At 46.9% G+C, this 57671-nt stretch carries 44 protein-coding genes (2 of these 44 cut by a window edge); 33 read left to right on the top strand and 11 right to left on the bottom strand.

Annotated features, from left to right (window positions below; all coding sequences use genetic code 11):
* From QF049_RS12760 to QF049_RS12745, 4 genes are all read left to right on the top strand, one after another.
* Nucleotides 1-26: the end of a pyridoxamine 5'-phosphate oxidase family protein gene (locus QF049_RS12760; RefSeq protein ID WP_307537842.1), read on the top strand. The gene continues 469 nt to the left of window position 1, outside the view; the window shows 26 of its 495 coding nt (coding positions 470-495); the start codon falls outside the window, past its left edge; its stop codon occupies nt 24-26.
* A 243-nt stretch (nt 27-269) separates the two neighbouring features.
* Nucleotides 270-2645 (top strand): RNA polymerase recycling motor HelD, encoded by a 2376-nt coding sequence (gene helD / locus QF049_RS12755; RefSeq protein ID WP_307537840.1) that lies wholly within the window; start codon nt 270-272, stop codon nt 2643-2645.
* Between the two features lie 311 nt (nt 2646-2956).
* Nucleotides 2957-4816 carry an adenine deaminase gene (locus tag QF049_RS12750; RefSeq protein ID WP_307537837.1) on the top strand — a complete coding sequence of 620 codons (1860 nt, stop codon included), beginning with the start codon at nt 2957-2959 and terminating at the stop codon, nt 4814-4816.
* Nucleotides 4817-5200: 384 nt separating this feature from the next.
* Nucleotides 5201-6121 (top strand): hypothetical protein, encoded by a 921-nt coding sequence (locus QF049_RS12745; protein ID WP_307537835.1) that lies wholly within the window; start codon nt 5201-5203, stop codon nt 6119-6121.
* Between the two features lie 157 nt (nt 6122-6278).
* Here the strand turns inward: QF049_RS12745 and QF049_RS12740 are convergent, their stop codons facing one another.
* The gene (locus QF049_RS12740) at nt 6279-7199 is read right to left on the bottom strand and encodes a helix-turn-helix domain-containing protein (RefSeq protein WP_307537833.1); all 921 of its coding nucleotides are present in this window, start codon (nt 7197-7199) and stop codon (nt 6279-6281) included.
* A 172-nt stretch (nt 7200-7371) separates the two neighbouring features.
* Here QF049_RS12740 and yicI point away from each other — a divergent pair, with 172 nt between their 5' ends.
* From yicI to bcbE, 4 genes are all read left to right on the top strand, one after another.
* Nucleotides 7372-9690 (top strand): alpha-xylosidase, encoded by a 2319-nt coding sequence (gene yicI, locus QF049_RS12735; RefSeq protein WP_307537830.1) that lies wholly within the window; start codon nt 7372-7374, stop codon nt 9688-9690.
* A 75-nt stretch (nt 9691-9765) separates the two neighbouring features.
* The gene (locus QF049_RS12730; protein ID WP_307537828.1) at nt 9766-10776 is read left to right on the top strand and encodes a phosphotransferase family protein; all 1011 of its coding nucleotides are present in this window, start codon (nt 9766-9768) and stop codon (nt 10774-10776) included.
* A gap of 19 nt (nt 10777-10795) precedes the next feature.
* Nucleotides 10796-13747 carry a glycoside hydrolase family 3 C-terminal domain-containing protein gene (locus QF049_RS12725; RefSeq protein ID WP_307537826.1) on the top strand — a complete coding sequence of 984 codons (2952 nt, stop codon included), beginning with the start codon at nt 10796-10798 and terminating at the stop codon, nt 13745-13747.
* 160 nt (nt 13748-13907) lie between these two features.
* On the top strand, nt 13908-15209 hold the full coding sequence (bcbE, locus tag QF049_RS12720; protein ID WP_307537824.1) for a bacillibactin exporter BcbE: 1302 nt from the start codon (nt 13908-13910) through the stop codon (nt 15207-15209).
* Between the two features lie 157 nt (nt 15210-15366).
* Here the strand turns inward: bcbE and QF049_RS12715 are convergent, their stop codons facing one another.
* The gene (locus tag QF049_RS12715) at nt 15367-16704 is read right to left on the bottom strand and encodes an MFS transporter (RefSeq protein WP_307537822.1); all 1338 of its coding nucleotides are present in this window, start codon (nt 16702-16704) and stop codon (nt 15367-15369) included.
* Nucleotides 16705-16734: 30 nt separating this feature from the next.
* Nucleotides 16735-17181, bottom strand: a complete 447-nt coding sequence (locus tag QF049_RS12710) for a MarR family winged helix-turn-helix transcriptional regulator (protein ID WP_235200756.1) — start codon at nt 17179-17181, stop codon at nt 16735-16737.
* A 231-nt stretch (nt 17182-17412) separates the two neighbouring features.
* On the opposite strand from QF049_RS12710, the gene QF049_RS12705 reads away from it, so the two are divergent.
* From QF049_RS12705 to QF049_RS12695, 3 genes are all read left to right on the top strand, one after another.
* A complete protein-coding gene (locus QF049_RS12705) occupies nt 17413-17886 on the top strand; it encodes an RbsD/FucU family protein (protein WP_036609525.1) in 474 nt (157 codons plus the stop codon).
* Between the two features lie 266 nt (nt 17887-18152).
* Nucleotides 18153-18611 carry a GNAT family N-acetyltransferase gene (locus QF049_RS12700; RefSeq protein ID WP_307537819.1) on the top strand — a complete coding sequence of 153 codons (459 nt, stop codon included), beginning with the start codon at nt 18153-18155 and terminating at the stop codon, nt 18609-18611.
* A gap of 77 nt (nt 18612-18688) precedes the next feature.
* Nucleotides 18689-19309: a TraX family protein gene (locus QF049_RS12695; RefSeq protein ID WP_307537817.1), complete on the top strand. Its 621-nt coding sequence runs from the start codon at nt 18689-18691 to the stop codon at nt 19307-19309.
* Nucleotides 19310-19420: 111 nt separating this feature from the next.
* Here QF049_RS12695 and QF049_RS12690 read toward each other — a convergent pair whose 3' ends face one another.
* Complete coding sequence (locus tag QF049_RS12690; protein ID WP_373428345.1) at nt 19421-23095, bottom strand: non-ribosomal peptide synthetase family protein; 3675 nt, start codon at nt 23093-23095, stop codon at nt 19421-19423.
* Nucleotides 23096-23174: 79 nt separating this feature from the next.
* A complete protein-coding gene (locus QF049_RS12685; protein ID WP_307543232.1) occupies nt 23175-24917 on the bottom strand; it encodes a methyl-accepting chemotaxis protein in 1743 nt (580 codons plus the stop codon).
* A 510-nt stretch (nt 24918-25427) separates the two neighbouring features.
* Between QF049_RS12685 and rpiA the strand changes: the two genes are divergently transcribed.
* The 13 genes from rpiA to QF049_RS12620 all read left to right on the top strand — a co-directional run bounded on the left by rpiA (nt 25428) and on the right by QF049_RS12620 (nt 39545).
* Nucleotides 25428-26099 (top strand): ribose-5-phosphate isomerase RpiA, encoded by a 672-nt coding sequence (rpiA, locus tag QF049_RS12680; protein WP_047842431.1) that lies wholly within the window; start codon nt 25428-25430, stop codon nt 26097-26099.
* Complete coding sequence (locus QF049_RS12675) at nt 26062-26724, top strand: GNAT family N-acetyltransferase (protein WP_307543230.1); 663 nt, start codon at nt 26062-26064, stop codon at nt 26722-26724. The genes rpiA and QF049_RS12675 overlap by 38 nt, the downstream gene beginning before the upstream one ends.
* Before the next feature lie 15 nt (nt 26725-26739).
* Nucleotides 26740-27201, top strand: coding sequence for a MarR family winged helix-turn-helix transcriptional regulator (locus QF049_RS12670; RefSeq protein WP_017689273.1), 462 nt, complete (start codon nt 26740-26742; stop codon nt 27199-27201).
* Nucleotides 27202-27486: 285 nt separating this feature from the next.
* Nucleotides 27487-28587, top strand: a complete 1101-nt coding sequence (locus QF049_RS12665) for a cobalamin B12-binding domain-containing protein (protein ID WP_307537813.1) — start codon at nt 27487-27489, stop codon at nt 28585-28587.
* Nucleotides 28588-28602: 15 nt separating this feature from the next.
* Nucleotides 28603-30312 carry an ATP-binding protein gene (locus tag QF049_RS12660; protein ID WP_307543228.1) on the top strand — a complete coding sequence of 570 codons (1710 nt, stop codon included), beginning with the start codon at nt 28603-28605 and terminating at the stop codon, nt 30310-30312.
* A 36-nt stretch (nt 30313-30348) separates the two neighbouring features.
* Nucleotides 30349-31326 (top strand): alpha/beta hydrolase, encoded by a 978-nt coding sequence (locus tag QF049_RS12655; RefSeq protein ID WP_307537811.1) that lies wholly within the window; start codon nt 30349-30351, stop codon nt 31324-31326.
* Between the two features lie 127 nt (nt 31327-31453).
* A complete protein-coding gene (locus QF049_RS12650) occupies nt 31454-32167 on the top strand; it encodes a class I SAM-dependent methyltransferase (protein ID WP_307537809.1) in 714 nt (237 codons plus the stop codon).
* 67 nt (nt 32168-32234) lie between these two features.
* Nucleotides 32235-33221 carry a BadF/BadG/BcrA/BcrD ATPase family protein gene (locus QF049_RS12645; protein WP_307537807.1) on the top strand — a complete coding sequence of 329 codons (987 nt, stop codon included), beginning with the start codon at nt 32235-32237 and terminating at the stop codon, nt 33219-33221.
* 63 nt (nt 33222-33284) lie between these two features.
* Entirely contained in the window at nt 33285-33722 is a 438-nt protein-coding gene (locus QF049_RS12640; protein ID WP_215075506.1) for a GNAT family N-acetyltransferase, read from the top strand.
* A gap of 219 nt (nt 33723-33941) precedes the next feature.
* A complete protein-coding gene (locus tag QF049_RS12635; RefSeq protein WP_091017386.1) occupies nt 33942-34400 on the top strand; it encodes a MarR family winged helix-turn-helix transcriptional regulator in 459 nt (152 codons plus the stop codon).
* A complete protein-coding gene (locus tag QF049_RS12630) occupies nt 34397-37564 on the top strand; it encodes an MMPL/RND family transporter (protein WP_307537803.1) in 3168 nt (1055 codons plus the stop codon). Before QF049_RS12635 ends, QF049_RS12630 begins: the two co-directional genes overlap by 4 nt.
* 200 nt (nt 37565-37764) lie before the next feature.
* Complete coding sequence (locus QF049_RS12625; protein WP_307537801.1) at nt 37765-38391, top strand: SGNH/GDSL hydrolase family protein; 627 nt, start codon at nt 37765-37767, stop codon at nt 38389-38391.
* 92 nt (nt 38392-38483) lie between these two features.
* Nucleotides 38484-39545 carry a phosphotransferase gene (locus QF049_RS12620; protein WP_307537799.1) on the top strand — a complete coding sequence of 354 codons (1062 nt, stop codon included), beginning with the start codon at nt 38484-38486 and terminating at the stop codon, nt 39543-39545.
* A 113-nt stretch (nt 39546-39658) separates the two neighbouring features.
* Here the strand turns inward: QF049_RS12620 and QF049_RS12615 are convergent, their stop codons facing one another.
* From QF049_RS12615 to QF049_RS12605, 3 genes are all read right to left on the bottom strand, one after another.
* Complete coding sequence (locus QF049_RS12615) at nt 39659-40336, bottom strand: tetratricopeptide repeat protein (protein WP_253433605.1); 678 nt, start codon at nt 40334-40336, stop codon at nt 39659-39661.
* Between the two features lie 14 nt (nt 40337-40350).
* Nucleotides 40351-42339 (bottom strand): GTP-binding protein, encoded by a 1989-nt coding sequence (locus tag QF049_RS12610; protein WP_307537796.1) that lies wholly within the window; start codon nt 42337-42339, stop codon nt 40351-40353.
* 141 nt (nt 42340-42480) lie between these two features.
* Nucleotides 42481-43356 (bottom strand): AraC family transcriptional regulator, encoded by an 876-nt coding sequence (locus QF049_RS12605; protein ID WP_307537794.1) that lies wholly within the window; start codon nt 43354-43356, stop codon nt 42481-42483.
* 191 nt (nt 43357-43547) lie between these two features.
* Between QF049_RS12605 and QF049_RS12600 the strand changes: the two genes are divergently transcribed.
* Nucleotides 43548-45065 (top strand): tagaturonate reductase, encoded by a 1518-nt coding sequence (locus QF049_RS12600; protein WP_307537791.1) that lies wholly within the window; start codon nt 43548-43550, stop codon nt 45063-45065.
* Nucleotides 45062-46576 carry a UxaA family hydrolase gene (locus QF049_RS12595; protein ID WP_307537789.1) on the top strand — a complete coding sequence of 505 codons (1515 nt, stop codon included), beginning with the start codon at nt 45062-45064 and terminating at the stop codon, nt 46574-46576. The genes QF049_RS12600 and QF049_RS12595 overlap by 4 nt, the downstream gene beginning before the upstream one ends.
* 101 nt (nt 46577-46677) lie before the next feature.
* Here QF049_RS12595 and QF049_RS12590 read toward each other — a convergent pair whose 3' ends face one another.
* The 3 genes from QF049_RS12590 to QF049_RS12580 form a co-directional block, all read right to left on the bottom strand.
* The gene (locus tag QF049_RS12590) at nt 46678-47364 is read right to left on the bottom strand and encodes an AlkZ-related protein (RefSeq protein ID WP_307537787.1); all 687 of its coding nucleotides are present in this window, start codon (nt 47362-47364) and stop codon (nt 46678-46680) included.
* A gap of 34 nt (nt 47365-47398) precedes the next feature.
* Nucleotides 47399-48355: a helix-turn-helix transcriptional regulator gene (locus QF049_RS12585; RefSeq protein ID WP_124114029.1), complete on the bottom strand. Its 957-nt coding sequence runs from the start codon at nt 48353-48355 to the stop codon at nt 47399-47401.
* A 438-nt stretch (nt 48356-48793) separates the two neighbouring features.
* Nucleotides 48794-50821, bottom strand: a complete 2028-nt coding sequence (locus tag QF049_RS12580; RefSeq protein WP_307537784.1) for a beta-galactosidase — start codon at nt 50819-50821, stop codon at nt 48794-48796.
* A 128-nt stretch (nt 50822-50949) separates the two neighbouring features.
* Here QF049_RS12580 and QF049_RS12575 point away from each other — a divergent pair, with 128 nt between their 5' ends.
* From QF049_RS12575 to QF049_RS12545, 7 genes are all read left to right on the top strand, one after another.
* Nucleotides 50950-51783 carry an AraC family transcriptional regulator gene (locus QF049_RS12575; protein WP_124114031.1) on the top strand — a complete coding sequence of 278 codons (834 nt, stop codon included), beginning with the start codon at nt 50950-50952 and terminating at the stop codon, nt 51781-51783.
* A gap of 143 nt (nt 51784-51926) precedes the next feature.
* Nucleotides 51927-52715, top strand: a complete 789-nt coding sequence (locus QF049_RS12570) for an alpha/beta hydrolase (RefSeq protein WP_091017368.1) — start codon at nt 51927-51929, stop codon at nt 52713-52715.
* Between the two features lie 84 nt (nt 52716-52799).
* Nucleotides 52800-53465, top strand: a complete 666-nt coding sequence (locus QF049_RS12565; protein WP_307537780.1) for an SGNH/GDSL hydrolase family protein — start codon at nt 52800-52802, stop codon at nt 53463-53465.
* Nucleotides 53466-53477: 12 nt separating this feature from the next.
* Nucleotides 53478-54359 (top strand): SMP-30/gluconolactonase/LRE family protein, encoded by an 882-nt coding sequence (locus QF049_RS12560; RefSeq protein WP_307537778.1) that lies wholly within the window; start codon nt 53478-53480, stop codon nt 54357-54359.
* A gap of 265 nt (nt 54360-54624) precedes the next feature.
* Entirely contained in the window at nt 54625-54963 is a 339-nt protein-coding gene (locus QF049_RS12555) for a VOC family protein (RefSeq protein ID WP_091017364.1), read from the top strand.
* Between the two features lie 319 nt (nt 54964-55282).
* Complete coding sequence (locus QF049_RS12550; RefSeq protein WP_307537775.1) at nt 55283-57658, top strand: WD40/YVTN/BNR-like repeat-containing protein; 2376 nt, start codon at nt 55283-55285, stop codon at nt 57656-57658.
* Nucleotides 57588-57671: the beginning of a X2-like carbohydrate binding domain-containing protein gene (locus tag QF049_RS12545; protein ID WP_307537773.1), read on the top strand. It continues 693 nt past the right edge of the window; only the first 84 of its 777 coding nucleotides appear in the window; it begins with the start codon at nt 57588-57590; the stop codon falls past the right edge of the window. Before QF049_RS12550 ends, QF049_RS12545 begins: the two co-directional genes overlap by 71 nt.

Genomic DNA, 57671 nt, shown 5'->3' with positions numbered 1-57671 from the left:
AGACGATTGAAGAATTACGAAAATAGGCAGGAGTAGCTAAATCAGATGAGGACCCGGTGATTGGGTAATAATGAAGAAGAAAACAACAAAAAACGCCTCCGCTTGCATCGGGACGTTGTCACTGGTACAATAAAAAATGGTTTTCAGAAATTAGAACTAATTAACATATAATTAAAATGTTTACTTTCTAATAATTATACCATTGCCTTTTCGGGCTTGTCAAATGGGATTTTGAGGACACAATCCGGGGAAAGAGGGGCTATTAACATATGAGTACAGATCAGCAATGGAATGAGGAACAACAACGGGTCAACACCGTGACCGATCAGATTGAAAGCAAGATCACAACGTTAGAAGATGAAGTAGGCTCCTTCCGTGACGAAGTGGTTGGAATGAGAAAAGACTTTTGGGACGAAGTCACGATGAACTTTAGTGAAGCGGACGATGTCGGAGAGACATCAACCAGCATGCGGCAGCAGTCACAGGTACTATCCGATCGGGAGCGCAGCCATCTAAATACAGCGGCTGCGTTGGACAAAATGAAACGACTGCATCACTCACCATATTTCGGCCGCATTGATTTCAAGGAAGACGGGTATCCAAATGCAGAACGCATTTATCTGGGCATTGCATCGTTGCTGGATGAGAAGGAAGAATCCTTTCTGGTCTACGACTGGCGTGCGCCGATCTCTAACCTGTATTATGACGGAGCACCGGGTCCAATCACGTATCATACACCCAGTGGAGAGATCAGCGGTGATATAGAGATGAAGCGGCAGTTTGTCATTCGGGACGGACGTATCCGGTTTATGTTTGACACGGGGGTTACGATTGGCGATGAGCTGTTGCAGGCCGTGCTCAGTCGAACTTCGGATGCACAGATGAAGAGTATTGTAGCCACCATTCAGAAGGAGCAGAACCGGATTATCCGTAATGACCGGACACGCATGCTCATTGTGCAAGGCGCAGCCGGCAGTGGCAAAACATCGGCGGCTCTCCAGCGTGTGGCATATCTTCTCTATAAATACCGCGAGCATCTGCAAGCGGATCAGATGGTTCTTTTTTCACCGAATCCAATGTTCAACAGTTATGTCTCCACAGTACTGCCTGAGCTTGGGGAGGAAAACATGTTGCAAACGACCTTCCAGGAGTATTTGGAGCGCCGTTTGGGTCGTGAATATCAACTGGAAGATCCGTTTATTCAACTCGAATATGTACTTACAGGGACGGAAGATCCCGATTACGATGTTCGCATGTCCAGCATTCGGTTCAAGTCGTCCGAAACTTTCCTCAAGGTTATTACACGTTATAAGGAAAGCATGTTGTCAGGTGGCATGAAATTCAAGCCGGTACGCTTCCAGGGCCGAGCGATTGTCACGTCAGAGGCTATGGCTGAGAAATTCTATAGTTTCGAATCGTCCGTTAAGCTGGTGAGTCGACTGGAGATGTTGCGGGACTGGATGCTGAAAGAACTGTCTGCCTTTGGTAAAGGTGAACTGGATGCGCCTTGGGTTGATCAGCAGCTTGATCTAATGGAGCCGGAGGATCTGCAACGTGCGTATCAACGGTTGAAGCGCAAGCAAAAAGGAAAGACCCACACGTTTAATGACTTCGAGCAGGAAAGAGAAATTCTGGCACGTATGGTGGTCAGTGACCGACTCAAACCGTTGCGGAAATGGATCAAGTCCTTACGATTCGTTGATATAAGACAATTATATGCACATCTGTTCAACGATGAGGCTCAGATGGTGCGACTGCTGGGTGACGAAACGCTGCCTGCTCAATGGGATGAAATCTGTAAGATGACTTTACGCAGGTTGAAGCTTCAGGAGTTGGCATATGAAGATATTACCCCATACTTGTACTTGCGTGAGCTTATGCTTGGATTCCATATTAACTCCAATATTCGCCATGTCATTATTGATGAAGCCCAGGATTATTCTGCGTTTCAGTTGGCATTTATGAAGAGATTGTTCCCACGGGCGAAAATAACAGCACTTGGTGACTTTAATCAGGCAATCTATGCCCACTCTTCTGTACTAAGTGGAACAGGACCCTTGACTAACCTGTACGGACCAGACAATACGGAAGTGATTGAGCTGACCAGAAGTTATCGATCTACTCGGGAGATCGTGGAGTTTACCCGTGGCATGGTGCCTGGTGGGGAAGAGATTATTCCATTTAACCGCAGCGGTGAGAAACCTAAAGTTATCGTTTCTTCTGATTCAGAGCGTCATATAAACGTCATCACGACAGACCTGAAGCACTTGATTAAGGAAGGATACGAATCAGTTGCAGTTATCTGCAAGACCGCCGAAGAGAGCAAAGATGTCCATGCTGCATTGAGTAAGGCGCTGCCCACAGCACCGAAGTTAATCAAGAAAACGACGCTGGCTTTTGAGCAGGGTGTTCATGTGATCCCGGCGTATCTGGCCAAAGGTGTGGAGTTTGATGCTGTCCTGATCTATGACGGCTCTGCGGAGCAGTATGCTCAGGAACATGAACGCAAATTGTTCTATACGGCTTGCACACGAGCAATGCATCTGCTGCACGTTTACTGTGTGGGCACACCGAGTCCGTTCATTACCGCCCAGTCGGAAGAATGGTATGATCTTGGCAAGGTGTCTGCTGCGCAAGTGGACTGACATAACACTTCATATGCATGAAGAAGGCTTCCGTTCAATGGAACGGGAGTCTTTCTGTATATGATACATAGATCGGGAAGAAGCTAGCTTAGCGAGGGAATTATACGAGATGAGGCTCCAGCCATTTAAGTGAACGTATCGAATGAAAATACCTAACGTGAATTCGTAAGGATTGGGTTCTGTGGATAAAGATGACTTCATAATTTGTATTCAAGCACAATGGATGTGATTTTTCTTTACACATGAAGTCCGGACTCATATAATCGTAACAATATATTTTTTTTGGATCGTTTATTAAAGGAGGCAACAAAATGAACAAACCATCTTTTGAACGGCCACTTATGGCCGATTGTGTACCTGATCTGGTCGCTACAGCACGGGGAGATTTGCCAGCGACTTTGGTCATTCGGGGAGGTACGCTGGTAAACGTGATATCGGGTGAGATTTTGCCGGAGATGTCCGTAGCCGTACAGGGAGCTCGAATCGCTTATGTCGGTAAAGATGTAAGCCACACCATTGGAGAACATACCCGGATTATTGAAGCAAACGGTAAGTATATCGCTCCTGGTTTGCTGGATGGACACTGCCATATTGAAAGTACACAGATGAAAGTAACCGAGTTTGCGAGAGCGGTATTGCCTTCAGGCACGACCGGAGGTTTCTTTGACCCACATGAGATCTCTAACGTGCTTGGTCTCAAAGGGCTGAGACTGATGCTGGATGAAGCGCGGACCACACCGATGGCTGCTTATATGCAGGTGGCTTCCTGTGTGCCTTCCACCCATCCAGGATTGGAGACAACAGGTGCTTATATCGGGCCTGAAGAGGTCGCTGAAGCCCTTTCGTGGGGGCCGGACATGATTGGCCTTGGTGAAGTGATGAACTTCCCTGGGGTAGTCTATGGGGACGAGACGATGATCGGTGAGATACAGGCGACCCTCCGGGCAGGTAAAGTGGCAGACGGTCATTTCACCTGGGCTGCAGATGACTGGCGTCTGCCAGCGTATGCAGCGAGTGGCGTTACAGGGGATCATGAATGTGTGACCAAGGAAGATGTCGTTGAACGTCTGCGACTCGGGATGTACGCGAAGATGCGCCAAGGTTCGGCTTGGCATGATGTAGCAGAGACGATCAAAGCTTGCACTGAGCTTGGTCTGGATACACGCCGGATGATGCTGGTGACCGATGACCGAAGCTCTGAATCCCTGCTCAAAGAAGGACATATGGACTTTGTTGTTCGTCTCGCAATCTCCCAAGGTGTGAAGCCGGTTACGGCTTTTCAGATGGCAACCATTAACACGGCTGAGCGCTTCGGAGTTGCGCGTGACATTGGAGCGATTATTCCAGGCAATATAGCCGATATTCTTCTGCTGGACGGCCGGTTGGCGGATGTACGTGTGGGCATGACGATTGCTGCCGGGCAAGTTGTAGCCGAGAACGGGAAAATGACGGCGGTCTGGGACAGCTTCACGTACCCTGAGGAAGCGCTGAACACGGTGAAGTTAGAAGCTAATATTCAGCCAGAAGATCTGGAGTTGGCTGCGCCGATTCAAGAGGGGATCATTGGTGCCAAAATCATTCATGTGACAGAGAACCATGTGGATACAAAGGAGAAACACCTGCCTGTTACCGTAGAGAACGGCAAGGTTGTGGTTTCAACTTCAGAGGAAGTATGCAAAATTGCGGTATTGGAGCGTCACAAACAAACCGGGAATCGAGCGGTAGCGCTTGTTGGGGGCATCGGCTTCACATCCCCTGCAGCGATTGCGATGACGGTTGCTCATGATAGTCACAACCTGTTGATTATCGGTAATGATGATGCGCTAATGGCTGAAGCTGGTAATCGCGTCATTCGTATGCAGGGCGGGGTCGCCGTGGTAACGGCAGCAGGTGTAACCGAATTCCCGCTGCGGATTGCAGGTTTGATGTCAACCGAGCCATTCGAAGTCGTTGCAGCCCAATCGGCAGCAGTCAGTGAAGCTTTACAGTCCGCAGGATGTACATTAAATAATGCGTTCATGACACTTTCGTTATTGGCGCTGGTTGTGATTCCGGAATTACGTTTGTCCGACAAGGGGCTTGTGCGGATCTCGGCAGAAGGTATTGAACTGGTGTCCCTTTTCGATGAAGTGGTTGAGAATACACCTGTAGCTCCATCGGGTAATGAATGAACGGAAATGTCGACTAGAGCATCATTAAATTGAGATACATGCAAAGCCGCCTTAGGGCGGTTTTTTTGTGCATTTCGGGAGAAAACGCTTTCTAGGACTTCTGGAGCTTGGTGTACATATGAAAATAATGACTGAAGTCATGCTGAAATAAGGGTTAATTTAGAAAAAAGTCAATAATTGTGACTTTTGAACTATACATACAGAACTGCGAATTCCCGAAATATAATTATGATTCTTTCGTCGTGAGTCTTAGAGATGATATTGCATATAAAAGCAATTCGAGTTCGTCGTAACTAAAAAGTATCCATTAAATGAATATGAAACGACACAATTTCATCCAGATTTGCATGTCAGAGCTGATAACTTCAGAGGGAGTGTACAAATATGAAAAGCAAAAGGGGTTACCGTTTTATCTTATTACTGAGTTGTTTGATCCTGTGTGCGAGTACAGCCTGTTCTTCCAAAGCCACTGCGGATGGTTCAGTCGACAGTTATGCAACGATTCATGGAAAACTTGATGAGCCGGTGAGAGCGACGTGGGTGTGGGATACCACCCAGATCCGAAGTAATCCTCAAGAGGTGCTGAATTACGCTACAGCGAACAAGATCAATACGATCTATCTGCAGATGAACCGGGATATAAAAATTCCTGAGTATAAAAGTTTTATCCGCCAGGCGAGAGCCAAGAACATTGCGGTTGACGTCATGGATGGAAGATCATCTTGGGGCTTGACGGAAAGCCGGGAGCAGATTGCATCTTTCCTGGACTGGATCGAGGCATATCAGGCGCAGGCGTTGTCCAGTGAGAAATTTGCTGGTATTCATCTGGATATTGAGCCACATGTGCACCCGCAGTGGAAAACCAATCAGGCCAGTGTAATTACTCAGTGGCAAGGAAATGTGGAGTATATTGTTGAGCGAGCATCACGGATGAAGATGCCGGTAGCGGCTGATCTGCCTTTTTGGCTGGATAACTACAAAATTCCGGGTTCAACAATGGCCGTAAGCAGCTGGATGATTCGCAAGTTCAATTCCATCACCATTATGGCTTACCGTGATACAGCTGCTGCAATCTATAGTGTAGCGAAGGATGAACTTGCAGAAGCAGCTCTGCTCGGCAAGACGATCTCGATCGCCGTGGAAACAAAGCAAAGTAAGGAAGGTGACTTCATTACTTTTTATGAAGAGGGATCTGCTTATATGGAAGCACAATTAAAGTTGGTCGAAAAAATGGCTTCAGTACATGCGTCCTTTAACGGTTTCTCCGTACATGAGTACACTTCATGGAAGACGCTGAAAAAGTGAGACACCAGTAAACTCTTTAGCACAATGCTTGTAGTAGCATATGAAATGAGTTCTAACGGAGACAACGTGCCTCAGATCGTTATCTCGCTCGTTCTTGGGAAGTGGAAGTTGATAAAGAAGGTGTTTGCAGCTGAATAGCTGTGAGCACCTTCTTCTTTTACACCTGAACTAAGGCAGACTCCATGGCTACGTTCTCATAGAACATTTTGCGATACTGTGAAGGTGTGGTGGCTTTATGCTTTTTAAATGTAGTGATGAAGTAGCTTAGATGCTCAAAACCCACATCCATGGCGATATCAACAATTTTGTGATCCGTATTCTCAAGCTGAACACAGGCCTGTTGAACGCGGTAATAGTTAATGTAATCAACCGGGGTTTTCTGCACCATCTGTTTGAAGAAACGGCAGAAGTGTCCTTCGCTCATATTGGCTTCATCGGCCAGTTCTTTCAGCTTTAATGGTTCAGGATAACGTTTGTGGATATACCCGAGCACGGATTTCAGGCGCTCTACCTTGTCATGACTCCCTGTAGCTACGGTGCCTTTGAGCGGAGCAGGTCTCATATGTTCGAACATTCGGGCAAATATGAGGTACAGGTACGCTTTTGTTGACATTTCACACGTTTCGGTCCGGGTAGCATGGTCCGCAAATATGCGTTTCAGGTGATCCAGAATTTCTTGTCCCCAATCCTCATCTGCCTTGATATGACTGGGGGGAATCACCGTTTTGCGTACCAGTGGACCGATGAATTTCTCTTGGACCGTATCGAAGGTACGGCTGCCAAGCAGCTCGGGATTAAATACAATGGAAGAGAATACGCAAGGAACATCGCCCTTCAGATACCCCGCATGAATTTCACCTCGATTGATGAAAATGGCTTCTCCAGCTTGAACCTCAACGGTGTTCATATCGATCTGAAAGACGGCGCAGCCCTTGGTCACCATGGTGAACTCCATCTCATCATGCCAGTGGCAATCGAGAATGCTATCCCCGTTCAGTTGTTGAATATCCGGGTACACACTGACGGGATACATGGCATTGCCGTGAATCCGGTCTTCTCGTAATCGTTCACGTTCCATATCAGATTCTCCTTTTGTATCATTATTAATGTAATCGTTTCCATAGATTGGTGGTGATGTTCAAGAATCGGATGTTTATTATCAAAATCGTGATATATTTGGTCAAAATAAGAGAAGAAATTCGTTATTAATATCAATATTATTATAATATAACCAAAGGGGGAAAGAAAACATGAAATTTACTGATGGATTCTGGATGACTCGTGAAGGGTACCAGATTCAAAACCCAACTGACATTCGTGATATTGTGCAAAAAGAGAATTCTGTGACCGTATATGCGGCAACTAAATATATTCGTAGCAAAGGCGACACTCTGAACGGTACATTGCTGAAAGCAACGTACAGCTCACCAATGCCTAACGTTATTCGTGTAACTCTGAATCACCATAAGGGCGGAGTGAAAAAAGGGCCTGAATTTGAGCTTAACACACAAGAAGCAAACGTTGAGATCTCAAAAAATGAACAAGGCGCTGTTTTGAAAAGTGGCAATCTGGAAGTTCAAATCGACAAAACAAACGGTTGGGACATTAGCTTCCTGTATGGAGGAAAACGGATTACAGGTAGCGGTCAAAGAGCTGCTGGTTATATTACAGGTCCAAGTAAGGAAGCATACTTCCGCGAGCAGCTTGATCTTGGTATTGGTGAATACGTTTACGGACTTGGTGAGCGCTTCACGCCGTTTGTTAAGAATGGCCAAATCGTCGATACCTGGAATGAGGACGGGGGTACAAGCAGTGAGCAGTCCTATAAGAACATTCCGTTCTATTTGTCCAATAAAGGATATGGCGTATTTGTAAATCATCCTGAACGCGTATCATATGAGATTGCATCCGAGAATGTATCTAAAGTTCAGTTCAGCGTAGAAGGCGAGACGTTGGAGTACTTCATTATCGGCGGTGACAATCCTAAGGATGTACTTGATAATTATACGAAATTAACAGGTAAACCAGCGCTTCCACCGGCATGGACTTTTGGTCTGTGGCTGACAACGTCATTCACAACGGATTATGATGAAGCAACGGTTAACCATTTTGTAGATGGCATGGCTGAACGTGATCTTCCGCTGTCTGTATTCCATTTTGACTGCTTCTGGATGAAGGAATACCAATGGTCTGATTTTGTATGGGATGAAGCGATGTTCCCGGATCCGGAAGGCATGCTTGCACGTCTGAAAGAGAAGGGCCTTAAAATCTGTGCTTGGATCAATCCATATATTGCAGAAAAATCCTACTTGTTCGATGAAGGTATGGAGAACGGTTATCTGGTGAAAACAGCCGATGGTAGCGTATGGCAATGGGATATGTGGCAAGCAGGCATGGCTCTGGTTGACTTCACGAATCCGGATGCTGTGAATTGGTATAAGAGTAAGCTCGAAGTCCTGCTTGATCAAGGTGTAGATTCCTTCAAGACCGACTTCGGTGAAAGAATTCCGACAGATGTTGTGTACTTCGATGGTTCTGATCCAGTTAAAATGCACAACTATTATACACAACTCTATAACAAAGCTGTATTTGAATTGCTTGAAGAGAAGATTGGCAAAAACGAAGCTGCCCTGTTTGCACGCTCTGCAACAGCAGGTGGGCAACAATTCCCGGTTCACTGGGGCGGTGACTGCTCTTCCACGTATGAATCCATGGCTGAATCGCTTCGCGGTGGCCTCTCACTGGGGCTTTCCGGTTTCGGATTCTGGAGCCATGATATCAGTGGTTTTGAAAGCACAGCGAGCCCTGACGTATACAAACGCTGGGTACAATTCGGACTTTTGTCTTCCCACAGCCGCCTGCACGGAAGCACTTCGTATCGTGTGCCTTGGTTGTTTGACGAGGAATCCGTGGACGTTGTTCGTGACTTTACCAAACTCAAAATCAGCCTGATGCCGTACCTGTACAATTCTGCGGTAGAGTCAACGGTAAAAGGTATTCCGATGATGCGCGCTATGCTGCTGGATTTCCCAGAGGACCCAACAACATACAGCCTGGATACGCAATACATGTTCGGTGATTCAATCCTGGTGGCTCCAATCTTCAACAAGGAAGGCGATGTGCGTTATTACCTGCCTGAAGGAACTTGGACGAACTATCTGACAGGAGCGAAAGTACAAGGTGGACGCTGGATCAGTGAAAACCATGACTTCAAAACACTGCCAATGATGGTTAAGCCAAACAGCCTGATCGCTGTGGGTGCGGTGGATAGCAAACCGGATTACGATTTTGCGAATGATGTGTCCTTGCACTTGTTCGAACTGGCTGATGGTCAAACGGCTCAAGCTGTCGTTGTGAACCAAGCGGCAGAGCAGGAGCTGACAGTTAACGTTACACGTAATGGATCAGTGCTGGATGTTCGTGCTGAAGGTGCAGGTAAACCTTGGAACATCGTGCTTCGTGGTATTGAAAGTGTATCCAGCGTTGAAGGTGGTTCCCAAGTGTCTGGTGCAACTGGTGTTGTCGTTACGGCAGCAACAGGCGCAAGCGCGCTTACAATCCAACTGTAAAATGATATAGTAAAAGAAAAGGACGGTGCCGAAAGGTGCCGTCTGTTTGTCTACGATGATAGGAGATTGAATGAAATGAGTACAATGAGTTCCGGTTTACACTGCACGATATCAGCAGAGATGCTGCATCAACTGGTAGAGATTAATTTTGGAAGCGATGCCAAAGTGAAGGAGTTTGGTCTCCTGCAAGGTGGACTTTTTAATACAACCTATCGGATTCACCTTGAACATACATCCTATACGGATGTGATTTTACGTTTGGCTCCAGAGCGGGGAGAGATGGCGGCTGGTTCTGCGAGTGACCCACTCTTTTCTTTTGAACGTACGATGATGGCGGCTGAACCGATTGTGTATGAATATTACCGTAAGGCAGGCATTCCTGCTCCCAACATTATCGCCTGTGATGACAGCGGATCCATCATTCCAAGAACGTACATGTTTATGGAATTTATCCCGAGTAAGCAGCTGGATCACGCATCGATTTCAGACATAGACAAAGAGCGATTGTATCATCAGCTTGGCGTCTATACCGCCATCATGCATCAGATCGAGGGGGCATCGTTTGGGTGGCCGCAGGGTGATGGGACGATTAGAGGCTCGGATCAATGGTCCGAGGTGCTGCACTCTTTTGCAGAAGAAACGGCACTTAAAGCTGCTCAAGCCGATTATATGTCAGGTGTAGGAGAAGAAATCGCAGCTATATTCATCAAAAATAAAGACTTATTTGATCAAGTGACCCGTCCAGTACTCGTTCATAATGACCTGTGGGAAGCAAATGTACTTGTTCATCAGGAAAATGGTGAGCTGAACATTGCGGCCATCATTGACGGAGATCGTTCCATGTTTGCCGACAGGGAGTTTGAAGCCATATTGTCGACAGAATCAGCGGCTTTTCATGAAGGATATGATCGTCCACTGGACTCATCCGCTGAAGGACAGGCACGCAGGCTTGCGTACCGAATACTGTCTTCGTATTTTAATGCCTACGTTCATGAACATCAGGTCAATCAACCTGAAGACGGTCAGAAGTATCGCCAGCGTACGCTGGATTTACTGGAGCAATGGAAGCAACTTGGACTTAACTAATTCGTAGGAGGAATGAAGGATGAAGGAGTATCATCAATACCCGATGTGGGATGCGTCACTTTCACTTGAGGAAAGGTTGGATGACCTGATTGCACGATTGACAACGGAGGAGAAGATCAGACTAATTCCTACACGCGAAGCAGCTGTACCAAGACTGGGCATTCCAGCCTACAACGTTGGGGGCGAAGCTGCCCACGGGGTTGCATGGAAAGGGGAGGCAACGGTATTTCCACAACCGCTCGGTCTATCAAGTACCTGGAATACAAGGCTCATGCGGGAGATTGGTTCAGCCATTGGTGATGAAGCTAGGGCATACCATCACCGTGATCCTGAGGTTCACGGGTTAACATTGTGGGCACCAACGGTTGATCTGGAACGTGACCCACGCTGGGGCAGAACGGAAGAGGGATATGGCGAGGACCCGGTCCTCACGGGAGAAATGTCGGCAGCTCTCGTCAAAGGTATGCAGGGAAATGATCCTTTTTATCTGAAAATGGTCGCTACATTGAAACACTTTTTTGCCAATAATAATGAGAAAGATCGGCTGAATTGTTCATCCAGCATCGATCCGCGCAATCTGCGGGAATATTATTTAAAAGCTTTTGAGACACCATTTGTGGAAGGCGGAGCCTTGTCCATGATGACAGCTTACAATTCCATCAACGGTACACCTGCCATTGAAAGTCCATATGTGAATGATGTGGTTAAGGGTGAGTGGGCGATGCCAGGTTTCATTGTATGTGATGGTGGAGACCTGTCACAGACGGTGAACTATCATGGTTATCACACCAGTCATGCCGAATCAGCAGCAGGTGCGTTGAAGGCAGGAGTGGATTGTCTTACAGATGAAGTTGATCTTGTTGTATCTGCTCTGGAGGAGGCTCTAGACCGGAATCTGTTGGAGATCGCTGATTTGGACAGAGCCATCCGCAAAATCTTTGGTGTGCGGATGCGACTTGGACAACTGGATCAGTCGGGGCAAAATCCTTATGCGTCTATACCTGAATCTGTATTATGTGCACCAGAGCACGCCAAACTTAGTTATCGTGCGACTGCCGAATCAATTGTTTTGCTCCAAAATGATGGATTGCTTCCGTTGCAGCCAGAAGCGTTGCAAAAAATCAGTGTGATTGGGCCACTTGCGGATGTTGTCTATACCGATTGGTACAGTGGCACACTGCCTTATCGTGTATCCGTCCTCGATGGATTGCGTAATCGACTACCTCATTCAGACATAACGTATTCAGATGGGAATGACCGTATTCAGCTGAAGGCAACAGACGGTCAGGTTATAACCTTGGGTGCGGAAGGTACACTCGTCGCTGTGCCGGAAGCCAGTGCACCTACAGCCGCCGAATTTGTACATCAGGATTGGGGTTGGGGAAGTCACACGCTGAGAAGTGTGAAAAATAACCGTTACGTTAGCTTAACCGAGCAAGGCATCTATCAGGCAAACGCACCGCAGATCGGTGGCTGGTTTGTGAAGGAAGTTGTTCGAATAGATCCTCTAACGGACGGAAGTAACACCTTGCGGACGTGGAACGGTATCCCTGTTGGACTGAGCGAATATCAGGGACAGTCTGCTGTATCACCACCACGGCCACAAGGAGAACAAACTACAGGTACAAGTACAACTCAGGACAATGTGAGTGCCTCTGGACACGCAAGTCAATCACCAGGCAATACACAGATACCTTCTGCATTCAATATTGATATTGTGACCAGCGGAATACAACAAGCCGTAGAAGCTGCACGTAGCAGTCAGGCATCTGTCGTTGTTGTTGGCAACAGCCCATATATCAACGGCAAAGAAGAAATTGACCGCCCAAGTCTGCTGCTTCCGCCGAGTCAGGTCGAACTTGTCAAAGCCGTGTGTGAAGCCAATCCCAATACGGTGGTTGTCATTATGGGCAGTTATCCATTTGCCTTGCAGGAGTTGAAAGGTATTGCCCGCGCAATCGTTTATATGACACATGCAGGTCAGGAATTGGGGAACGCGCTTGCAGATGTGCTGTTAGGTTATTATGCCCCGGCAGGCAGATTGAATATGACATGGTATGAAGACGAATCACAGCTTCCTGACATAATGGATTATGACATCATTCAGAATGGCATGACCTATATGTATCATGAAGGACCGGTTCAATATGCATTTGGTCATGGCCTGACGTATTCCGAATTCGAATACGAAGCGATTCGTGTAAGTCGCAGTGCTCCGAGTGAATCCACCACCACAGATCAATTAAAGATTGAAGTGGAGGTACACAATACAGGTGAACGTGACAGTGATGAAGTCGTTCAGATCTATGGATCTTCCTATACCTCCCGAGTGAAACGCGCTCAGAAGCAACTGCTTGCTTTCCGTCGTGTTCATGTCAAAGCAGGGACGCGTGTTACGATAAGTTTCGAGGTTCCTGTTCAGAAGCTGGCGCTATGGGATGTTACCCGAGATCGATACTGCGTGGAGACAGCGACCTGGGCCATCCTGGCAGGACGTTCTTCCGCAGATATACGTCAGTCGGCTGATATTGAAATTGAAGGTGAGACGATTCCTGATCGTCCGCTGCACTTGCTTACCTTTGCCGAGAATTACGATGCTTGTGCAGGTGTTCTTCTGGATGAATGTCTTGAAGGACGTTCGGCAGTTCGGGCAATCACTCGGGAAGAACCCTTATATCGAGAGGAGCAGTCGTCCTGGATTGCTTTCAACCATAATGCTGTTCGAGAAGTACAAGGATTTGAAGCCAGAGTGGCAGCTTTTGGGGAAGAGGGCAGACTGGAGATTCGTTCCGGAGGACTAGAGGGCGAACTGCTCGGTGTGTGTGAAGTTTCTGGACCCGGAGGCAGTGTGAACGGAAAAGATATCAAGTGGACAACAGTCCAGTGTTCGCTTGAGGCACCACATAAGGTGAATGAGCTGTATATTATTTTCAAAGGTGGAGCAGCGTTACGGCACTTTAGATTGTTGTAGTTGTAGACATCATTGAACCAAAGAAGCTGTCTTGCACGAATACGTGCAGGCAGCTTTTGTATGTGAACAAGCGGTAACATCCAGCATGTTCTGAATAATCAACCTCCGAAACAACCACAATAATGCTGTTGTGTGTAGAATCTGTAAAGGTGGTTGTGGTATGAACGACAAAAAGTGGGACCTCGTCGCACTTGCTTCCATCCCTTTAATTATGACCTTGGGAAACTCCATGCTGATACCGATCTTGCCACAAATTGAACGTGAGTTGAACGTATCTGCATTTAAGGTCAGCATGCTTATTACAGTCTACGCTGTAGTTGCCATCCTGCTTATTCCACTCGCAGGATATTTGTCTGATCGTTTTGGCAGAAAAGCAGTCATTATTCCCAGCCTTATCATTGCAGCCGTCGGGGGTGCTGTAGCTGGTGTGGCTGCATGGATGCTGGATGGAAACGCAGCATACTGGTCCATTTTAGGTGGCCGATTATTGCAGGGGGTTGGAGCAGCCGGTGCATTCCCTATTGTCATTCCGTTGGTTGGGGATATGTTCAATGATGAAGATCAGGTAAGTAAAAGTTTGGGAATCATTGAAACCTCCAATACATTTGGTAAAGTGTTAAGCCCGATTTTGGGTGCAGCGCTGGCTATCTGGTTGTGGTATTTACCATTTATGGCTATTCCTGTATTGTGTGTCCTTTCACTGATTCTGGTTATTTTCCTGGTGAAGACACCCAAGAAAAAAGAGAAGCCACCCACCTTTACGGAATTTGTGGCTTCCATTCGGGACGTTTTGAAAGAAAAAGGGCGATGGTTGTACGCTCTGTTTGCGATCGGCGGAATTTGCATGTTTATTCTTTTTGGCGTGCTTTATTATCTATCCGAGACATTGGAGAGCGAGTTCGCCATGAAAGGGATCGTAAAAGGTCTCGTGCTTGCCATTCCGTTGGCGGCGCTGTGTCTGTTTTCCTTTTTCGCAGGAAAATGGATCGGAAAGAGTAAGCCTCGTATGAAATGGCTTGGGTTCGCAGGACTTGTTCTTGTAACCGTTTCGCTGGGTGTTATTGGAATTTTCGATAATATCTATATTGTGATTGGACTTTTTACATTGGGGAGTGCCGGAATAGGAGCAACCTTACCGTGTCTGGATGCCTTAATCACTGAAGGTATAGATAAGAAACAGCGAGGCACGATTACGTCTTTGTTCAGCAGCATGCGATTTATCGGTGTATCCCTTGGCCCCCCTGTTGTGTCTTTACTGATTGGCAAACAACATTTTTTGCTTTTTGGTGTGCTTGCTGCATCTGGAGCCGTAGGCGGGTTGCTTACATTATTTGCAGTGAAGCCGGATAAGGGAGATCAACCTACTTCAGGAAGCGGACAGAAACAGGATGAACGACATATCGATCGGATCGAGACGAGTAGAGGTTATGCTCCTGTACGGCGCAAGAAAAGTCCATTTTAGATAGACGGTGTTGTATGCTACGTTCATTCCGAAGTTGTATTAAGTTTGTTTAACATTCAGATCTGTTCCAATAAAAAACGCGTTTACGCCTAAGAAAGCGGATGAATTTGCTTTCTCGGTGTAAACGCGTTTTTATGTTCAGAATGACTTTAACCGATCATTCGTGTTTGCTCTTATTCGACTGGCTAGTTTCGGTGTTGCCGGCTCCAGATTTCTTGGATTGATCTTGAGGTGGTTCCGTTGCAGTGATATGAGTATGAGCGAGCAGAGCATGAGGTTCAATGGAGAAGCTGCCGCTTCGTTTTCCCTGAATCAGATATATAAGCAAGAACAGAATCATAAACATCACGGAATATCGATACATATCAGTATAACTGGTTATGGCCGCAATGGCGCCAAGAAGAAGGGCACCGGTCGCAATACCCAGATCCAGCGAGTTCAAAAACATACCGTTAGCCATACCCCGTTGAGTAGGAGATACAACTTGAATCATCCAGGTCTGCAGAGACGACTGCATGGAACCATAACCGATTCCGTAGATAAAGGCAGCGATGAACAGGACGGACATGGAGGTTGCATACGAGAGCAGAATGAGGCCGACTGCAACGAATATTGCCCCTGGAATGAGCAGTGCTTTTGGACCTTTGCTGTCATAGATCCGTCCTGCAAATGGTCTAACCAATAATACGGCGAGTGCATTGAACAAAAAGAACAGCGCAGGATTGGCCAGATTGGCTTCCTTACCATACAAAACGATGAATCCGACAAGCCCACCATAGGTGATGGATAATAGGCAATTCAGCACACTGGGCAGAATCAGCTTGCGGTTGAAAGGTGTCTTCTGTTTCGGGTTGGACCCTGAAGCACTTGTTGTGGCTTGTGGCATGATGGTTGTACTGTTATCGGTTCTGGCTGCTTTTTTGCGTGTCAGCGAATAACTCAGTGGATAGATCACAGCGAGTACACCCGCAGTACATAACATCAGGGTTACAAATCCAGCACCTTGGAGCAGAGTAACCCCAATGATTGGCCCCATAGACATAGCCAGGCTAGTCGATAGACCAAAGTAACCCATTCCTTCACCCATTCGTTTGACGGGCACAATGTCCGAGGCCATCGTTGGAAAAGCGGTACTGCTCATACCAAACCCGATACCAAACAACATTCTAAGCAACAAGAGCACAGCTATACCAGCAGCAAAATAATAGCCGAGCGTTGCCAGCAGGGCTACGGACAGGCCTATATAGATCATGGCGTTACGAAGGCCCTTCTCCAGTGCTTTCGCGGAATAGAGACGGGCTGCAATGGCACTTAGTGCAAACAGACAGGTGAATAAACTTACTTCAAATGCATTGGCGTGAAATCGCTCCTGAACGTAGGACGGAAGCGGAGAGACGATCATGTGCAGTTGCAAGAACAACAAGAAGTTGCACAGCATCAGCAGTATAAAATCGGTGGTCCATAGTCTAACTTGTTGTGTAGATTGTTCTTTCATGATGATGTATTCCCCCTGAGTTGTGATTCATTACAAGTTGCGGTTAATGAGGGAAAGAGTATGTTTAAATGCTTCCATCTGGTCTTCGGATATACCTTCAGCAAGTTCTTTATTCATTTCTCTTTCAATCGGAACGAGGATATCAATTAACGCTTTGCCTTCCGTGGTGAGATATAACAAATAGGCTCTGCGATCCTGTTCGCTGGTCCGGCGTTCTACCCAGCCTTTTTTCTCAAGCAGATCAATAATCCGCGCAGTGGTGGGTTGGTCTTTGAAGACACGTGCAGCGAGCTCCTTCTGATTAACACCTTCACCGCGGTCAACATTAAAGAGAACAGAAAATTGCTCTGTCGTAATATCATAAGGTTTGAATCGTGTCGCAAGTAAAGCTACAGCTTTACGATGTGTGAAACCCAGCATGAATCCAACAGATTGTTCCAGTGTATAGTCCATGTGATTGCTAGACCTCGCTTCCATAATAAAATGTCCCAATCAATTAGTTGTTATAACAACTATATGTCAAACAAGTATTTTTGTCAAAATGAAATATTCTCATATCGAACGTACGTGTGCACTGTGCAATCATCCAAAAATACTGTTAGAATAGTGATGAAACCGCTTTTATGGAATCGATATCTAGAGTGCTTGAAGAATGGAGAAAACCAATCTGCTCTAACTAATGTTGGAGATGACCAAGGAGAGCTGTGTATGCTAAAGAATATACCCGCAATAATACCTCCAGAGTTACTCAAAATCATGTCCGAAATGGGCCATGGAGACGAGTTGGTTCTGGCGGATGGCAATTTCCCCGCAGCCAGTCATGCCAAGCGACTGGTACGCTGTGATGCACTGGGAGTTGTTGAACTGCTGGATGCCATCCTGCAATTATATCCACTGGATACCTATGCTGAGCGTCCCGCTGCTGTCATGCAGGTTGTAAAAGGGGATCAGGTGATCCCGATCATATGGGAAGACTATCGCCGGTTGATTGAAGAATACGAAGGCATTACGGATGCTTTTGATCATGAAGAGCGATTTGATTTTTATAAACGGGCTTCGAATGCCTATGTGATTGTTGCAACTGGTGAGCGAGCGCAATATGCCAATCTGATTTTGAAGAAAGGCGTCATTTTCCCCGATGCTGATCCCGGTCAGGAACAGCAGAATGCTGAATCGAACTGAATAATTACGGCGACGGAGCAGTGGATGCTTTGGTCGCCTTTTTATTTTTGCCAATATGAAGTCAATATAACAAAACGTACAGAATTGGTATGGACTAGATAAGTAAGATGTAATCTGGAAGCGCGCATGAACGAATGTCAGCTCACTGCTCAGGATACTACAAACTTTGATGCAGATGATGAATGGGGAAAAGGAAAGGACTGTTTTACAATTGAAGAAATACAACCGATGAGACGATGGTCTCCATCCCAGAGGAGTTGAGTGAAATGCAGCACCGAATCAGACAAGCGGGTCTTCTTGATAGTAACGAAGTGGGACGATTGTTCAATGAGTACAGGATGTTCTACAACCAAAATGCTGACATTGAGGCAGCACGTCAGTATATTAGAGAACGAATGGAAGGCCATGAATCGGTGATTTTGGTAGCAGAAAAGCCAATCTCCAATGGCTTAATCTGTACTGGATTCGTTCAACTGTATCCCAGTTTCAGTTCGGTATCGATGGGGCCTGTCTGGGTGCTAAATGATCTATATGTGCATCCGAATTATCGTCAGCAAGGCATTGCAAGGAAGCTCTTGCAGACAGCCAAGCGATTGGCATCTGAGCAAGGAGTTCTTCGTATATCACTCTCAACCGAGTTAAGTAACAAACAAGCACAAGCTTTATATGAATCCGAAGGATATGCACAGGATACCAAATTCATGTATTATGAACTTAATGTATAAGAGGTTGATCAAAAAGACGCACTATATAAATGAATGGCAGACTCGTGTCGTCGAGAAAGAGGGAGGGGAGTCGCAACATGATGCAGTGGATTGCCATGATCACGATGTTAATTGATCATATAGGAGCTGTCTTTTTTCCACATATTATAGAACTGAGGATCATAGGTCGTATCGCTTTTCCAATCTATGCTTTTACAGTGTATATCGGTTATAAACATACACGAGACGTACAAAAATACATATGGCGGCTGTTCTGGATCGCGATCATATCACAGGTGCCGTTCATGGCTGCGTTTAATCATTATTCTCTGAACGTGGTATGGACATTGTGGTCAGCCCTGTTGGTATTATTCGTTATCGATAAATTGCCATCCCGTCTACTGGGCATTCCGATTGTAATTGGAGTTGGTTGGTTCATGGAAATTAGCCATATGGATTACGGGATGTACGGGTTGTTATTGGTTCTGTTATTCCGTTATTTCCAGGGTCCTGTGCTTGTCGTGGCACATGTCTTGTTAAATGCACTATATCTTCTGCTGCATAACAGCTCTGTGCAAATGTATAGTGTGCTCGCAACCGCCGGCATTGCTATTGCTCAGTATTACCAGGCGGGTTTCCGTATGAAAGGGCCGCGTTGGGTCTGGCGTTATTTCTATCCAGCTCATCTTGCCATCATTGCAATTATCCGATGGGTCTAAAAGAATGATCCGAAAATGCGAAGAAAAGAAGCCATCTTATCGTCAGTGAATGACGATAGATGGCTTCTCTTTGTGTGACCTTATTTATTAAATGCTAATGATAAAGTGAACTTACTCCATAGCTGTAGAAGTGCCGTTATGGCGCCGGATTGCAGACGGGAAATATCCAATCTGAACGGCGTAGTCTAACATGGCGGAGATGAAGCGATCATCTGTTTTTGCACATGAGATTCCGGCAGGTTCCACATAAGCCGTTGTGACAGGGCAAGCATAGACATATGCTGAATCCTTCGCACCGTCGCCTTCAAGCTGTGCAATAGCCAACTGAAGAGCTTCCGGCTCTTTGCTGATGCTCGCATCGAACAACCAACGGGTGTAATCCGCGAAAGGTAGCGTTTCAACTTCGTAACCAGCCCGATTCACAGAACGGATCAGCTCATCATAGCGGATGGGCTCCGGATTACAGATGTGGAATACACGACCGGCGGTATCCTGACGTAAGGCCAGATGAACGATAGCTTCACTTGCATAGTTGATCGGTGTAAAATCAACCATCCAGTCAGCCGCAGGAGCCTTGCCGAGCAATAACATCGCTTTGATCATACGATAGAAGGCGTTGCTATCAATATTGGACTGGAAGCGTCCAGTTTCGGAGTGGCAAGTGAGATTACCAGCACGATAGATGCTGACAGGTACACCTTCCTCTGCCGCAATCATGAGCACTTTCTCGGCTTCAAGCTTGCTGTCCGAATACAGGTTGTCCACATGCAAGTCAGCCGGGAACCGATCATATTGCAGGGAAGATTCCCATTGTCCGCTGAGTGCCAGATCTTCCGGAATACCCATCGTGGATACATGGTGGAAGGAAGCACCTGGTTTGCTGCGAATCAAGTCTAGTAATGCGACCGTTCCTTCCACGTTTGTTTTGGCGAACTGATCGGCATCGCCGAAATGACGTACGTCTGCAGCGCAGTGGATGACACGGTCAATTCGATCCTGAACATAAGCCGTTTGTTCACCTGACAGACCGAGGTTAGGTTGTTCGAGATCCCCTTCAATAATCTCCACACGAGTGGAGAGATGGTCAGTCAGTTGTTTGCCGAAATAACCTTCCAACACGTTAGTCAAACGTTCCATTGCAGTTATTCCATTGGATGGTCGACGAACAAGGGTGTAGATTCGTGTGCTGGAATTCAGAATTAACTGTTGCAGCACATGAGAGCCCAGATAACCTGTTGCTCCGGTCAGTAACACATGCTCAGGTTCACGAATGAGTGGATACCCCAACTGGGATGTTAGCTCCACAGGGTGTTCGGATAATTGTGTAATCATACCGTCGGTCACCACTGAATCCGTAACTTCTGCAGCACTGAGAGACAATACTTCCACACGATGAGCGAGAGCACGGACTGTTTTTTCGGCAAAGAAGTCGGCAATTTTCAGCTGTGGATAATGTGGCTTCAGAATGACCAGTACATGAATGACCCGGAGTGAATCACCACCGATATTGAAGAAGCTGTCTTCGACACCGAAGTCATCGTGCTGAAGGATTTCTTTCCATGCGTCCAGGATAATGGATTCCGTCTCCGTCTCAGGCATGACCCGGTCAGGGCGATCTTCATGTCGTTCCACATGAGGCAGGGATACCATCGCTTTGCGATTGATTTTTCCTGTTGGTGCAATCGGCATTTCATCCAGCTGACAGATCCACTTCGGTACAAAATAAGAAGGGAGTTTCTCCGTCAGTTCTGCCTTGATGTCCGAAACAGAGAGGGTACTGCCATCTTTCGATGTAAAGTAACCGACCAGCATATTTTGTCCATCGGATTCTTTCTTCGGAATGACGGCAACGTTCTGGATCTGATCAAGCCGTGCAAAGTGATCTTCAATCTCCCCGATCTCAATCCGGTGACCACGAATTTTTAGCTGAGAGTCACTGCGACCAACATATTCCAGCAAACCGGTATCCAGCAATTTGGCAATATCGCCAGACTTGTAGATTTTCTCACCTATTGCAAACGGGTTCTCAATGAATGCTTGCTCTGTACGTTCTGGCTGATTCAGATAACCTTTGGCCAATGCAGGGGTAGCAATATATACCTCACCAGGTACACCTGCCGGACAGAGCTGTTGTTCTTCATTTACAATGTATACTTTGTAGTTATGAATCGGTTTACCGATAGGGATATTCACCACATGTTCGGGAACCTGTTCACTGATGCGGTGAGTAGTTGTGGCTACTGTACATTCGGTAGGTCCGTACACATTAACAATATCAATCTGGTTCCCAAATTTGCGCTGGAAGGCACGAACTTGTTCACCATATAACGCTTCTCCGGCTACAGTAATGATTCTGACTTTGGCCAGCTTGTGGAAACCTTCATCGGATAAGTAGGAAGCAAGCTGATTGAAGAAAATCGTAGGCAGTATCGTAATGATGTTTGTTCCTGTCCGTTCAATTGCACTTGCGAATTCTTCAACGGATACCCGTTCTTCCGCAGACAACAGATATAATTCTGCTCCATAGAACAAGGCGCCAATGGTATCCCACACGGATGCATCAAAGCTGTATGTAGCAAACTGGGTTAATACATCACCTGGTTGAATGTCACAATCACGCTGAACCACACTGCCAAGATTGGTTACACCCCGGTGGGCAATCAGTGCACCTTTGGGTTTACCGGTCGACCCTGACGTGTAGATAATATACGCAAGATCATCTGGCTGAATATCCAGATTGGGATTACTTGCTGCAAATCCGGCTAAACGACCATCCACAGCGAGAATCTGACGGACCGTAGCTATACTGGAGAATAAGCTGGAAGCTTGGGCATAAGAAGCCTCTGTTGTCAGCACGAATGAGGACGCCGTATCTTCCACGATATAACTGTTACGTTCTTGTGGATGCTCAGGGTCGATCGGAACATATGCACCACCTGCCTTCAGAATACCAAGCAGGGAGATGATGGTCTCCAGACTTCGATCCATAAAGATACTGACGAATTCACCTTTCTGCAATCCATTGGATAACAGAACACGTGCAACCTGATTAGCTCGTTCATTCAATTCCCTGTACGTATAACTTTTGGATGGCGATGTTATCGCCGGTGAATCCGGATATGCCGCTGCCGTTGCTTCGAACCAGCCATGAACCGTCTGATTCTCTGGTTCGAGAACAGAAGTATCATTCATTTCACGGTAAAGCAATCGATCTGAGGCAGAAAGAATATCTACCGTACCGATTGCTTTCTCACCGTCACGCACAAGGGCGAGTAGAAGAGTCTGATAATATTCTGCATATCTCAGCACGGTAGACTCTTTTAACAGTGAACTATCATAGAACAGATCGAGGATGAGCATGTTCTGATCATCTCGAACGTTCCAGTTTAATATTTGAGGAGCTTGAGGCAACTGAACACTATTCAGCATAAAAAACGATTCAGGGTATCCACCGTTTTGCAACGTGTATTCAATCTTGAGCTGCTCTGAAACCTGATGACATAGTTGGTTAAAGGTCAATTTGCCCTGAATCTGTAATGAAAGATAGGAAGCTGCCTGATCGGGGGACAGTATACCTATGGCAAGTTCCTGTTCAGCTGACAATCGGAATAACAAGGCTGCATAAGCTGAGAGGAGTACCGGGTACACCATCTGTTCTCCATACTTCTGTTTAAGTTCACGGCTCAGAGAAGCATGTAATGTGATTTGAGCAGACTGATAAGAGAATGATTGTTGACGTCGCCCAAAATCCAGTGGAATCTGCAGAACTGGCAAGCTAGATTCCATGGAATGGGAAGAAGATGGTTGGTTTTCAATCACTTCAGTTATTCCTCCTTGGTTCAAACCGAATGTATGTGGATTTGAATTATTGTTTGCTTACATTGAAATGAGAGATCAATTCTTGGAGTTCCTCAGACATGCTGGTAAGGCGTGTGGAGGAGTCTACCAGTGTAATCAAAGATGCTTTTTGCTCATCTACTGATGAGGAGATTTGTTCACTGCTGTCTGCTGTCTTGCTTACGCTTGAAGACAAGTCATCTGCTGTAGCGGTCATTTCCTCCGTACCCGCAGAGATTTCTTCCGTAGCGCTTGAGACTTCCTGAATCTGATTAGATACTTTTTTCGCTGCTTCTAAAATATCTTCGAACAGTTGTCCTGTTTGATCGGCTACGCTGAGCCCTGTATCTACTTCTGACGTACCTTGTTCCATAGCACGTACAGCTTGTTTAATTCCAGCTTGAATCTCTTGGATCAATACGCCAACCTGGCTGGTCGCTTGTTCAGACTGCTCGGCAAGTTTGCGTACTTCACCTGCAACAACTGCAAATCCTCTTCCTTCTTCACCAACACGAGCTGCTTCAATGGATGCATTAAGAGCAAGCAAGTTGGTCTGGCTGGAGATTCCCGAGATGATATTGAGAATATCGCCGATTTCCTGTGAACGACTCTCCAGAACCTCAATGGCAGAAGCGGTATTCTTAACCGATTCCGTAATCAGATTCATCTGTTCAGATACCTGACGGACAACGCTGTTACCTTGTTGCGAACGACGTTCCATCTCATAGGCTTCATCCGCTACACTTGCCGAGCTGCTGGCAATCGTCTGGATTACGGTAGCCATCTCGGACATGGCACGTGCACTATCCCGGGTTGCCTGTTCCTGTGAACGAATGTTGGAAGTGATTTGAGTCACATTATTATTGATAGAATCTGCATTCTCACTGTTGCGCTCGGAAACTTCATATAACTCTTTGGCAGACTGATTTACTTCTTGTGATGTGATTTGCACTTTAACGATAGTATCGTTGATTTTGCGAACCATGGTGTTGAACTTCTCGTTAACGAGTCCCAGATCGTCTTTGCCTGTCGGAATGTTGACATTCAAATTACCCCGACTGACGTCATCAATTCCTTTGATCAAGTGACGGATAGGGGAAAGTGTATTTTTAACCACAAGGTATTGGATAATCAGGAATAACAGCAAGAAGGCCACAAGGATGATAATTCCGTTTTTGAGCAAGGAGTTAAGTCCTGCGGGTACGGCTGATGCATCTGCATCAATGGCAAAATATGAGAAAATCTTACCGTTGCTGTCTTTGATTGGATATGCAATGGTAGTCCATGTTCCGAAATCATCGGAATAAAATGTTGTGAATGTTGGGCGATCCGTATTAAGCATTTCTTTCAGTGCATTGGCTACAACGACCGGCTGCTCATACATGTCACCGATATTTACGTTCTCACTTTGAAAAGCCTCTCTTAGGTTGGTCGGCATCGCTACAAGGGAAGTTTGTCTCTTGTTATCGCCACCGAGCTCAACACCGAAGATGTAGGCTTGTGCAATGTTAGGATAATATTCTTGCATTTCATCGAAATACGCTCGTAATTTCGTTTGTGTTGCTCCATCATAGCTACCTTCCGCAATAGCAGCTTGTACCTCGGCGGGATTGATATCATCAGCCCACTTTTTGGTAATTTGTTCCACCTGTCCATGCAGTTGATCAACAAGAACTGTTTTTTGAAAATAGTAACTGCTTGCGATAAGTGCTACCCCGATGATAATGATATTGGTAAATGAGAGTAACAAATTTTTGGAGAAAAACGACATGCTTTTCCAACTTAATGATTTCACTAAATTCCACTCCTGATCTTCTTTAAATTAAGAAACTTTAGGGTTGCTTTGGTACAGTGAACTAGATCATTCCGTGATCCCCTCCAAAGGAAATTTATGCGACCATGGTCTTGGTTTATCAGTCGCTTTCGTAGAGACTTATGTACCGTATGAACCATAGGTGTCTAATTATTAAAACACATCTATAATTAATATGTCGTATAAAATGTCGTTAAATTGAATAGTATCGTTAAATTTTTTTTAATATTTTACGTATTTATGGACATATCAGATGTATTATAGGTATTTAGAACTGTTTATTTTAAAATTTCCCATTTTTTAGCTTCATTCTGTATTCTATAACATGGTGGGTAAAAATACATCCTTCAACAAAACAAAAATATGATGGCAAAGATGCAACAGAAGGCACGGATATACATCGGAAGCGGTTTTATCTATAATAACTACATATGCATTTCTCAAATTACGAGCAGCGGGGGTTTATAGATGAATCTTAAACAGATAGCAGCAGAGCGTGCGGCAGAATATGTTGAAGATGGAATGAAGGTTGGATTGGGTACAGGTTCAACAGCTTATTATGCCATCTGCCGAATCGGTGAGCGGGTACGTGATGGATTGAACATTCAAGCGGTTGCCACTTCAGAGGCTTCGGACAAGCTTGCCCGTGAATGGGGAATTCCCATCGTCCCATTTGACCAGATTGGACGTTTGGATCTGACCATTGATGGCGCTGATGAAGTAGATCCCGAATTTAACCTGATTAAAGGGGGGGGCGGGGCTCTTTTGCGTGAGAAAATCGTGGCAGCCAATAGTGACAAATTGATTATTGTAGCGGATGGCAGCAAAGCCGTGCAAAAGTTGGGGAAATTCCCGCTTCCAGTTGAGGTGGTTCCATTTGCTTCTGAGTGGACCTTCCAGGCGCTCGAAAAATTGGGGTGTCAACCACAGTGGCGGATGGATGGACAGCAACGTTATCTGACAGACAACGGAAACCTGATAGCGGATTGCCACTTGGAGGCGATTGATCACGCTGCGGACCTTAATGTTCAATTGAACATGCTACCAGGTGTTGTTGATAACGGACTATTTGTTGATATGGCTAGTACAGTCATTCTTGCCAATGCGGACGGAAGTATCGAAGAGCTTCATCGTTCTTAATATGGAAGAGGGTGCTTTTCATCGTATGAAAGAACTGCCAATCGTTGATGGTGAACTTGTACTCAGGTGTGTGGAGAAACAGGATCTGAAAGAACTTTATGAATTGATCTACAGTGATGACGTACCTGAATGGAAGCAATGGGATGCACCCTATTACCCACTTAAACACGAAAGTTATGAAAGTTTTGAACAAGGTATGCTCAAACGTATGGACGTAGATCCAGGCGATCCCAAACCCGTATCGATCCGTATTATTGAATCCGACAGACAAATTGTGGGTACAATCAGCTATTACATAGAAGATGAGTTATCCATGTGGCTGGAAATGGGGATTGTAATATACAGATCTGTCCAGTGGGGACGCGGGGTTGGCACACGCTCACTTGTTATGTGGTCAAGTCATTTGTTCGAACAGCTGCCTTTGGTTCGGGTTGGATTAACTACTTGGTCTGGTAATGAACGAATGATGCGTGCGGCAGTGAAAGCCGGATTACAGGTGGAGGGGCGAATGCGGAAGTGTCGTATCGTTCGCGGGCAGTACTATGATTCAATTCGTATGGGGATGCTCCGTGAGGAGTGGGAGCAGAAACTGGCCTCTCATACGAGCCGAAATGTAAACAACTGATGGAGGATTATTGAAATGCTGAACACGGAGGACAACCGGGAACTGTCTTTACAATTATTCGTGGTTCTTGTTCGGGCCTACAATTCTGTGACCTCACGTTCCAATCGGGACATCCAGAGTCACGGACTGAATACGACAGAATTTGGTGTGCTTGATTTGTTATATCATAAGGGACCGCAGGCATTGCAAAAGATTGGTGAAAAGGTGTTAATGTCCAGTGGTAATATTACGTACGTTGTAGATAAGTTGCAGAATAAAAATCTGCTGTTTCGTCGACCATCCAAGGAAGATCGGCGTGTCATTTACGCTGAGTTAACCGAGGAAGGAAGAGAATTGTTCACACAGATATTTCCTCAACATCATCAGGTTATCATTGATGCTTTGGAAGGACTTGACCCTTCCGAGAAAGTGGATGCGATTAAGATGTTGAAGAAGCTGGGATTGGCAGCAGAAGGGAAAACTGACTTGCGTTCATAACGCAGGTCAGTTTTTTTTGTGGAACTCGAAAAGTACGGCATATACTGGCTGACTGACTTGCATGGCCCTCCATAATATAGGAAGATTGTTCTATACATTCACCGTGTGTAAAACATGATTATCGAAAGTTCATGTATAATGGAACAGAACGATTAAGAGCGGAATGGGTGGATTGGATCAAGTAGAAGAACCTATCCCGATTGCAAGTTAGCTAACATCGATCTCATTCTGGATTAGTCACGAATGATGATAGAGATGTGATGCGGGTAGAGGAGGGGTGCATCTATGAGTCATCAAGAAGCAGGAGAACGTTTACTCCAGGAATCGGGGAACTTGGCTGATAAAATAACGGAGAAACAGTATCTCAGACAGCCCGATTTACTTGAGCGATTTGGCGAGAACGGAAAAATGCGAACCAAACAGGATTCTCAGTATAGCTTGAACTATTTGGCAGAAAGTGCGCTCTTACAGAGTCCTGGCCTGTTTACTCATTATATTGCGTGGCTGAAAGTTCTACTTGAAGGTTACAAGGTATCACAAGAAGACCTGGCGATTAATCTCAACCTGATTAAAGAGACATTGGAAGAAGAATTTGACCACCCGTCAAAGGCACTTCTGCTCGATTATCTGGAGATGGGAATATATAGAACAACACAAATGGAGTCACAGGCGGGTTACATTAACGAATCCATGCCATATGGAGATGCCGCGCAATCGTACTTGCAGTGTTTGCTTGAGAATAAACGGAAAGAAGCCTTCGAGATCATTGAAGCTCAGTTAGAAGCTGGGGTGACGATTCGTGATATTTATCGATATATTTTTCAGCCTACCCAATATGAAGTCGGGCGATTGTGGCAGAGCCATCGGATCAGTGTGGGGCAAGAGCACTTTTGTACGGCAGCGACCCAATCATTCATATCACGTCTCTATTCTCGTTGGTTGATTCATACGGGTCAGGGTAAAAGGCTAGTTGCCACCTGTGTAGGCAGTGAACAACATGAGATCGGACTGCGTATGCTCACAGATGTGTTCGAGATGGAAGGCTGGGATACGCACTATCTGGGAGCCAATGTTCCTAATGGAAGTGTAGTAGAGGCTATAGAGCGCCATCAGGGTGATGTTATTGCGATTTCAGTTACGATGACGTATCACCTTCATCTGGCCAAAGAATTGATTCAACTGATTCGTCATCATCCGGCAACGGCACATGTGAAGATTATGGTTGGGGGATATCCTTTTAATATTGATCAGGATTTGTGGAAAACGATAGGAGCCGACGGTTATGCTCCGGGAGCCGATGAGGCAGTTGCGGTTGCAGAACAGTTATTGGCTCAGCCAGCTACATGCAATCATCTGGATCTGGATCTGGATATGGTTAGGGATTAGGAGAGGGATGATGTGATGTCTAATGAGAACGGAGAGATACAGAGGCTACGCAGAACGATTGAGCAGTTATCGGATCAGATGATCCGGAGCAAAGAGCAAGAGGAACGGATACTCGCGGAATTCTCGGATATGAATAATGAACTGGTAACACTCCAGCGTCTGCTTGCGAAGAACAATAACAGTCTTGAAGCTGCACGTCAGCAAGCAGTAGATGCAGGGGAATCCAAAAGCGCATTTATTGCAGGCATCAGTCATGATTTTCGTACGCCATTAAATGGCATATTGGGGATGGCTGAGATGCTTAGGCTGTCTCCCTTGTCTGAAGAACAGGAGAATTCCGTTTCCGTTATACAGGATGCTGCCAAACTGCTGCTTAAGCTGATTCAGGATCTTCTGGATCTGTCCAAACTTGAGGCGGGGCAGATGCGACTTGAAATGGGTGAAGTCGATCTGCAAGAGACGATAAACTATATTGTTCGTTTGCTTGAACCTCAAGTCAGAAAGAACAGAAATCAGTTATCAGTAGACTGTGATCCCAGCATCTCTAATCTTCTTGAAGGGGATTCAACGAGAATTACTCAGATATTAATCAACCTAATACAGAATGCGAACAAATTCACATCAGAAGGTACGGTGCGGATACGAGTTACCCTTATGAAAGATGATGAGATTACACAAATGATCCGCTTTGAAGTCGAAGATACGGGGATTGGTATCTCCGAAGAAGATCAGAACCAGTTATTTCAACCCTACATGCAGACTGAACGTGGACGATCAAGTGAGTATGGAGGAACGGGCCTTGGATTATCGATCTGCAGGTCGCTCGTTACACTGATGGAAGGCCAGATTGGAGTAGACAGTCAGGAGGGTGAAGGATCAACATTCTGGTTCGAACTTACACTTGGTAAGAAAGACGGTAACCAGTCCGCTAACCAGTCTGTTGCTTCGGCTCAAGAGCATCAGGGGCAGGATATGGATGATGAAGCTCCTTCTGTATCGGTATTGTTGGCGGATGATAATGTCATCAACCGGCAGCTTGTTATGTTGCAGCTCAAAAAACTGGGAATAACCCAAGTGGACGCTGTAGTGAATGGGGAAGAGGCAATAGCTGCTTTTCTCAGCAAAAAATACAGTTTGATTCTTATGGATTATATGATGCCATTGATGGACGGTTTGGAGGCAACACGCAAAATCCGCTCGATAGAAATGGATGAAATGCGCTATACCACACCAATCATTGCAATGACAGGTAATGTCATGCAGGGAGAGAAAGACAAGTGTATGGAGGCCGGGATGAACGACTTTATTGGCAAACCCTTCACGCTGGAAATTCTGAGTAAGATGATACAGAAGTGGCAGCAATCCTCCGATGCGACAGAGGTACTGAATATGAGCATCGTGCATGAGATTGCGGAATTAAACACCGATGGCGATCGTACACTCCTTGGTATGTTGTTGGACATGTATCGTACCGAAACACCTGGCAAAATTGAGGTGCTGCGCAGAAATATTGTGTCCGGTGACCATGTTGCTGCAACTGAAGTAGCTCATGACCTGAAATCAGGGAGTCTGAGTCTGGGAATTCGTTATTTATCAACTTTGTTTGCCCAGATAGAGCAATTCGCGAAGGAAGGTCAATCACGGAAAGCAGAACCTTTGCTGGATGCTTTGTTACCTGCCTATCAAGCAGCATGTGCATCACTGCAACGAGTAAGTAAAGATTGAAAATATCTTAATAAGGAAAGAGGGTAGGACCCCTTCATGTTATTCTACGTACTTGCAGCACTGGTACTGATCCTTCTTGCTCTTCTGTGGACAGGTGGACTTTATTTTTTCAAAACCGCCATCCGTCGTACGCCAAAGACGTTTTTGGTGGATAATCCGAATCTGATGCCTGAACCGGACAATGAAATCATCAGCAGTGCTTCTGACCTGAAGTGGCTGGATGTTCAGCCTACAGAAGAGATATCTCTTCAATCGCATGATGGATTAAAACTGCACGGTACATGGCTTAGTTCCAATAAGGGGTCAGATCAGACCGTGATTCTGGCACATGGTTATTCGGGGAAAGGTAGAGAAATGGCTGGTTTTGCCCGATTTTATGCTGAAAAACATGGGTATAACGTGTTAATGCCGGATGATCGGGGGCATGGCCGCAGCGAAGGTGACATCATCGGTTTTGGCTGGTTAGATCGTAAGGATTATGTCCAGTGGAGCAACTGGGTGCTTGAAAAAGTGGGTACAAAAGGGGAAATCATATTACACGGCATATCCATGGGAGGAGCAACCGTACTGATGACAGGTGGTGAAGCCCTGCCGACTCAGGTTAAAGCGATTGTGTCTGATTGTGCATATACATCCGTGGAAGAAGAACTGACGTTCCAGTTAAAGCAATTATACAAGCTTCCTGCATTTCCGTTTATACCTGTCACAAGTCTGATCTCCCGGTGGAAAGCAGGGTATTCCTTCAGAGAGGCTTCGGCTCTCAAGCAACTTGCCAAAGTTAACGTTCCCGTGTTATTCATCCACGGTGAGGCTGATACGTTTGTACCAACGGAAATGGTGTACAGGTTGTATGAAGGTTGCCCAACCAAAAAGGAATTGCTGACCGTCCCACGTGCGGGTCATGGCACAGCGTTTCAAGTTGATCGCACTGGATATGAGGCGGCACTGGAATCCTTTATGAAGAAAAATCTGTCGCCTTCGTGCCTCGTACCTGAAAGTTCAGAGGCCAAGTAATGCGATGATCTTGTGTTTATAGGTATGCCCATGATCAAGGGGGCGCGGCGTTTAATTGATTTTTTTGTGACAATCTGGGTATTAAGTAGAAGATGCAAATCATTTTCTAAGCGATGGGGGTATCTTGATGGGAAACGAACAATTTGAGGCTGCACGAAAAGCAGAGGCAGGTTATCATTCCAACTTCTATGAGAATAATGAATTATTCGCCTCCGGTACCTGGATGTCGAGGCCCATGCCTATGGTGATGGATATGCTGGAACGCCTACTTACTCACAAGGAGGAATTGCGTGTCCTCGATCTGGGATGCGGAGTTGGGAGACATACGATACCGATTGCACAGCGCCTTGCAAAAACGAACAGTGAAGTCATCGGTGTGGATTTACTGGATGAGGCCGTAGACGGACTTCGCAAGTATGCGAAAGAATATCAGGTTGATCATATCGTGCAGTCAGTGAAAGCAGATGTTGAACATTATGCTGTGGAGCCAAACTATTTTGATTATATCGCTGCTTGTTCTTGTCTGGAACATGTTTCAAATAAGCAAGCCTTTATGGAAGCGATAGACCGGTTACAGGCCGGAACTCGTACAGGGGGCATTCATTGTATTACCATGAGTACCAATGTGGAGGAAAAAGAAATCAATACAGGCAAGGAGATTAAACCATTAATTGAGCTGAACCTGCCCACAGCCGAGGCGATTGCTATACTGGAGGATGCCTACAAAGGCTGGAATATTCTGCTTCAGGAACACGTTACACAGACGATTGAAGAGGAAAAGTATGATGAACCAACACAATTTCGTTGTGAACTGCTTCGTTTCGCTGTGCAAAAGCAATAAATTCTCTGCCGGGACCTGACAATGGACCCGGCACTTTAATGTGTGGTCTGAAGGGAGATCGTTAAGGATGAATACATATGTAATAGGGATGGATGGAGGAGGGAGCCACACGCGTGTGGCTGTCGCAGATCAGAACGGGAAGATTTTATCCTATGTACAAAAGAATGGTTGCAACCGCTATCACGATACCAATGCTGAGCAAAATGTGCTGGAGGGTATCGCTGAAGCCATAACTCAGGCTGGACTCCAATCAGATCAGATCGCTGCCATTCAGGCAGGAATGGCGGGTCTGAATCGGCCTGAAGATACAGTTTGGGCGGAGGCATTACTCGCTCGTACGGGGATTACAGGCAGGATCAGTGCGGTAAACGATACGCACATCGCACATACAGCGGCCTTCGACGGTGAGCCAGGTATTGTCGCTATTGGAGGAACAGGATCTCTGATCCTTGGCAGAACCGAACAGGGAGCTTGGCTCCGCAATGATGAGTTCGGACATTACGCGCCTACAGCAGCACGTTTTTTAGCTTACGACACGGTGCATTCCATCCTCGCGGGGCGTTATGGGCCGCAGGACCAAGCTTGGATTGAGCAGGTGTTGAAATATTGGAATGTAGCCTCAATTCGAGAGCTCGCTACGCTGGGGATAGCCGGTTTTGCCGAAAATAAACAGGCGACCAACCGGAAATTTGGTCAGATGGCGTCTATGGTGACGGAAGCTGCTGCCCGGAATATTCCCCTCGCAGTTAGGGTGTGCGACTCGGCTGCCGATACGGCTGTTGTGGGAATCCTCATGCTGGCGTCCTGTTTCGATCAGCCCACAGTGTCCATGACGCTTACCGGAAGCTGTCTGAGTTCACAATATATGGTGAAGGCTGTTCAGAAAGGACTGGATGCTACTTACAGGCCCGATGGGAAAAGAATTCAGTACATAACCAGTGACTTGTTGGCAGTTGGGGGCGCACTGCTGGATGCTTATCATTTGGCGCAGATCAACGTATCGGATAACATCTCAACTGTGCTTCAATCGGAGCTGAATCGGCACACGACTTGAACTTTGAGAGGCTAACGACTACAATACGATAACGGAAACAAGCAAGGTATAGGAGGAATCAAGGTGTTAATTAATCTGAAATCACGCATACAGGAGCCGGAAGTACAGGAACTGTTGTCCTACTCGGTCTTTCCTGATCCGGATCACTTGAACCGTGCGTTGCAACAATATGTAGAGAAAGACGAACTGCAAATGGCCGGTTACGAAGATGAGGGACAATTGATCGGTCTGATTGGATATGAGAAGACAGGAACAAGTGAGGTTACCATTCATCATATCTCGGTTTTGCCTGAAAACCGCTTTAAAAATTATGGACGTGGTATGATCTCACAACTGTTGGCAACATACAATCCCGATAGACTGATCGCTGAGACCGAGCTGGAAGCCGTCGAGTTTTATCGGAATACGGGGTTCGTGGTATATAGTCTGGGTGAATTATACCCAGGTGTGGAGCGATTCCGTTGTGTGCTTGAAAAAGAGGAAGATACAGACGAAGAGTAGCACAGAGGCATTTTATTACTTTAAGAAAGATATGGATTATAATCATTACAGGATGTTGGATTTGGCAATGAGCTGAGTCGGACGTCCTGTTTTTTTGTCGTTTTCATCAAAAAAGCAGGAAAAAAGTATTGATTTATAAGATTGTTTCATTATAGAATAGTTTCACATAAGAATAGTTCGTCAAGCGAACTATATAGATTCGGGAAAGGAGAATGAAGAATGAATACACCGGATGCAAAAAGTTTGGTAAACCGCTATTTGGATGCTTCTTTTTTGGTCAACAAGCGGTTTGATACGCGGATACGTGAACAAGTGGGGCAGACCATAACGACCGATCAGTTCTGCGCACTTCGTCTGATTGAAGAGAAACCTTCCTGCACGCCCTCTGATCTGGCAGAGCTTCTGTGCATAGGCAAGAGCAGCATTACCGCTTTGGTCAACAAGCTGGTAGATCGCGATCTTGTCCATCGGGCAGGGGATGAACGCGACCGCCGCGTTGTATATCTGACACTGACGGATACCGGACGACAGGTATACAGGGAAACAGAACAGGAAATACAGCAGATTCTGGAGCCGTATCTGGTTCATTTTAAACCGGAAGAGGTTCGAATTTTCATTGAATCTTTTGAGAAGCTTGCAGCTTTGCTAACGCATGAAGGAGGACAGGAGAACGAATGAGAGCGATACTAAAAGCAAGATGGTGGTTAATGGGGCTATGGGTTGTTGTAGCTGCCGTGTTGATGTTTACTGCCCCTAACATGAGTGAACTGATTCGGGAAAAGGGACAGTTTTCGGTTCCGGAAGGGTACTCTTCCACCCAGGCAGCAGCAATTTTGAATGAAGCTGCAGCACAAAAAGGAGAGCAGCAAGGCAGCCAGATCGCTCTTGTATTTTATAATCCGGAAGGTCTGGGTACCACGGGGAATCAAGAGGCAGAGAAGGCCGTTAAAAACTTGGAGGCCAACAAGGAGAAGCTGGGCATTCTGTCCATTCTGGAACCTTTCTCTCAGCCTGAACTGTCAGAGAAGATGATCTCAGCTGATGGCAAAACGATTCTAACATCGCTATCCATTGATCAGGGAGATCGTACGGTCAAGGAAATGCGGGAAGACCTGAATGAAGCATTGAAGTCCGTCAATGTGGAGCACTACATAACCGGTAAAGGTCTGATTGATGAAGACACCATTGAAAGTTCACAAGAGGGGCTTAAGAAATCGGAATATATTACAGTTGTCTTTATTTTACTCATTCTGTTCCTGGTCTTCCGTTCGTTTGTAGCTCCGTTTGTCCCGCTGCTGACGGTGGGGATCAGTTACATTGTATCGCAACAGATTGTTGCATTCCTCGTGGATGGGCTCGACTTCCCGATATCCACATTTACGCAGATCTTTATGGTCGCCGTCATGTTTGGGATTGGTACGGATTACTGCATCCTGTTAATCAGTCGGTTCAAGGAAGAACTGGCTCATCATGAGAATACGTGGGATGCCATCATTGCTACCTATCGTACTGCCGGTAAAACGGTACTCTTCTCAGCACTAGCTGTGCTGGTTGGATTCATTGCGATCGGCTTTGCCCAGTTTATGTTGTACCGCTCTGCGGTTGCCGTAGCTGTAGGTATTGCCGTGATGATGCTTGCCTTGGTGACCATCGTGCCATTCTTCATGGCGGTGCTGGGCAAGAAGTTATTCTGGCCGTCGAAGGGTTCACTTGAACATGCAGAGAGCAAGATCTATGGTGCAGCTGGTCGCTTTTCACTTAAACGTCCATGGGCTGCGCTGCTCATCGTTGCAGCTGTCTGTGTGCCTCTTTTGGCAACCTACGATGGGAAACTGTCGTTCAACAGTCTTGATGAGATTGGCGAGAAATATGATTCCGTAAAAGCATTCAACATTATCTCTGACAGCTTTGGTCCGGGTGAATCGCTGCCGGGTCAGATCGTCATCCAGAACGATGAAGCGATGGATAATGCGAAGTATATGGCCGTTGCCGAGAAAATTAGCCGGGAAGTAGAGAAAGTAGCCGGAGTCTCTGGTGTACGCAGTATGACACGACCTACGGGGGATGAGATTAAAGATTTTGAAGTTACACAGCAAGTCGGAACATTATCGGATGGACTGGGTGAAGGCAAGACGGGTCTGGACAAAATCCGTGATGGTCTGAGTGAAGCCAGCAGTCAGCTAAGTAAAAATGAACCACAGTTAAAAGAAGCTGCTGATGGAGCAGGTGAACTTACTAAAGGAACCTCCCAGTTGCAATCGGGTATCACGCAACTCAGTCAGGGACTTGGGCAGATTGAAAAAGGTATTCGAGATGGTTCCGCAGGTGCTGGGGATCTGAAAGCAGGGCTCCAGCAAGCCAAAACGAGTGCAGATCAACTTGCGCAGGCGAACAATCAGTTGCTTGAAGCCTATCGTCAGGCGGGAGCAGGGGTCGCTGCACTGGGGGATGGAACCCGCGAACTGGAACAACAGCTGAACGGGGTTTCAACAGCTCTAACCAGTCTGTCCGAATCCTTCACAGCACTTGAAGAGCGTTATCCTGAATTGCAGCAAGATGCTGACTACCAGCGTATCAAAGGCACGATTGGTGAAACAGGTTCTGGTACAGCGCAGCTTGCTCAAGGTTTGGGTCAGATTAAAACCAAGCTTGGAGAAGCCGCTGCTGGGATTAATCAGGCCAATGAAGGGTTTGCCTCCGCAGCAGCCGGACAAAAGGCGCTTGCCGATGGCCTAGGTCAAATTGTAACGGGAATCGGTCAGTTGCAATCCGGTCTCAAACAGGCTGCGGATGGTCAGGGCAAAGTGATTAGCGAAATTCCTTCCATTCAGGATGGACTTGGCCAGCTTCAGGGTGGTCAGGAGAAAATTCAGCAAGGCTTCTCGGATCTGAGTGGTCAGCTGACACAACTGACAGATGGACTGAACCAGAGTGTCGATGGTATTAAACAGGTATCCGGGGGACTGGATTCCGCGCAGGACTACCTGACGCAATTGCAAGATTCACCAGATTCCGATCTGGCAGGCTGGTACGTTCCTGAAGAAGCACTGAACAGCAAAGACTTCACACAGGTGTTTGATACGTATCTGTCCCAAGATAGGAAAACGATGACGATTGATGTTATTTTGGCCGAAAATCCATACGGAACAGAAGCCATTGATCGTGTTCCTGACATTGAGGCGGCAGTACATCGTGCGGTACAAGACAGTACGCTTGAAAAAGCAGACATCGCCATAGGTGGCGTTACGAGTACATTTGCAGATCTGCAGGAGATCTCGAATAACGACTATACACGTACTGTAATGTTGATGCTGGCGGGTACATTCATTATTCTGGTCGTGCTGCTTCGCTCGGTCATTATGCCATTGTATCTGATCGTTTCCTTATTACTGGCTTATTTCACATCGATGGCGTTAACCGAAGTGATCTTTGTTAATATCCTCGGATTTGCAGGCATCAGCTGGGTTACTCCGTTCTTCGGATTTGTCATGCTGATTGCACTTGGTGTGGATTATAGCATCTTCCTGATGGACCGTTTCAATGAGAACAAAGGTATGAAAGTACAGGATGCGATGTTGTACGCGATGAAGAACATGGGAACCGTCATTTTATCTGCAGCGGTCATTCTGAGCGGTACATTTGCTGCCATGTATCCATCCGGTGTTCTCTCGATGATGCAGATTGCCACAGTAGTCCTTAGCGGACTGATCTTGTACTCTCTGCTGTTCCTGCCATTCTTCGTCCCAGTGATGGTGAAGATGTTTGGCCGGGCCAACTGGTGGCCATTCCCGAACAAGGAACAATCAGATTCCGTTGATTCGGATCGAACCATAGGCATGTAATGCATTGCAATGGATTAGGCTCTGCCGCGTTATGCGGCAGGGCTTTTTTCTTTTTTTACCTCTACAGAAGAACAATGGTTTTATGCAAAAGAAAGGTGCATGCCTAAGGACACCATCCCGCGCCTTGTCTCGCCACTCATCATAAGATATAGAGCAGTTCATTATTGTTCAGAGACATCACAGCAGAGAGGGGCGACGGGATGGTATATCGATACGTGGCTATAGGCGATTCATTAACGGTAGGTACAGGAGCGTTGCTGGGCACCGGCTTTGTTCCTTTATATCGGCGAATGGCAGAAATGAATGTTCGTACGTTTGTATCCATGGAAAATATGGGCGTGAATGGACTGACGTCGGGGGAAATGTTGCAGATGATCTCTTCGCATCCCCGAGTGCGGCAATCGCTCCGTGAAGCGGATATCATTACCATATCTATTGGCGGGAATGATCTGATTCGTACGTTCAAAGCAAGTAATGGCATTCCAAATGCCAGCAAAATGACACAGGTGCTCGGAGAAACCCGCAGTAATGTATCCCAGATCATGCGGCACATTCGGCAGTTAAAGAGCAACCATGAGTATATGGTCCGATCCATCGGATTGTACAACCCGTATCCACAAGCGACGGAAGCTGCGTACTGGGTGCGCCAATATAATTCGTTTTTGAATGGAGCGGGATCAGGCAACTATGTGTGTGCTCAGGTGTATGACAGGTTTGAAGGTCGTGAGCGTGAACTGTTGTTCTGGGACAGAGTGCATCCCAATGCAAGAGGATATCGTGTCATTGCAGAGCAGCTTAATCGGACGGGATATTATCCGTTCTCTTGATCACTTTGGAACAGAACTAGACCGAGCGATGGACTTCCTTTAAGATAAATAGAAGACAGTTCCATTTTGTGAGATAAAGGGGTTAATTTTTGGTGCAAAATATCGATTCCGGTTCCCTCCATCATTCAGAGCAGCAACGTATATCCGAAGTGTTGGCCTTATATGGTTTCACATCGGACTGGAAAGGCGAGCGTAGAAAGGGTGGGATGAATAATTCTACTTACATGCTCCATGTAGACGGGACTAATTACGTCATGAGACAATATGAAACACATAATGATCCGATGAAAATCGCCTTTGAACACGAGGTGCTGGAAGCCCTCCAACGTTCAAACTTTAAGCTTGATACACCTTCACCTGTAAGGCGGTTATCTGGTGAGCGAGGTACATTTCTTCCTGTAAAAGATACCCTCACAGGTCATACCAAAATCGTGACTCTGTTTCATTATAGGGAAGGAGTCAATCCCATCTGGCATACACCAAATCAATTGATAGGGCTCGGTAAAGCGGCGGGGGCTCTTTCTTCTGTTATGGCTACGTTGGATATACCACTTGAACCTGTGTATCCACCGTACTATCGAATTCAGGATGCGTATCCGCTCTGTTCACCAGAACGATTATTACAGCTATGCACATCGCCGCCGGAGCAATTGGCCGCATGTGCGAATGAGTTGAAGCAACTGAGAGATGCGCTACCAGATCTGTTTGAAGCCCTGCGGGGAATGGAACATCTGCCGCATCAATTGGTTCATGGGGACGTGAATGCCTCGAATGTATTGGTAGATCAGCAGGATGGTGAAATCTGTGCCATTTTGGATTTTGAATTTGCGACATGGGATTTGCGGGTAATGGAGCTGGCTGTTCCGATGTCTGACCTCCTTACCATGGACAAGAGTGAAGATTGGATGTGGCAGGCACAGGAGGGACTGATCAGGGGATTTCGGGAACAGGTCAGCCTGGAACCGGAAGAGTTGCTGGCCATACCTCGATTGATTTTGCTGCGCAGTCTGGATGTGGTCATGCATTTCATCAGTCGGATGTTTGAGGGTACAGATGAGCCGGAAGTGGCTGTGGAGCAGATTGTGAAACTCAAACAGCGGATGGACTGGATGCGTCTTCATGAAGAACGACTGCGTGAGATATTGGTGTATTAATATCGTTGTTAAGAATAAAGTGCACTGGTTCTGCTCATACGAGGGCAGAGATCAGTGCACTTTTATTGGTTAGAAAAGTGATATATGAAGATTACGGCGTATAGCGGATGACATTACAATCCACGTTTGCGGAACCAACTGCGGACAGCCCAGCGGCGCTCCTGACGTTTTTTGTATTTGGGTAACGAACGATAGACGTTCAACGATTGCTCGTAAGCCTGTTTTGCATCAGCATTACGTCCGAGGGAACGATGAACCGAGCCGAGCAGATAATACGCTTCACTGGAAGAGGAATGAATCTCCTGAAACTGATGCACATAATCCAACGCCTTATCTTCATGCGTATCTTTGAAGGCACCAGCAAGGGTTAGGTACGGGCGTCCGTACTTGACTCTGGGGTTGATCTCGAGGGCTTTTAAAATATGACGTTCTCCCTGTTCGATGTTACCTAGATGAAGCTCAGTCGTCCCCAGTGCCTCCCAGTACTCAGCCGATTGTTCGTATGGGCGCTCCAGTTCAAGTAATAACGCATGTGCCTCACTGTAACGCTTGCGCTCAATTAACAGGCGAGCCAGTTCCAGCTTGGAGGAAACTTCATTGGGACTCATGGCAAGCTGTTGCCGAAGCCGGGAGATGTTACGCATACGCTTCAGAGGTTTCGTGAAGCTTGGGAATACGCCAACATAGCGACGATCCAGGAAATACAGTATAACGAGTAAAATGAGGATGGCAATGAACGGATTACCTACAATCCGCCATAAAAGGCCAAAGATAAGAAATTTAATAAGCACAGGTTCAACTCCATTTATGATGTAATCGCGTTTCGTACACTTAAAATATATTTCGCCTGATCCAGCGGGTTAACTCCTCTGCGTTTGCGAGTATGATTCACATCCGCAGTACAATCTTGATATCCGGCAAACGAAGTCGTAAGCACCCCGCGGCCACTTGTCTCGGAACGCAGTTTCACCGGATAATCCATTGAGGTGGCAAGAGGCATAACTCCTTCAATAATGCAACGTCCGCTACCAATGACGGGGGCTTCGAAGGTTGCCCGCATATGTACCAGATCGCTAAGGGCCTTACCGCCGTATTCTTCCGGGACCGTCAGCCGGAACTGAAGAAGGGGTTCCAGCAACGTGGTACCTGTTCTCGACAATCCATCCATGATTCCCATAGGCGTGGCTACAACAAAATCCAGCGGATGTGTATGCCAGACATGATGTTCCCCTTCCACCAGCGTGATGCGCAGATCGGTTACTTCCCAACCGAGCATACCTTGAGACAAGGCTTCCGGAATTCGTCGTTCAACTTCATTCTGATAACGTAACAGCAAATCATCTGTCCTTACGGTTGAGGCATAGATCAGACCGCTTCCGCGAGGCAAAGGTTCAATCTTGAAGCGCAGGATGGCCCAGCAGGGCTTAGGCATCGTATAGGCGATGTAACCTTCTCCGGCTGTACGGGGTGTCTCCTTATAGATGACGGATGGCGGATCAAACACGACATCCAATCCGAAACGACTCAGCAACAGGCTGGATAAAATCTCAAGCTGTATGGTTCCCATGACCTTGAGATGCAGTTCTCGTTCCTCCGGCAACCATTGCAGGTCGAGTAAGGGATCTTCATCCGTCAACTCTTGCAATGCTGCAACAAGATCGGGGTACTGTGCAGGGTCCTTGCCATGCACTTGTACGGTCAGCAAAGGTACAGCCATCTGTGGCAGAGGAGGTACACCCTCAGGATTGCCGATAATGTCACCCACATGTGTGTCACTCAGTCCGTACAGCACAGCAATCTGTCCCGCGTGAACGGCACCGGTATCCGCCCATTTTCGTCCATCCATGCGGCGAATCTGCGTCACTTTCTCTTCAAGCTCCCGCGTCGAATTATGAATGGTATCCCGATTGTGTAAGCTGCCACCATACATACGGACGTAAGCCGTGCGTCCCATCGTACGGTCACGTTCAATCTTGAATACAACACCCGATACGGGAGAATCCACTGGTTGTGCAGGTGCAGGCAGAAATGCAAGGACCATGTCCAGTAATGCCGTGACACCAATTCCTTTGCCGGAGGCGCCATAACACACAGGGAACATCTCACCTTGATGCACATACTGCAGGAACGCTTCATTCAGATCCCTTTGCGATAACGGAGTTTCCTGAATGTAGGCTTCCATGACCTCTTCGTCCAGCTCGGCAAGGATCTCGACCAGACCTGGAATGGATGGTGTGCCATCTGACAAAGAATCTTGATTCGGGTTCCATAGGGAGTCGATGCCATGAAATGTATCTTCATGGAGCTGATACGTTTGGATTTCGCATGCGAAAGGGGACAGGGTTGAACGAATCTGCTCCATTACCGCTGGGGCAGATGCGCCAATCCGATCCATTTTATTAATATAAATGATGGTTGGGATGCGAAGTGAACGAAGGGCATGCCAGATGGCTTCACTCTGGGACTGAATACCTTCTACTGCCGACAGAATGAGAATAGCACCATCCATTACCCGTAGCGTTCGCTCTACTTCGGAGCTAAAATCAATGTGACCAGGCGTATCAATGAGGTCAATGATGGTGTCTTTCCAGATCAGAGAGGTCATAGCTGCTTGAACAGATATGCCACGTTCTTTCTCAATGTCCAGGGAGTCTGTGGCTGTTGTTCCATCATCTACACGTCCCGGACTGCGGACGACACCACTCTCAAATAACATATGTTCGGTGGTGGTTGTTTTCCCCGCATCCACATGGGCGAAGATGCCAATATTCCTGCGATTCAATTCGTTTAACATGGAATGCTAAGCTCCTCTGACAACGGAATGCAATGTTTCCGACAAGTAATAATCCAGATTATCATACCACATCTTCCATATGGAAGAATATGTGGATATATATGATTAAAGCGTGGGACCTAAGCCACGGCTGGTTCTATTTTAACGTGAACTGTTCATGGTTCTGCGGTAAGCTGCGGGCGTTGTGCCGGTTAATTTTTTGAATTGACGGTAAAAGTGAGGCAGACTGTCGAACCCGCAAGCATCGGCAACGGCTGCCATCGTCTCATCACCTTGCACCAGATGCTCTTTCGCCATAATAACCCTTCGCGCTAATGCATAATCCGTTAGAGTCATTCCCGTGTATCGTTTGAAGGCACGACTGAAATGGGCAGGGGATACAGAGGCGTACTGCGCCAGTTCAGGGAGGGAGAGGCCACTCCGAAGGTTATCGTCAATATGAGAGATCGTAGAAGAGAGCCATGAGGGACCCGGAGCGGATTTACCCGGATTCACAGGTCCTGCAGCTTCCAGACGTTCCAGAAAAATGAGCAACAGTTGCAGCCTTAACAGGGCCGCATGTGCGCTTAGATGATGACCGAGCTGGAATTCGGTCTGAATATCATCAATAAGGGCGGCGACCTCTGATTGCTCCTCTGTGTTCAGATGCCTCTTATACACACGTTGTTTACGACAACGTTCAAACAGGCTTAGCAAGGAAGAAGCTGCCCCTCCAGCGGTCAATGCCAGCAAGCCCGGGCTGAAGAACAATGCGGAAGATGTGACAGGATTGCCTGCATCCGGCAAGGCTCGGTGAACCGTGCTGCCTGGAATGATGAACAGGTCTCCTTCTTGCATATTCTCAAGTCCTGTATCAATAAAGATGCTTCCCTGTCCCCGATATACATAGATAATTTCATGCCAGTCGTGAAGGTGATCTGGCAATTCGTTCTGAGGGGATTTGGTGTCGCTGTACACCAGGCGGAACGGTATACCGGATTCTGCTTGAATAGTCGTACGAACAGGTGAACGTTCCATAAAGCTCCTTTCCAGACGATCGTCTTCAACGAGATGACATACCTGGTCATGAGAGAGTATATTTACCGCAATATAAGCAATTTAATTTCCTTTTATTGATGATACAATGAATTTAAAGCGTTTACAATAAAAGGGTGCAGAGCCTTCGAGCTGCATTCCGACAGTACAAATAATCGATGAGGTGAGTGTCCATGTCGGCAAGCACAAAACGGCCAAGGTTGAAGCTGAATTTACTGGGGAGCGATGGTCAGCGCAAGTGCAAGGAGATTATGGAGCGTCCCGTGAAGGTTTTGCAGATTGGAGAAGGTAATTTCTTGCGGGGATTTGCAGACTGGATGCTTCATGAGAGTGCCAGACAAGGCAAATTCCATGGAAGTGTAGCTGTTACCCAACCACGACCGGGAGGCAAAGCAAAGCTGGAGCAGATTCGCGATCAGGACGGATTATATACAATGATTACGCGTGGTCTGTCTCAAGGAAAGCCAGTTGAGCGGACAGAGTTGATCTCCATTTTCTCACAGTGTATCAATCCGTATGAGGAATGGGATGCCTTTCTGAACTTGGCGGAACTGCCTTCACTTGAGTTCGTTATTTCCAATACAACCGAATCAGGATTGAAATATACGTATACGGACTATATCGAGGGTGAACCGGTCCAATCATTTCCGGGGAAATTAACAGTTTTCCTGCATCAGCGATATTTGAAATTTGATGGTGATCCATCCAGAGGTTTGATTCATCTGCCATGCGAACTGCTTGAAGGCAATGGTGACGTGCTTCGCAGTTGTGTTCTCCGTCATAGTGAGGATTATGGGTATTCGGAAGGCTTCCGCTCATGGATTGAGAACCATAATCACTTCTTGAACAATCTGGTAGATCGAATCGTAACAGGTGCGCCGACCCAGGAGGAAGCCGATTCCCTGACGAATCGCTGGGGGTATGAGGACCAGTTGATTAATACGGCAGAGCCATATCATTTCTGGGCCATTCAGGGTGATGAATCATTGGACAAAAAACTTCCTCTCAAGCAGGCAGGTCTCAATGTACATTGGGTGAAAGATCTGAAGCCTTTTCAGGTACGCAAAGTTCGTATTTTGAATGGGGCGCATACCTTAATGTCATCACTAGGTATTCTCCAAGGCAAGCAGCATGTGAGAGAAACGATGGAAGATCCACATTTTGGCGCATGGATCAGGGAAGCTGTGCATCAGGAGATCGTGCCTGCTCTGGATATGCCCGATCATCAGCTGGACCAGTATGCAGAAGAAGTGTTCGAACGGTTCCTTAACCCATATATTGATCACAAATTGCAAGATATTGCTTTGAATACGATCGGAAAATTCAAGGTGCGTGTGCTGCCTACACTTTTGTCTTACGAGCAAAATCAGGGAAGTTGGCCAGAACGTTTAATTCAAGGATTTGCTGGATTATTGTGTCTCTATCGTCCGGTAAATACGCCAGAAGGTTACAAGGCACAACGACTGAATGGGGAAGACATTCTGCTGCGGGATGACCCGGATGTCCTGAGTGCTTTGGCCGCACATTGGGACGGTTATGACACGCTGAACAGGGATCAGAACCAACTGGATGACCGGGTAGCGGCTGTGTTGTCGGATACCCTGATCTGGGGCGAAAATCTGGATGCAAGAGAAGGGCTGCGCGCAGCTCTTGTTCGTGAAATCGGATTGTTGGAAGGTGAAGGGAAATGAACACAACAAGTACAATCAATGACTGGATTGCCATTCAACCACAGGATGACGTCATTATAGCGCTTCGTGACTATGCCAAAGGAGAACAAATTACACTGCCAGACGGAGTTTCTTTTAATTTGCTGGATGACGTGCCCAAAGGGCATAAGATTGCTGTGCATACCCTGGCACCGGGTGATGATGTGATGAAGTATGGTTTCTCCATCGGGATTGCCCAAGAGCAGATTGAGCAGGGAAGCTGGATTCATAGTCACAACCTGAAGACGGGGCTGCACGGATTGCTTGAATATGAGTATCAACCGGGAGCTCAGGTTCAGACGGACATGCCTCCGGAACATCTGCGCTCATTCGATGGATATTTGCGCCCCAATGGTGAAGCAGGTATTCGTAATGAGATCTGGATTGTGAATACGGTTGGATGTATCAATAAAGTGTGTGAAGCTTTGGCACGTATGGGTCAGTCCCAGTTTGGAAGCCGGGTAGATGGTGTGTTTCACTTTCCACATCCATTCGGGTGTTCACAGCTTGGTGATGATCTGAAGTATACACAACAGCTGCTGGCCTCCTTGGTGGAGCATCCGAATGCAGGAGGCGTGCTCGTCATCGGTCTGGGCTGTGAGAACAACCAAGTAGACGAGTTCCGTGAGTGTATTGCTCCGGAATACCGCGGCAAAGTACGGTTTCTCAAAGCACAGGAAACGGATGACGAGCTTGAGGAAGGGCTTCGACTGATGGAAGAACTTGTGGAGATCGCTGAACATGAACAACGGCAGCCGCTTCCGCTCAGCAAACTCAAAATTGGTTTGAAGTGTGGCGGTTCCGATGGTTTATCCGGCATTACAGCCAATCCGTTGGTCGGTGCAGTTGCTGATATGTTGGTTGCTGCCGGGGGTACGGCTATTCTGACGGAAGTTCCGGAGATGTTTGGTGCGGAGACGATCTTAATGAACCGGGCTGCCAATGAGCAGGTATTTCATGATTTGGTGGACCTCGTGAACGGCTTCAAGCAATATTTTGTGAACCATGGCCAGAACATCTATGAGAATCCTTCACCTGGTAATAAGGCTGGTGGCATCACAACGCTGGAGGAAAAGTCACTTGGATGTACGCAAAAGGGAGGACGTTCTTCCGTAGTCGACGTTCTGCGCTATGGCAAACGTGTAACTCAAACCGGTCTGAACATTGTAGAAGCACCGGGTAATGACCTGGTATCTGTAACGGCACTGTCTGCGGCGGGTGCACATATTGTGCTCTTCACAACAGGGCGGGGGACTCCTTTCGGAGGTCCGGTACCTACCGTCAAGATTGCGACCCAATCCGATCTGGCAAATCGCAAAAAACACTGGATTGACTTCAACGCAGGCCAGCTGTTGGAGGGGCGCACGATGGATGAGGTCAAAGTACAGCTGTTCAGCCAGCTGATTGACATTGCTTCAGGACGGTCACACACACTCAGTGAGCAGCATGGATTCCGGGAGATTGCCATATTCAAGGATGGCGTAATTCTCTAAATCCATTCTGGATGGAGGCTTTTAATCGTTTGGGTTACATTATATGGTGAACCACAGCCAATTCCGGTTGAAATTTACACTACAACCGGAATTGGCTTTATTTAGATTCCACGGATGCCAAGCGCTTTGGAGATGCTTGATAATGCAGCAGGTGAAGCATGTTGTTGTAGTTGCGCAATCAACAGTTCACGTGCCTCTTCTATGCTGCCTTCAAATGGCTTAATGTCATGACGTTGCATCCAGTGATCTGCGGTTTCATATGCGGAGCTGTTCCATGCAACTTTGCCTTCTGCGAGCCCCTCTTTTTCTTTGGTTCCACTGATCACAATGGCTGCACAGCCCTGAAGGTCCAGAAGTCCACGGTCAAATGTTTTTTTGTCCTCTTTTGCCCCGAAACCGGCTTGTGATCGCAAGGCACGTCCATCGATGCCTTCCTGTTCTGCAACTAACGCATGGAGTTTGAACGCTTCACGGGAGAGCAGACCCGCTTCATACTGTTCCTTGATGGTTCTGGAATCGGCCAGCAGTCGGTGTACCCAAGGGAAGTATTCAGATGAGACAAGAAGCGCTTTCTTTTTGACAAATTTTCCATATGCAGCAATGCCCTCTTCAGCCAGGCGTGAACGCCATAACCAGGGATCGAATTCATCATCCTTGTGCCAATGTTCTTTGAGGGTTAGCGATGACAGAGAAGGATAATCGGCAAATAGTGGTGCGAGAGGCAGCAGCCCTATAGACTGGATACGCTGTACTGCTTCTTCGTACGTTATAACGGCTTCATATGTCATGATATCAGTAGGCTCCTTTTTGTGTGTAGTCAGGCTACGACTTGGTTGAAGCAAGGTATCTCCGGCTCACTTCCTCGGCATGCTGACGAATCTCACTGCGAAGTTGGAGGGGTTCGATCACTTCGGCTTCACGTCCCAATCGGTAAAAGAATCGTACGGCCCAGTCCCATTCCCCTGGTGGACAAAGGAATGATAATTCCCAGAGATCCGGGGCAATTTCAATCATCTTTTCACCAATATGCTCGTCCTGTTCGGCTTCAATCATTCCCCGATAGCTCAGTTGTGCCTTAACCAGGGTTGGCGGCTGTTCTGGAGGGATCGGCTTGCTCTGCTGTTGATCCACCTGTTCGTTAAGCACCTGTGCATCCTGTGGTTCGATCGCTTTGACATCGATAATTCGGTCAACCCGGAACAGACGCTGTTCACCATGTTCGAGGGAATATGCTTCACAGTACCAGAAGCCGGAGGAAGCATATACCCGTGCTGGACAGATATGCAACCATCGCTGACGCGATACGGAGCGATACAGCACACTGAGCCACTCGTGTTCGGGTATGCATGCCAGCAATGCGTCCAGATGAGGAAGAATGTAATTGCGGTCTGGAATATGATGATGCAGCTGTTTGAGCATGGGATCAATTCGCGACATAATATCATCCGGAATGATGGCCTTAACTTTGTTCATCAGGGTCCAGCGTTTCTCATGAAAGGGTGTGTCGGCGTAGCGACTTAGACCTTCAAGAGCGAATAGGAGCGTCGCTGCTTCTACCGGGTCCAGCTGTAATGGGGGTAAAACGTAACCCTCCATCAGTCTGAAACCGCCTCCCGGACCGGAAATGGCAATAATGGGCACATTCATCTCGGAGAGGGACTGAATATCCCGAAGAATCGTGCGACGGGAAACTTCAAATTTCTCACCTAATGAGTGTGCCGTTTCGTGACCATGCTGTAATGCCATTACGATGGCAGCAAGCCGATTTGTTCTGTTCATGTCAGCCACTCCGTTTCGATCTGCGCCGCCGGAAAGTGAAGTCGTAGTTATATTTCTATTGTAACAAAGAATAAGTGACATCATGAGTGTCACCAATATTTCAACTGTTCATTATTTTATAATGGATCAGCATCAGGATTCACAAGCATGTTCCGGCAGGCTTTGTTAAAATGTGTTTCTCGTCCAATTCGCTTTGCATACTGATATTTCCTTCTATCAAAAAGACCACAGATCATGCCAAAAACCCGCATCCGGTGTAGACGGATACGGGAAGTAGCAGCTTTTGGCTTACAGAAGACGATAAAGGTCTGAAATCTATACCAATATCCTCGCTGAAGACAATAACAAGTATAAAAGGAATGAATATGTGACACTTTGTATCACGGGTATTTCTATCACATTATATTATTCCGAATGATTTCAATGAAGTGAAATCGCTTATTTCATTTCGAGCAGTTGCACTCCACGGGCTTCAATCTCAACACTTCCCGAAAGCTCACGATTCGTGAGCAGATCATGTGCTTTGGCTGTTCCCAGATCATAGGATTGCGTGGTTGCGTTATGGTTCATGACAAACAGGTACGGTTTACCTTCTTTGGTTCGTGCGCTTACTTCAACACCTTCTGGTGTCTCAAGCAAGGACTCTACGTTCTTGGCTGCTGCAAGCTGTCCCAGCAAACCATCCAGGAAGCGCTCATCCGGGTCGGATGCAACGTACCAGGCTTCACCTTGACCAAAGGTATTACGTGTCACAACAGGCATGCCTTTATAAAAGTCGTCTCCATACTCCGCGATGACTTCGGCTCCTTCACTGTGCAGCAGGTCACACAGCATGCCGCAGCCATACTCTCCTTGAAGATCACCGTACGTTTCTTTGAGGACAATGCGGTTCTTTTGCTCAGGCAGCAGGGCATCAATCTCTTCCACCCAGATTCCGAGCAGTTTACGGAGTTCTCCCGGATATCCACCTGTAGTCACGAGATCGTTCTCGTTCACAATGCCACTGAAGAAGGTCGTCAGGAATGTTCCACCTGCTTCAACATACTTCTCCAGTTTGGTGGCAAACCCTGGTTTTACCATGTAAAGGACAGGGGCAAGGACAATGTCGTATTTGCTCATATCCGTATCCACACTGATGATATCTACCTGGATGTTGCGACGGAAGAAGGCTGCGTAGTATTTATGGATCTGATCCACATAGTTCAGGGCAACCGTAGGTCCGCTTGATTTTTCGATGGCCCACCAGTTATCCCAGTCGAACACAATCGCTACTTTGGATTCAACAGATGCATCCAGCGTGGTATCTCCAAGGATCTGCAATTCCTTACCCAACTCAGCGACTTCGCGGAATACACGTGTGTTCTCATGCCCAGCATGCTCAATAACTGCACCATGATACTTCTCACAGGCACCGATGGAGCGGCGAAGCTGGAAGAACATAATGGTATCGGCCCCGTGCGCAACAGATTGATAACTCCACAGACGCATGACACCTGGACGTTTCAGTGAGTTATACGGCTGCCAGTTCTGTTGACTTGGTGTTTGCTCCATCAGCATGAACGGTTGACCATCCTTCAGTCCGCGCATAAGGTCATGAGCCATTGCCGTGAAGCTGACAGGAGTGGCGAGACCAGGATAACTGTCCCAGGAGACGATATCCAAATATTTTGCCCATTTGAAATAGTCCAATTGTTTGAAGAATCCCATCAGATTGGTAGTAACGACGGAGTCCGGAATATGTTTTTTGATCGCATCGTATTCCAACAGATAACAATCCAGCATACTGTCTGAGTTGAAGCGAGAGTAGTCCAGCGAGATTCCCTGGAACGTTGAATTATTGTTACCCCAATGTTCGCTCAGGTTGCTTGGTAATACAATCTCGTCCCAATCGTAGAAGGTATGCCCCCAGAAATTCGTGTTCCATGCTTTGTTGACCTGTTCCAGAGTCTGATAGCGTTCTTTCAGATACACGCGGAACGCTTTCTCACAGTTGTCACAGTAGCACTCACCGCCATATTCGTTGGAGATGTGCCATACGAGAACCGCAGGGTGATCCTTGTATCGTTCGGCCAGTTTATCTGCAATCTTCTCAGCGTATTTGCGATAGGTCGGGCTGTTGGGACAGGAATTATGGCGCCCACCGAATTTGCGTTTGCGTCCATCGGCATCTACACGAAGCACGTCTGGATATTTCTTTGCCATCCAAGCCGGATGGGCAGCAGTGCTTGTTGCAAGGCATATATAGACACCATTTTCATATAAACGATTAATTAGTTGGTCGAGTTCTTCAAAACGGTAAGTAACTTCATCAGGCTGAATCAGTGCCCATGAAAATACGTTGATTGTGGCAATATCAATGCCTGCCAATTGGAACATGCGCAGGTCTTCAAGGTGGGTTTCGTGATCCCACTGTTCCGGGTTATAATCGCCCCCGTAGAACATTTTGGGCAGTTTGCTGCTAATCAATGTGTTCACCTCTTGTATAAGAATAATCCTATACTATATGATACATATGACTTTTAAAATATAATAAAAGTAATGACTGATATAAGAATACGGAAGTGTATTTCAGCTTATACCCAAGGAGGCATCCCATGTTTATCTCCCCCCGACATCAACGATATTTCATGACATCACGCGATCAACCGCTGCCCCTTTATATTGAGAGCCTGGGTTATAACGGCAATCAGGAGAAGGTGTCCAGACCTGTGGGGTATCCCTGTTACCACTGGCTTCAGACCGTGAAGGGAGCCGGAGAATTCAAGTTTGCCGGGTCCACGGTCATACTGGGGGAAGCATCAGGTATTTTGCTGCCACCGAATGAACCGCATGAATATGTGCGCGCCCAAGGAGAGTGGGAGACCCTTTATATTACATTTGGCGGTTCCCAGTGTCCGGCAATCTTGGAGTCACTTAGTCTGGGTGAAGCGGCGTTCCATCAGTGGGAGCAGAGCAGCCCGTTCAACGATTACGGCCAGGAAGTGCTGGATTCGATCAGAAGTGATCAGGATTTGTCGGGACTCGAGGCGTCAGCGGATATATACCGATTTCTGATTTTGCTCAAAAAACATGGCATGACGGGCAATCGTTCTTCCATCTCACATGCCGTGGAGAGACTCGCTCCGCTCATTGCATTCATGGAACAGCATTATGCGAATCCCGAGATTGGGCTCGAACATATGGCTGACCTCACAGGGATCTCATCCAGACATCTGAACACCTTGTTCAAGCAGTCCTTTGGCATGACAGCCTACAGTTATTTCATTTTGCTGCGCATTCGCAAAGCCAAGGAAATCATGACCGCAGACCATAGACCCACGATTAGGGAAACTGCAGTTAGGGTTGGCTTTCGGGATGCAAGCCATTTTGTAGCAACCTTTCGCAGGATTGAGGGGGTGACTCCTGAACAGTTCCGTAATTTGTACTAACATGTACCCAAATGAACAAAAAGTGATGCCAGGAAGGTATTGATGCGTTAGGGTCATTACCGTTATGATGGTATCGATTCCTGAGATTCGAAAACGTTTAAACGGACCCATGTATCCGTTCTATTTGGAGAGGATGATTGAAGATGACAACAACTATACCCTTATGGGATCATGCTGCACCTTATGCAGCCCAGGGCCATGAAGACGAAATGCCACATTTGATTCCATTTATTCACCCCGGTTCAGAGAGCGCTGTCATTGTGTGTCCAGGTGGCGGTTATGGATTTTTGGCTGATCATGAAGGTGCTCCAATAGCTGAATTGTTGAACCGTGCAGGTATAAGTGCATTTGTCCTGAAATATCGGGTGGCGCCTCACCAGCATCCTGCACCGATAACAGATGGTCAGCGTGCCATACGTTATGTTCGTGCTCATGCTGAGCAGTATGGCATCAACCCTGCCAAGATTGCAGTACTCGGTTTCTCCGCAGGCGGACATCTCACAGCAACATTGGGAACGCTGTATGATGAGGGACAACCGGATCATGAGGACCTCATTGAACGCCAGAGTTCACGCCCGGACCGAGTTATTCTCTGTTATCCGGTAATTACGATGGAGTCCTATGGACATGCCGGTTCCCGTGAGAATTTGCTTGGGTCTGATGCGTCTGCCGAGCAGATCAAGGCTTTCAGTGCGGAGCAGCAAGTGAGAGCGGATGCTCCTGAAGCGTTCATCTGGCACACCAGCGCTGACCAGGCAGTGCCTGTAGAGAATAGCTTGCGTTACGCACTTGCATTGGGCGAGCATGGCATTCCCTATGATTTGCACGTTTTTGAGAAAGGTTCACATGGTCTTGGATTGGCTGAGGACAACCATGCGATTCGGGTATGGTCGGATCTGTGTCTCACATGGCTCAAGAATCAAGGCTGGTAATTTTTCTGGCTGGTATCAAGTGAACGGTCCTGACTAATCGAGTAATCCGTATATTAGCGCTTTGAAGCGAAGGAGAAAATAACGATGAAATTGCAAAAAAACGACAAACTTTTGTTTATCGGGGATTCGATTACAGATTGTGGTCGGGAGCATCCTGTAGGTGAAGGCAGTTCAGGTCTGGGCCATGGTTACGTAGCGCAAGTGTATGCCCTCTTGCGGTCCATCTATCCGGAATTGATGTTGCGTGTCCAAAATGTGGGTAATGGTGGAAATACGATTCGTGATCTGAAACAGCGCTGGGATCGTGATGTGCTTGACCTTAAACCGGACTGGCTGACGATCATGATTGGCATTAATGATGTATGGCGTCAGTTCGACAACCCATTGTCAACAGACTCACATGTGTTTCTTGAAGAATACGAATCCACATTGCGTGAACTGGTGGCTTCGGTTCGTCCCAACCTGAAAGGTCTGGTACTAATGACGCCTTATTATCTTGAGGCCAATCCGGAAGATCCGATGCGGGCAACGATGGATATCTACGGAGAAGCGGTACGCAGGGTAGCCAGTGAGTATGATGCGGTGTATGTGGATACAGAGGCTGCATTTGCTCCATTTTGGGATCATTTCTATACGTCTGTGTTGACTTATGACCGGGTACATCCAGATGCAACGGGCCATATGGTACTGTCCAAAGCATTCTTGGATGCCATCGGATTCGAATGGTCAGGCGGCGTCAAATCTGAATAAGGACGTGATGGCATGAGCGACGTAACTGTAGCAGTACAAACCCCAGCATTACTGGGGGAAGGACCAAGCTGGGATGCGGAGAACAATCGATTATTGTGGGTAGATATTGAAAGCTTTAAGGTGCATGTGTATGATCCGGCTACAGGGCAGGATCAGGCTTATGATGTCGGTGAACATGTCGGGGCTGTTGTTCCCTATCGTGGTGACGAAGTTTTGGTTGCTTTACGCAGTGGATTCCATACGTATCACTTGCATACGGGTGAGCTGCATGCCATTGAGGACCCCGAACAAGATAAGGATACCAATCGTTTTAATGATGGAAAATGTGATGCGAAGGGCCGCTTCTGGGCAGGCACGATGAGCATGAATAATGAAAGCAAAGCCGGATCGTTGTATTGTTTGGAGCAAGGGCAACCCGTTCGCACAATGGTACAAGGTGTGTCTACATCCAACGGCCTGGGCTGGAGTCCGGATCGGCAGACCATGTATTACATTGATACCCCGACACGTTCTATTGACCGGTTTGATTTTGATCTGACGGCAGGTACGATACAAAATCGGACAAGTGTCATTCACATACCGGAGGAATTCGGTTTTCCGGATGGGATGACGGTTGATGGTGAGGGCATGCTGTGGGTTGCGCACTGGGGCGGAGGAAGAGTCACTCGCTGGAACCCGTATACATCAGAACTGTTGCAACAGATCGAGGTGCCGGCAGATCAGGTAACATCCTGCTGTTTTGGTGGACCGGATCTCGAAGAGTTATACATTACAACAGCACGTATAGGGATTAAGGAAGAACGTCTGAAAGAGACACCGGATGCGGGCTCACTTTTTGTCATCAGACCGGGGGTTAAAGGGCAGGAGACTCACACTTATGGTAGCCAGAAATAAACAGGAGCCTATGTAGTGAACCTTAGTGAACTTCTGTCTTGTTTGCCAGGTAAGATACGATTTCATTTTTTAATCTTATATAAAATGTACAAAGGTGCTGTTCTAACAGCATCTTTTTTTGATTTAGATTATCGTCTGTATAGAACAAAAATAAAACGACTTTTCATTAAAGTAACGGACCAAATAGTTCCATTATGTGGTATTATTTGGATTGAAGATAAAGCTCTACGGAGGACGTATTAAATATGTAGGAAAGGGTGTAATTATGAAATTAAATCATCTGAACCTAACAGTTACTGATGTTCCAGCTGCTCGCGAGTTTTTAGAGACTTATTTTGGTATGACATGTGAAGGTACGAGAGGAAACGCATTTGCAGTTATGTTTGATGATGAAGGTTTTATTCTCACTCTAATGAAGGGTAAAAACGTACTCTATCCAATGACTTTTCATATCGGATTTCCCCAACCGACCGAACAAGAGGTTGACAGGATATATAGTCTTTTGAAAGACAATGGTTTTGAAGTAGACGCACCTAAGCATGCACACGGTTATACTTTTTATGTTGAAGCCCCTGGTGGATTTACTGTTGAAGTCTTGTGTTAATCTATATCCCATTGAAGTCGCTATTTTAGCGGCTTTTTTGTTGTATAAACAAGTTTAAACACTGAAAAAAATTTACAAAAATCGGAATTTCGACAGAGGGGTTTGGAGATTGCCAGCGAATGTTATTTATTGAAAGTATTATCCAGATAACCACGAATCAAGAACAATTATGTAAGCGCTTAACAATATGACTGGAAGGGGGTGAGGCTTCTTGTATCGAGGGATGCATTGATTCGTCTGGCACGCCATCATCAGCACGATGAGACAGCGGGGATAGACCGAAATGCAGTAACGAAGTAGAAGAGGAGGATAAGTTGATATGAGAAAGTTTATGAGGAAATTGCGAATGATGGGTCTGACGGTTGCCGTAGTAACCGCCTCGCTGGGAGGACTTGCTGGAACGACAGCGGCGGCACCAAGTGAAGCCTATGAGTGGAAAAATGTGGTAACTGGTGCAGGAGGCGGGTTTGTACCAGGCATTATTTTCAACGAGTCGGAAAAGGATCTGATTTATGCCCGTACGGATATCGGGGGAGCCTATCGCTGGAATGCGGCTGACGAGAGGTGGATACCCTTAACGGATTTTGTCGGCTGGGATGACTGGAACAAGAATGGTGTGGACGCACTGGCTACGGACCCGGTTGATCCCGATCGTGTGTATATGGCAGTTGGGACGTATACGAATTCGTGGGACCAAAATAATGGCTCCATCCTGCGCTCTACGGACCGGGGAGATACATGGCAGACCACAACACTTCCGTTCAAAGTGGGCGGCAACATGCCGGGACGTTCAATGGGAGAACGCCTGACCGTGGACCCGAATGACAACAGTATTCTGTATTTCGGTGCACGAAGTGGTCATGGGTTATGGAAAAGTATCGATTACGGTGTGACCTGGAACGAAGTAACAAGCTTCCCGAATCCGGGAAATTATGTGCAAGATCCTTCGAATGAATATACCAGTGACATCGTAGGTCTGGCATGGATTACGTTTGACAAAACAACAGGTTCGGCAGGGCAAGCAACCCAGACAATCTATGTGGGTGTTGCGGATAAAGCTCAAAGCGTGTATCGCAGCACAAATGGCGGCCTGACCTGGTCAGCTGTTGCTGGTCAACCCACAGGTTATATCCCGCATCATGGTGTGTTTGATTCAGACGGAAGCCTCTATATTACGTACAGCGATGGTGTTGGACCCTATGATGGGGAAAAAGGTGACGTGTGGAAACTGAACACGACGACAGGTGTCTGGACCAATATCAGCCCTGTTCCAAGCAGCAGCACGGATAATTATTTTGGATATGGCGGATTGGCTGTTGATGCCCAGAATCCCGGTACATTGATGGTTGCGACATTAAATTCTTGGTGGCCGGATGCCACCCTGTTCCGTAGTACAGATGGCGGAGCGACATGGACACGCATATGGGAATTTGAAGGATATCCGAACCGGAAGTTACGTTATACACAGGATATTTCGGCAGCGCCATGGCTCACATTTGGCACCAATCCTGCCCCACCCGAAACAACCCCAAAACTGGGCTGGATGATCGGTGATCTGGAGATTGATCCGTTTGATTCGGATCGCATGATGTATGGAACAGGTGCTACGATCTATGGAACGAAGAATCTGACAGACTGGGATGATGATGAAAAAATCAATATTTCAGTGATGGCGAAGGGGGTTGAGGAGATTGCCGTACTGGATCTGATCAGCCCGCCAAGTGGTGCACATTTGATAAGTGGAGTGGGAGATGTCTCCGGATTCCGTCATAACAATCTGGAGCAGGCTCCAGCTACCATATTTACGAGCCCGAACTATTCTTCCACAGAAAGTCTGGATTTTGCAGAGTTAAGTCCAAATACGATGGTTCGCGTAGGTAAAGCAGATTATGCTGCTGATCCAAATGCAAAATCCATTGGTTTGTCCAGTGATGGGGGGACTACGTGGTATAAGGCCAATGCAGAACCTGCCGGCACAACCGGAGGGGGGACTGTAGCCATCTCTGCGGATGGTAACCGACTGGTGTGGAGCACATCAGACAAAGGTGTACATTACTCGACTGGCGGCAATTCCTGGACGGCAAGTACGGGGATACCTGCACAGGCGAAAGTGGTTTCAGATCGTGTAAACCCAAACAAATTTTATGGATTTGCAGCGGGTAAAATCTATGTGAGTGTGAATGGTGGTGCTACCTTCACGGCATCACCTGCGACCGGACTTCCGATGGAAGGAAATGCCGATCTGGATGCCGTTCCAGGTGTTGAAGGCGAACTCTGGTTTGCTGGTGGTAGTGAGGAAGAAGGTCCTTACGGATTATGGCATTCTACGGATTCAGGAGCGACATTCACAAAGCTTGCCAATGTAGAGGAAGCAGACAGTATCGGATTTGGTAAAGCGGCCCCTGGGCAGAGCGTTGTTGCGTTATACACGGTTGCACAGATCGATGGAACACGTGGATTCTTCCGCTCCGATGACGGTGGTGCCAATTGGGTTCGTATCAATGATGATCAGCATCAGTATGCTCGTGTAACTACTATTACGGGTGATCCGCGTTTGTATGGAAGAGTATATCTCGGAACAAATGGCCGCGGAATTTTGTATGCTGACCGTGTTGGAGGTAACAATGGCGGAGGGAGACGGCGGGGGTACTCCAGTGACCAACTCTGCGATTACACCGGTTACAGCCGAATTTGATCGCAAAGCAGGC

The organism is Paenibacillus sp. W4I10 (genome assembly GCF_030816325.1).
GTDB lineage: Bacteria > Bacillota > Bacilli > Paenibacillales > Paenibacillaceae > Paenibacillus > Paenibacillus amylolyticus_B.
Note: the sequence above shows the minus strand (reverse complement) of the source record. Positions and strands in the feature narration are given on the sequence as shown.

Bases quoted from the DNA above. Each gene is read 5' to 3' on its own strand.
- QF049_RS12705 (WP_036609525.1), top strand. From the start codon at position 17,413: ATGCTAAAGAATATACCCGCAATAATACCTCCAGAGTTACTCAAAATC.
- helD (WP_307537840.1), top strand. From the start codon at position 270: ATGAGTACAGATCAGCAATGGAATGAGGAACAACAACGGGTCAACACC.
- QF049_RS12745 (WP_307537835.1), top strand. From the start codon at position 5,201: ATGAAAAGCAAAAGGGGTTACCGTTTTATCTTATTACTGAGTTGTTTG.
- QF049_RS12550 (WP_307537775.1), top strand. From the start codon at position 55,283: ATGAGAAAGTTTATGAGGAAATTGCGAATGATGGGTCTGACGGTTGCC.
- rpiA (WP_047842431.1), top strand. From the start codon at position 25,428: ATGAATCTTAAACAGATAGCAGCAGAGCGTGCGGCAGAATATGTTGAA.
- QF049_RS12655 (WP_307537811.1), top strand. From the start codon at position 30,349: ATGTTATTCTACGTACTTGCAGCACTGGTACTGATCCTTCTTGCTCTT.
- QF049_RS12555 (WP_091017364.1), top strand. From the start codon at position 54,625: ATGAAATTAAATCATCTGAACCTAACAGTTACTGATGTTCCAGCTGCT.
- QF049_RS12750 (WP_307537837.1), top strand. From the start codon at position 2,957: ATGAACAAACCATCTTTTGAACGGCCACTTATGGCCGATTGTGTACCT.
- QF049_RS12725 (WP_307537826.1), top strand. From the start codon at position 10,796: ATGAAGGAGTATCATCAATACCCGATGTGGGATGCGTCACTTTCACTT.
- QF049_RS12695 (WP_307537817.1), top strand. From the start codon at position 18,689: ATGATGCAGTGGATTGCCATGATCACGATGTTAATTGATCATATAGGA.
- QF049_RS12670 (WP_017689273.1), top strand. From the start codon at position 26,740: ATGCTGAACACGGAGGACAACCGGGAACTGTCTTTACAATTATTCGTG.
- QF049_RS12740 (WP_307537833.1), bottom strand. From the start codon at position 7,199: ATGGAACGTGAACGATTACGAGAAGACCGGATTCACGGCAATGCCATG.
- QF049_RS12645 (WP_307537807.1), top strand. From the start codon at position 32,235: ATGAATACATATGTAATAGGGATGGATGGAGGAGGGAGCCACACGCGT.
- QF049_RS12710 (WP_235200756.1), bottom strand. From the start codon at position 17,181: ATGGAAGCGAGGTCTAGCAATCACATGGACTATACACTGGAACAATCT.
- QF049_RS12715 (WP_307537822.1), bottom strand. From the start codon at position 16,704: ATGAAAGAACAATCTACACAACAAGTTAGACTATGGACCACCGATTTT.
- QF049_RS12665 (WP_307537813.1), top strand. From the start codon at position 27,487: ATGAGTCATCAAGAAGCAGGAGAACGTTTACTCCAGGAATCGGGGAAC.
- QF049_RS12730 (WP_307537828.1), top strand. From the start codon at position 9,766: ATGAGTACAATGAGTTCCGGTTTACACTGCACGATATCAGCAGAGATG.
- QF049_RS12625 (WP_307537801.1), top strand. From the start codon at position 37,765: ATGGTATATCGATACGTGGCTATAGGCGATTCATTAACGGTAGGTACA.
- QF049_RS12650 (WP_307537809.1), top strand. From the start codon at position 31,454: ATGGGAAACGAACAATTTGAGGCTGCACGAAAAGCAGAGGCAGGTTAT.
- QF049_RS12600 (WP_307537791.1), top strand. From the start codon at position 43,548: ATGTCGGCAAGCACAAAACGGCCAAGGTTGAAGCTGAATTTACTGGGG.
- QF049_RS12630 (WP_307537803.1), top strand. From the start codon at position 34,397: ATGAGAGCGATACTAAAAGCAAGATGGTGGTTAATGGGGCTATGGGTT.
- QF049_RS12605 (WP_307537794.1), bottom strand. From the start codon at position 43,356: ATGGAACGTTCACCTGTTCGTACGACTATTCAAGCAGAATCCGGTATA.
- QF049_RS12575 (WP_124114031.1), top strand. From the start codon at position 50,950: ATGTTTATCTCCCCCCGACATCAACGATATTTCATGACATCACGCGAT.
- QF049_RS12570 (WP_091017368.1), top strand. From the start codon at position 51,927: ATGACAACAACTATACCCTTATGGGATCATGCTGCACCTTATGCAGCC.
- QF049_RS12635 (WP_091017386.1), top strand. From the start codon at position 33,942: ATGAATACACCGGATGCAAAAAGTTTGGTAAACCGCTATTTGGATGCT.
- QF049_RS12560 (WP_307537778.1), top strand. From the start codon at position 53,478: ATGAGCGACGTAACTGTAGCAGTACAAACCCCAGCATTACTGGGGGAA.
- QF049_RS12660 (WP_307543228.1), top strand. From the start codon at position 28,603: ATGTCTAATGAGAACGGAGAGATACAGAGGCTACGCAGAACGATTGAG.
- QF049_RS12685 (WP_307543232.1), bottom strand. From the start codon at position 24,917: ATGTCGTTTTTCTCCAAAAATTTGTTACTCTCATTTACCAATATCATT.
- yicI (WP_307537830.1), top strand. From the start codon at position 7,372: ATGAAATTTACTGATGGATTCTGGATGACTCGTGAAGGGTACCAGATT.
- QF049_RS12590 (WP_307537787.1), bottom strand. From the start codon at position 47,364: ATGACATATGAAGCCGTTATAACGTACGAAGAAGCAGTACAGCGTATC.
- QF049_RS12675 (WP_307543230.1), top strand. From the start codon at position 26,062: ATGCGGACGGAAGTATCGAAGAGCTTCATCGTTCTTAATATGGAAGAG.
- bcbE (WP_307537824.1), top strand. From the start codon at position 13,908: ATGAACGACAAAAAGTGGGACCTCGTCGCACTTGCTTCCATCCCTTTA.
- QF049_RS12690 (WP_373428345.1), bottom strand. From the start codon at position 23,095: ATGGAATCTAGCTTGCCAGTTCTGCAGATTCCACTGGATTTTGGGCGA.
- QF049_RS12565 (WP_307537780.1), top strand. From the start codon at position 52,800: ATGAAATTGCAAAAAAACGACAAACTTTTGTTTATCGGGGATTCGATT.
- QF049_RS12700 (WP_307537819.1), top strand. From the start codon at position 18,153: ATGCAGCACCGAATCAGACAAGCGGGTCTTCTTGATAGTAACGAAGTG.
- QF049_RS12610 (WP_307537796.1), bottom strand. From the start codon at position 42,339: ATGTTAAACGAATTGAATCGCAGGAATATTGGCATCTTCGCCCATGTG.
- QF049_RS12585 (WP_124114029.1), bottom strand. From the start codon at position 48,355: ATGAACAGAACAAATCGGCTTGCTGCCATCGTAATGGCATTACAGCAT.
- QF049_RS12595 (WP_307537789.1), top strand. From the start codon at position 45,062: ATGAACACAACAAGTACAATCAATGACTGGATTGCCATTCAACCACAG.